Source organism: Acinetobacter sp. TW_SC_4 (assembly GCF_054861205.1).
Window position 1 is genome coordinate 2,994,421 of sequence record NZ_CM142174.1, and the last position, 57,671, is coordinate 3,052,091.

The 57,671-nt window shown below is 44.5% G+C and carries 46 protein-coding genes and 1 riboswitch (1 of these 47 running past the window's edge); of the genes, 15 read left to right on the top strand and 31 right to left on the bottom strand.

Annotated elements, in window-relative coordinates; all coding sequences use genetic code 11:
* Positions 1–131 precede the first annotated feature (131 nt).
* Positions 132–695 carry an alkyl hydroperoxide reductase subunit C gene (gene ahpC / locus ACWM1W_RS14640; RefSeq protein WP_005232609.1) on the bottom strand — a complete coding sequence of 188 codons (564 nt, stop codon included), beginning with the start codon at positions 693–695 and terminating at the stop codon, positions 132–134.
* Positions 696–846: 151 nt separating this feature from the next.
* On the bottom strand, positions 847–1,491 hold the full coding sequence (locus ACWM1W_RS14645) for a TetR/AcrR family transcriptional regulator (RefSeq protein ID WP_005232620.1): 645 nt from the start codon (positions 1,489–1,491) through the stop codon (positions 847–849).
* A gap of 138 nt (positions 1,492–1,629) precedes the next feature.
* On the opposite strand from ACWM1W_RS14645, the gene ACWM1W_RS14650 reads away from it, so the two are divergent.
* Positions 1,630–2,094: a hotdog fold domain-containing protein gene (locus ACWM1W_RS14650; protein ID WP_005232622.1), complete on the top strand. Its 465-nt coding sequence runs from the start codon at positions 1,630–1,632 to the stop codon at positions 2,092–2,094.
* Between the two features lie 69 nt (positions 2,095–2,163).
* On the opposite strand, the gene ssb is transcribed toward ACWM1W_RS14650, so the two are convergent.
* The 3 genes from ssb to ACWM1W_RS14665 all read right to left on the bottom strand — a co-directional run bounded on the left by ssb (position 2,164) and on the right by ACWM1W_RS14665 (position 5,410).
* A complete protein-coding gene (ssb, locus tag ACWM1W_RS14655) occupies positions 2,164–2,748 on the bottom strand; it encodes a single-stranded DNA-binding protein (protein WP_005232624.1) in 585 nt (194 codons plus the stop codon).
* Positions 2,749–2,799: 51 nt separating this feature from the next.
* Positions 2,800–4,164, bottom strand: coding sequence for an MFS transporter (locus ACWM1W_RS14660; protein ID WP_005232626.1), 1,365 nt, complete (start codon positions 4,162–4,164; stop codon positions 2,800–2,802).
* A gap of 154 nt (positions 4,165–4,318) precedes the next feature.
* Positions 4,319–5,410 carry a DUF475 domain-containing protein gene (locus ACWM1W_RS14665; RefSeq protein ID WP_005232627.1) on the bottom strand — a complete coding sequence of 364 codons (1,092 nt, stop codon included), beginning with the start codon at positions 5,408–5,410 and terminating at the stop codon, positions 4,319–4,321.
* 222 nt (positions 5,411–5,632) lie between these two features.
* Between ACWM1W_RS14665 and tenA the strand changes: the two genes are divergently transcribed.
* Together tenA and uvrA are read left to right on the top strand one after the other, a co-directional pair.
* Complete coding sequence (gene tenA, locus ACWM1W_RS14670; RefSeq protein WP_005232629.1) at positions 5,633–6,304, top strand: thiaminase II; 672 nt, start codon at positions 5,633–5,635, stop codon at positions 6,302–6,304.
* A 293-nt stretch (positions 6,305–6,597) separates the two neighbouring features.
* Positions 6,598–9,429 (top strand): excinuclease ABC subunit UvrA, encoded by a 2,832-nt coding sequence (gene uvrA / locus ACWM1W_RS14675; RefSeq protein WP_005232631.1) that lies wholly within the window; start codon positions 6,598–6,600, stop codon positions 9,427–9,429.
* 74 nt (positions 9,430–9,503) lie between these two features.
* Here uvrA and ACWM1W_RS14680 read toward each other — a convergent pair whose 3' ends face one another.
* Together ACWM1W_RS14680 and ACWM1W_RS14685 are read right to left on the bottom strand one after the other, a co-directional pair.
* Positions 9,504–9,971, bottom strand: a complete 468-nt coding sequence (locus tag ACWM1W_RS14680; RefSeq protein ID WP_005232633.1) for an HIT family protein — start codon at positions 9,969–9,971, stop codon at positions 9,504–9,506.
* 127 nt (positions 9,972–10,098) lie between these two features.
* Positions 10,099–11,808 (bottom strand): GGDEF domain-containing protein, encoded by a 1,710-nt coding sequence (locus ACWM1W_RS14685; RefSeq protein ID WP_005232635.1) that lies wholly within the window; start codon positions 11,806–11,808, stop codon positions 10,099–10,101.
* 1,127 nt (positions 11,809–12,935) lie between these two features.
* Between ACWM1W_RS14685 and omp33-36 the strand changes: the two genes are divergently transcribed.
* Positions 12,936–13,832, top strand: a complete 897-nt coding sequence (gene omp33-36, locus ACWM1W_RS14690; protein ID WP_005232638.1) for a porin Omp33-36 — start codon at positions 12,936–12,938, stop codon at positions 13,830–13,832.
* A 64-nt stretch (positions 13,833–13,896) separates the two neighbouring features.
* Here the strand turns inward: omp33-36 and ACWM1W_RS14695 are convergent, their stop codons facing one another.
* The 4 genes from ACWM1W_RS14695 to ACWM1W_RS14710 form a co-directional block, all read right to left on the bottom strand.
* Positions 13,897–15,861, bottom strand: coding sequence for a BCCT family transporter (locus ACWM1W_RS14695; protein ID WP_005232640.1), 1,965 nt, complete (start codon positions 15,859–15,861; stop codon positions 13,897–13,899).
* A 179-nt stretch (positions 15,862–16,040) separates the two neighbouring features.
* Positions 16,041–16,757, bottom strand: coding sequence for an ion channel (locus ACWM1W_RS14700; RefSeq protein WP_004781539.1), 717 nt, complete (start codon positions 16,755–16,757; stop codon positions 16,041–16,043).
* Between the two features lie 233 nt (positions 16,758–16,990).
* Entirely contained in the window at positions 16,991–18,646 is a 1,656-nt protein-coding gene (locus tag ACWM1W_RS14705) for a cation acetate symporter (RefSeq protein ID WP_416332518.1), read from the bottom strand.
* A 61-nt stretch (positions 18,647–18,707) separates the two neighbouring features.
* Positions 18,708–19,040, bottom strand: a complete 333-nt coding sequence (locus tag ACWM1W_RS14710; protein WP_004781535.1) for a DUF485 domain-containing protein — start codon at positions 19,038–19,040, stop codon at positions 18,708–18,710.
* Positions 19,041–19,222: 182 nt separating this feature from the next.
* On the opposite strand from ACWM1W_RS14710, the gene ACWM1W_RS14715 reads away from it, so the two are divergent.
* Positions 19,223–22,714 (top strand): PAS domain-containing hybrid sensor histidine kinase/response regulator, encoded by a 3,492-nt coding sequence (locus ACWM1W_RS14715; RefSeq protein ID WP_005232644.1) that lies wholly within the window; start codon positions 19,223–19,225, stop codon positions 22,712–22,714.
* Between the two features lie 417 nt (positions 22,715–23,131).
* A complete protein-coding gene (locus ACWM1W_RS14720; protein WP_005232645.1) occupies positions 23,132–23,899 on the top strand; it encodes a hypothetical protein in 768 nt (255 codons plus the stop codon).
* A 66-nt stretch (positions 23,900–23,965) separates the two neighbouring features.
* Here ACWM1W_RS14720 and ACWM1W_RS14725 read toward each other — a convergent pair whose 3' ends face one another.
* Complete coding sequence (locus ACWM1W_RS14725) at positions 23,966–24,616, bottom strand: response regulator (protein WP_004781530.1); 651 nt, start codon at positions 24,614–24,616, stop codon at positions 23,966–23,968.
* 373 nt (positions 24,617–24,989) lie between these two features.
* Between ACWM1W_RS14725 and msuE the strand changes: the two genes are divergently transcribed.
* The 4 genes from msuE to ACWM1W_RS14745 all read left to right on the top strand — a co-directional run bounded on the left by msuE (position 24,990) and on the right by ACWM1W_RS14745 (position 29,173).
* A complete protein-coding gene (gene msuE / locus ACWM1W_RS14730) occupies positions 24,990–25,724 on the top strand; it encodes an FMN reductase (RefSeq protein ID WP_005232646.1) in 735 nt (244 codons plus the stop codon).
* 28 nt (positions 25,725–25,752) lie between these two features.
* Positions 25,753–26,868, top strand: a complete 1,116-nt coding sequence (sfnG, locus tag ACWM1W_RS14735) for a dimethylsulfone monooxygenase SfnG (RefSeq protein WP_005232649.1) — start codon at positions 25,753–25,755, stop codon at positions 26,866–26,868.
* A 152-nt stretch (positions 26,869–27,020) separates the two neighbouring features.
* Positions 27,021–27,635: a riboflavin synthase gene (locus tag ACWM1W_RS14740; RefSeq protein ID WP_005232650.1), complete on the top strand. Its 615-nt coding sequence runs from the start codon at positions 27,021–27,023 to the stop codon at positions 27,633–27,635.
* A gap of 128 nt (positions 27,636–27,763) precedes the next feature.
* The gene (locus ACWM1W_RS14745) at positions 27,764–29,173 is read left to right on the top strand and encodes a cryptochrome/photolyase family protein (protein ID WP_005232652.1); all 1,410 of its coding nucleotides are present in this window, start codon (positions 27,764–27,766) and stop codon (positions 29,171–29,173) included.
* 62 nt (positions 29,174–29,235) lie between these two features.
* On the opposite strand, the gene ACWM1W_RS14750 is transcribed toward ACWM1W_RS14745, so the two are convergent.
* Both ACWM1W_RS14750 and acs read right to left on the bottom strand, forming a co-directional pair.
* A complete protein-coding gene (locus ACWM1W_RS14750; RefSeq protein WP_005232654.1) occupies positions 29,236–30,417 on the bottom strand; it encodes an acyl-CoA dehydrogenase family protein in 1,182 nt (393 codons plus the stop codon).
* A 130-nt stretch (positions 30,418–30,547) separates the two neighbouring features.
* Positions 30,548–32,494 (bottom strand): acetate--CoA ligase, encoded by a 1,947-nt coding sequence (gene acs, locus ACWM1W_RS14755; protein WP_005232656.1) that lies wholly within the window; start codon positions 32,492–32,494, stop codon positions 30,548–30,550.
* 261 nt (positions 32,495–32,755) lie between these two features.
* Here acs and ACWM1W_RS14760 point away from each other — a divergent pair, with 261 nt between their 5' ends.
* A complete protein-coding gene (locus ACWM1W_RS14760; protein WP_005232658.1) occupies positions 32,756–33,331 on the top strand; it encodes a DUF805 domain-containing protein in 576 nt (191 codons plus the stop codon).
* Positions 33,332–33,438: 107 nt separating this feature from the next.
* Positions 33,439–34,386: a mechanosensitive ion channel family protein gene (locus ACWM1W_RS14765; RefSeq protein ID WP_461603276.1), complete on the top strand. Its 948-nt coding sequence runs from the start codon at positions 33,439–33,441 to the stop codon at positions 34,384–34,386.
* Between the two features lie 6 nt (positions 34,387–34,392).
* Here ACWM1W_RS14765 and ACWM1W_RS14770 read toward each other — a convergent pair whose 3' ends face one another.
* From ACWM1W_RS14770 to prfB, 5 genes are all read right to left on the bottom strand, one after another.
* Positions 34,393–35,106, bottom strand: coding sequence for a 16S rRNA (uracil(1498)-N(3))-methyltransferase (locus tag ACWM1W_RS14770; RefSeq protein ID WP_312534105.1), 714 nt, complete (start codon positions 35,104–35,106; stop codon positions 34,393–34,395).
* Between the two features lie 277 nt (positions 35,107–35,383).
* Positions 35,384–36,664: a 3-deoxy-D-manno-octulosonic acid transferase gene (locus ACWM1W_RS14775; RefSeq protein ID WP_461603319.1), complete on the bottom strand. Its 1,281-nt coding sequence runs from the start codon at positions 36,662–36,664 to the stop codon at positions 35,384–35,386.
* 81 nt (positions 36,665–36,745) lie between these two features.
* Entirely contained in the window at positions 36,746–37,831 is a 1,086-nt protein-coding gene (locus ACWM1W_RS14780; protein WP_461603277.1) for an alkene reductase, read from the bottom strand.
* 15 nt (positions 37,832–37,846) lie between these two features.
* Positions 37,847–38,146 carry an ArsR/SmtB family transcription factor gene (locus tag ACWM1W_RS14785; protein ID WP_034170237.1) on the bottom strand — a complete coding sequence of 100 codons (300 nt, stop codon included), beginning with the start codon at positions 38,144–38,146 and terminating at the stop codon, positions 37,847–37,849.
* Positions 38,147–38,292: 146 nt separating this feature from the next.
* Positions 38,293–39,388 (bottom strand): peptide chain release factor 2 gene (gene prfB / locus ACWM1W_RS14790; protein WP_104426741.1). Its coding sequence is split into 2 segments (ribosomal slippage): positions 38,293–39,315 and positions 39,317–39,388, totalling 1,095 coding nucleotides; the frame shifts between segments, so codons are not numbered across the junction.
* 503 nt (positions 39,389–39,891) lie between these two features.
* Here prfB and ACWM1W_RS14795 point away from each other — a divergent pair.
* A complete protein-coding gene (locus ACWM1W_RS14795) occupies positions 39,892–40,677 on the top strand; it encodes a putative porin (RefSeq protein WP_004781512.1) in 786 nt (261 codons plus the stop codon).
* A 172-nt stretch (positions 40,678–40,849) separates the two neighbouring features.
* The gene (locus ACWM1W_RS14800; RefSeq protein WP_004781510.1) at positions 40,850–41,602 is read left to right on the top strand and encodes a putative porin; all 753 of its coding nucleotides are present in this window, start codon (positions 40,850–40,852) and stop codon (positions 41,600–41,602) included.
* Positions 41,603–41,661: 59 nt separating this feature from the next.
* On the opposite strand, the gene recJ is transcribed toward ACWM1W_RS14800, so the two are convergent.
* From recJ to ACWM1W_RS14850, 10 genes are all read right to left on the bottom strand, one after another.
* Positions 41,662–43,365, bottom strand: a complete 1,704-nt coding sequence (gene recJ, locus ACWM1W_RS14805) for a single-stranded-DNA-specific exonuclease RecJ (RefSeq protein WP_005232665.1) — start codon at positions 43,363–43,365, stop codon at positions 41,662–41,664.
* Positions 43,366–43,367: 2 nt separating this feature from the next.
* Positions 43,368–44,024: a pyridoxamine 5'-phosphate oxidase gene (gene pdxH / locus ACWM1W_RS14810; RefSeq protein ID WP_004781507.1), complete on the bottom strand. Its 657-nt coding sequence runs from the start codon at positions 44,022–44,024 to the stop codon at positions 43,368–43,370.
* Between the two features lie 15 nt (positions 44,025–44,039).
* Complete coding sequence (glmM, locus tag ACWM1W_RS14815; protein ID WP_004781506.1) at positions 44,040–45,371, bottom strand: phosphoglucosamine mutase; 1,332 nt, start codon at positions 45,369–45,371, stop codon at positions 44,040–44,042.
* Positions 45,372–45,493: 122 nt separating this feature from the next.
* Positions 45,494–46,960, bottom strand: a complete 1,467-nt coding sequence (gene guaB / locus ACWM1W_RS14820; RefSeq protein ID WP_004781504.1) for an IMP dehydrogenase — start codon at positions 46,958–46,960, stop codon at positions 45,494–45,496.
* Positions 46,961–47,220: 260 nt separating this feature from the next.
* Complete coding sequence (locus ACWM1W_RS14825; protein ID WP_082188697.1) at positions 47,221–47,586, bottom strand: YkgJ family cysteine cluster protein; 366 nt, start codon at positions 47,584–47,586, stop codon at positions 47,221–47,223.
* A gap of 98 nt (positions 47,587–47,684) precedes the next feature.
* Entirely contained in the window at positions 47,685–48,482 is a 798-nt protein-coding gene (locus ACWM1W_RS14830; RefSeq protein ID WP_448765255.1) for an oxygen-binding di-iron domain-containing protein, read from the bottom strand.
* Between the two features lie 181 nt (positions 48,483–48,663).
* Entirely contained in the window at positions 48,664–49,242 is a 579-nt protein-coding gene (locus ACWM1W_RS14835; RefSeq protein WP_448765254.1) for a TMEM165/GDT1 family protein, read from the bottom strand.
* 73 nt (positions 49,243–49,315) lie between these two features.
* A riboswitch (yybP-ykoY riboswitch) is annotated at positions 49,316–49,457 on the bottom strand.
* An 89-nt stretch (positions 49,458–49,546) separates the two neighbouring features.
* On the bottom strand, positions 49,547–51,574 hold the full coding sequence (locus ACWM1W_RS14840; protein ID WP_261635169.1) for a 2-oxo acid dehydrogenase subunit E2: 2,028 nt from the start codon (positions 51,572–51,574) through the stop codon (positions 49,547–49,549).
* 2 nt (positions 51,575–51,576) lie between these two features.
* Positions 51,577–54,279, bottom strand: a complete 2,703-nt coding sequence (gene aceE / locus ACWM1W_RS14845; protein WP_448765253.1) for a pyruvate dehydrogenase (acetyl-transferring), homodimeric type — start codon at positions 54,277–54,279, stop codon at positions 51,577–51,579.
* Between the two features lie 350 nt (positions 54,280–54,629).
* A complete protein-coding gene (locus ACWM1W_RS14850) occupies positions 54,630–55,319 on the bottom strand; it encodes a M23 family metallopeptidase (RefSeq protein WP_034170247.1) in 690 nt (229 codons plus the stop codon).
* A gap of 110 nt (positions 55,320–55,429) precedes the next feature.
* Between ACWM1W_RS14850 and ACWM1W_RS14855 the strand changes: the two genes are divergently transcribed.
* Positions 55,430–55,870, top strand: a complete 441-nt coding sequence (locus tag ACWM1W_RS14855; protein WP_180034010.1) for a DciA family protein — start codon at positions 55,430–55,432, stop codon at positions 55,868–55,870.
* Between the two features lie 99 nt (positions 55,871–55,969).
* Here the strand turns inward: ACWM1W_RS14855 and lpxC are convergent, their stop codons facing one another.
* Together lpxC and ftsZ are read right to left on the bottom strand one after the other, a co-directional pair.
* The gene (gene lpxC / locus ACWM1W_RS14860) at positions 55,970–56,872 is read right to left on the bottom strand and encodes a UDP-3-O-acyl-N-acetylglucosamine deacetylase (RefSeq protein ID WP_034170289.1); all 903 of its coding nucleotides are present in this window, start codon (positions 56,870–56,872) and stop codon (positions 55,970–55,972) included.
* A gap of 126 nt (positions 56,873–56,998) precedes the next feature.
* Positions 56,999–57,671, bottom strand: partial view of a cell division protein FtsZ gene (ftsZ, locus tag ACWM1W_RS14865; RefSeq protein ID WP_341120510.1) — the 3' portion only. Its footprint extends 515 nt past the window's final position; only the last 673 of its 1,188 coding nucleotides appear in the window; the start codon falls outside the window, past its right edge; it ends in the stop codon at positions 56,999–57,001.

The following is a 57,671-nucleotide window of genomic DNA, read 5'->3' on the forward strand; positions in this document are numbered from 1 at the left end:
GATTTCTGTGTAGCTACTTATAACTTTAGCTTTGCTCATAAGACGTTAATTTAAGTAGTCATGGGCAGTAGACAATAAAAAACCCAGCGCTGAGAGCTGGGTTTTTTCAACTTCGATAACGTGTTATCGAATTAGATTTTACCGACCAGGTCGATTGAAGGAGCAAGGGTCGCTTCACCTTCTTTCCATTTTGCAGGACATACTTCACCTGGGTGAGCGTGTACATATTGAGCCGCTTTTACTTTACGAAGCAGTTCTTGCGCGTCACGACCGATACCACCCGCGTTGATTTCAACGATCTGGATTTTACCGTCTGGATCGATCACGAAAGTACCACGATCCGCCAGACCATCAGCTTCAATCAGCACTTCAAAGTTTTTCGCCAAAGTCCAGGTTGGATCGCCGATCATTGGGTACTGGATTTTACCAATCACGTCAGACGTATCATGCCAAGCTTTGTGCGTGAAGTGCGTGTCTGTAGATACTGAGTAGATTTCTACGCCCAGTTTCTGGAATTCAGCATACTGATCAGCAAGATCGCCTAATTCTGTTGGACAAACAAATGTGAAGTCAGCAGGATAGAAGAATACTACAGACCATTTGCCTTTCATGTCTTGCTCAGACACTTCAATAAATTGGCCATTGTGGTAAGCAGTTGCGTTGAATGGCTTAACTTCAGTATTGATTAAACTCATAAGTCTATTCCTATCTATTCGTGAAAGTGTGTGTTCATTTGATGTAGTTAAGAATACGCAAAAACTATCAATAGGTAAAACCGTAACTTTTAATAAAAACTATCGGTTTTTTAGATTTATAATTCCTTGTATTTTTATCTTTCTAATTTGTTTAATCAATTTTGGCGAATTCACTTTCTTGAAAATGCTGTATAGATTTCCAGGCCGATTTTGCTAAGGCTGCTGCATAATGTTTGGGAGAGGTTTGAACTCGACCAGATAACCAGCTCCGGCAATAACTTTCAGTGGGTCCAATGATCAGTGACATAAGCAGTTCCAAGGGAACAGCTTGTAATTGATTGGCATCTATCTGTTGAGCCAACCATTGTTTTAAGTCTTGATTGCGCTGCTGATTCGACTGCTGTAACTCCTTTTTAAAGTCACTGCTTTGAACTGTATGATGCGCAGCATAAAGAAAGCGGGCAAAATCAGGATACGCTACGACCCAATCGATATAACTCTGAATCACCGCCTGTATGCCTTGTTCAATACCCTGAACTTGCGACAAAGCCTGTAAACGCTGCTTCGACTGATCCGTAAGTGCTGCAATATATAGTGCCGCAATGATCCCCTCCTTGTTTTTAAAATGATGGTAGATCGCCCCAATACTGGTATCGGCCTGATCACGGATCATTTCAATCGTAGTCGCAGCAACACCGGTACGCAGAAATTCTGTCAATGCGCATTCCAGAATCTGACGTTTGAGTAAAGCCCGTCTTCCCTTAAGAATCCTTTCCAGCAATTCCATGTTTTGCATTTTTAATATTTAAATCCTCTCTATTTTTAAAAGCAGGCTGGCAGCCTGATGTCTGGTTTTTGTCAGATGCGCCAATACAGAATAATATTCTGTATGAGAATATTATTCTGATTAAAAATAATATACAGGAAGTTATAGATGAGCCAAGCCCTAAAAATCTGGAACAGCTTAGAAAATAAGCCAGCCGGTAAGTATCTTTTTTCTAAATTACTTTGTCTAAAAGCACCTTATTTCGGCAGTATTTCTCCATTGTTTGAAGATTTAAAGCCTGGATATTGCGCAGTGAGCATTAAGAAACATCGTGCTGTGCTGAATCATTTAGGCACTGTACACGCGATTGCCATGTGCAATATGGCTGAACTGGCAGGCGGCACCATGACCGATGCAACCGTTCCAAAGACCCATCGCTGGATTCCCAAGGGTATGCAGGTCGAATATGTCAAAAAAGCCACCACTGACCTAGTTGCGATTGTAACACCCGCCGAGCCTAACTTTATATGGAACGAAGGCAGCGATTATCTGGTCAATGTAGAAATTAAAGATATTGCAGAAGAAGTCGTGTTCCGGGCGGTGATCACGATGTGGGTTTCAGTGAAAAAATAGAAGAACCCAGATATGAAAAACCCGCCAAATGGCGGGTTTTTTTGATGATTTACCTTTCTAATATCGGGATTAAAACGGAAGATCATCATCCAGATCGGCTGCCGGTGCTGCTACTGGAGCAGGTGCAGACTTCGGCGCATAACCACCCTGGTTATTTTGGTTATTGTTGCCATAACCACTGCCCTGATTATTATTAAAACCGCCTTGCTGAGGCGCTGAGCCATAACTACCTTGTGGATTATTGCCATAACCGCCACCCTGGTTATTGTTATTAAAACGTGGCTGGTTAAAACCGTTATCGCCTTGCTCGCCTTGTGGACGACCAGAATCCAGCATTTGCATTTGCTCACCACGGATTTCCGTTGTGTAGCGTTCTTGACCGCTTTGATCTGTCCATTGACGGGTACGTAATGAACCTTCGATATAAACTTTAGAACCTTTGCGCAGATATTGCTGTGCAATTTCACCTAAACGGTTATGCAGCACAATACGGTGCCATTCGGTTTGCTCTTTACGTTCGCCCGTATTTTTATCAGTCCATGAATCGCTGGTTGCGATAGAGAATTGAGTGAGAGAACCACCATTTGGGAAAGTTTTGGTCTCAGGATCTCGACCTAAAGTACCAACTAAAATGACCTTATTAACACCACGCATCAGACGTACACTTCCTATTTATTTCTATATTTTACTTTATAAGAGTTATGTTTAAATGGCTACCTCTTTACCTAACAAGTGCGTTAATTGTTGTCGCGAAACATCATCAACCTGCTGTTTATCGACCTTGACAAAGGCGACTTGCTGTTCAGACATGACCACAACCTCTTCAATACCACGAATCGCTAAAAGTTGAGAAGTCCATTCATCTGTTTGTTTACTCTCTGGCAGACGAAGCACAAGCGATGAAAGATAGCGTGGTTGAGCCAACCCAAAACTCACGAGCAGCCAAATTATAGCAATTGCCGATAAAATACTCCAACCGAGCGAAGTGTTGTTGAGTAACAACAATTGTCCACCGATAATCCCGCCAAAGAATGCGCCCAGGAACTGACTACTGGCATTCACGCCCATCGCAGTGGCTTTGGATTGAATTGGTGCTGCCTTAGATAGCCAAGATGGCAGTAAAGCTTCCATGACGTTAAAGGCAATAAAGAACAGCCCTAATCCACCGATCAGCACATATTTGGATTCAAAGCCAAAAATCATGATCAACAGACCCAGAATAATACCGCCAATCGCTGTCAGGAAAATGCTGCGCATCTTGCGGTATTTCTCTGCCAGTACAATGCTCGGAAAAGCAAAGAACAGACTCACGACCAGCAGCGGCAGATAGACCCAACCATGACTCGATAATGGCAGTTCAGCAACTTCAATCAGTTGCGATGGCACATAAATAAACATCGCTGTAAGTAGCAAATGCAGGGTAAATACCGAGATATGCAGACGGTTCAGGTCCCCCATTTTCAGGACCTGTTTTAGCTGCTCCAGATAGCCCTGCTGAAAATTTTTATGATGACGGGTAACTTTAGGGACCATCAACAACATCGCAATCGCGGCCAATCCCATCACTGTGGTCACCCAGAACAGACCAGAAATGCCGACCAGTCCTGTCACCCATGGCCCCATGGTAAAGGCTACCACAAAGGACAGGCCGATACTCATGCCCATCACCGCCATGGCTTTCATGCGGTTTTCTTCACGGGTCACATCAGCCAATAAGGCCATTACCACCGCTGAAACTGCTCCACCACCCGCAATCGCACGACCGATGATCACACCATAAATAGTGTCAGACATCGCTGCAATTGCGCCACCTAGAGCGAATAGTAGTAAGCCCAAAACCACCAGTGGCTTACGGCTATAGCGGTCTGCAATCAGGCTAAACGGAATCTGCAAAATGGCCTGTGTCAGGCCATAAATCCCCACCGCTAGACCAATCAATGCCGGCGTAGCATATTTATATGACTGCCCTGCTACAGAGAATACAGGGATGATCATAAACAACCCCAGCATGCGCAGTGCGAAAATACTGCTCAGGGCAAAGGTCGAGCGACGTTCTAAGGCATTCATCATAAAGTCTGGCGATCGAGTTAGTTAATCTTGATGCGCAGATTATAGGCCATTCCGCTCAAAGGAATGCATGAATTTTATTTGAAATAAAGATAAGGACTATCTGAAAAATAAAAAAGCGTAGACGGAGCTACGCTTCTGTTCAGTGATCACAGGACTATTTGCCTGCTTTTAATAACTGACGCTTGGTATATTGGATCGAAGCAATGACTGCCCAGATAATGAAAGCTACACCGATCAGACCCGTTATCACTTCAGGAATATGCACACCGGTACTGCTTGCCAGCATGATAAATGCCAGAGCACCAATCGCATAGTGCGCGCCATGTTCCAGATAGATATAGGCATCCAGCGTGCCTTTATCGACCAGGTAAATGGTCATCGAACGCACGAACATCGCACCGATGGCCAAGCCTAACATGATGATTACCACGTCAGATGTAATCGCGAAGGCACCGATTACACCGTCAAAACTGAAAGATGCATCGAGTACTTCCAGATAAAGAAAACCACCAAAGCCAGCTTTTACCACGCCAGTCGGTACACCTTCAGCATCGTGACGAACGGCATTACCCTCTTCGTCTACTTCCGGTTCCCCGCCCAGCATATGGCTTAGGACCTGTACCCCGATATAAATCACGATCCCCCAGATCCCAGCCAGAATAACATCCAGACGTTTCGCTTCTTCAACCTGGAAATCCATGATTAATAAGGCAATCAGGGTAATAAACACTGACATCGCCGGAACGTTCGCCAAATGCGCCAGACGGCGTTCCAGCATGCGGAACCAGTGGGTATCTTTTTCTTCATCCAGGAAGAAGTTCAGGAATACCAGCATCAGGAAAGCGCCACCAAAGGCAGAAATCTCGGCATGATGTGCCATCAGTTTGGCCGAATATTCTTTTGGTGCATTTAAGGCGAGCTGCACCACTTCCATAAAGCCCATATCCGCAGTCACGGCCACAATGACCACCGGGAAAATCAGGCGCATCCCGAAAACTGCAACCAGAATCCCGACTGTCAGGAAAATCATTTTCCAGAAATGATCCCAACCGCGCAGGACGGATGCATTGACAACCGCGTTATCAAACGACAACGACACTTCCATAATCGCCAGAATAGCGGTGATGGTCAGTGCTGTGAACATGGTTTGCAGGCCCGCTTCCGGACCATGGGTAAATCCCCAATAAGCAGACAAACCAAGGCACACGATCGAAAATACGATTGAGAAACCAAAATGTTTCAACATATATATCGACCTTAGATAAATTTCATTAAATGCATTTCTTTAAACGTAGAGAAATACTAAGACTAAAAGTTGTCCCAATTATGAAACTTTTGCCGCATAAACCAAAGCACTTCCTGAACCATTTTTAGGTATTTTCTGCTTTTCAGATTTGCTGATCTTTTAAACAGATTCATCTTTGCTATAGTGCTGGATGTTTTGACTTCAACTGCTAAGGATTTCAGTATGAGTTTCTCTCAAGACGTATGGCAACGTAATCTCGGACTTTATCAAAAGACATTGGCGCTGCCTTTTAACCAGCAACTGGCGCAGGGAACATTAAACCGTGAAGCTTTTAGTCATTATGTAATTCAGGATGCGCATTATTTACTGGCCTATGGTCGTGCGCTGGCGGTCTGTGCAGCCAAAGCTTTTGAAGCAGATGACGTGATCCAGTTTAGTGAAGCCGCTAAAACTGCCATTGTGGTCGAACGTAGCCTGCATGATGGCTTTATGCAGGATTTTGGCATCAGCAAAACCCAATTTGAAAATACACCTTTGACTCTGGCCTGCCATCATTACACCTCTTATTTACAGGCAACGGCTTGGGCAGAAAGTTATCCGGTGGTTCTGGCTGCCCTTTTGCCATGTTTCTGGATCTATGCGGAAGTGGGTAAGGATATTGTCGATAAGGCAGCGCCGAATAATCCGTATCAGGCCTGGATTGATACCTATGCCGGTGAAGATTTTCATACAGCGGTACGCAATGTAATTGCCACTGTGGATCGGGTGGCAGCGCGGGTCGATGCTGATACTCTGGAAAAAATGCATCAGACCTATACCCATGCAGCACGTCTGGAATGGCTGTTCTGGGATAGTGCTTATGAACAACGCCAGTGGCCGGGTCTGGATGATTAATTTTAGTGTCTATTCACTGAGCCCTGTCCAATGCAGGGCTTTTTTATTTTTAAGCCAAACCATAAATGATGAAAAGTGAAGCTAATTTCGATGTAGGTATACATCATAAAATTTAACCCACTAGACGTTTTGAAGAAAGCAAATTCACTCCACGTTTTTACCCAGTTGCTTTAGTACTGATCTTTTGACCAATATCCGACACAACTTGACGTTTAAAATACTTTTATTTGCACTTGAACATTTTTCATTCGGTATCATATAAAGGTTTTTGATGAATTTTCTAGGATCATTGCATGAGCCAAAGTCACATCCGTATTCGAGGTGCACGTACCCACAACCTGAAAAATGTGAACCTTGATATTCCACGCGACAAGTTTGTGGTGATTACGGGACTGTCTGGTTCAGGTAAGTCCTCACTGGCATTCGATACGTTATATGCGGAAGGTCAACGCCGTTATGTAGAATCTCTGTCTGCCTACGCGCGTCAATTCCTTTCGCAAATGGAAAAGCCGGAAGTTGATTCGATTGAGGGCTTAAGCCCGGCCATTGCTATCGAACAGAAATCGACTAGCCATAATCCGCGTTCGACTGTAGGTACCATTACCGAAATCTATGACTATTTACGTCTGCTCTATGCACGCGTAGGTACACCTTACTGTCCGGAACACGACCTGCCTATGGTGGCACAGACCGTAACTGAAATGGTCGATGCGGTTAAAGAACTGGAAGAAGGTACTGCACTGTTATTGCTAGCGCCTGTCGTGCGTGAACGTAAGGGTGAGTACACAGCGCTATTTGAACAACTGCAAAGCCAAGGCTTTGTACGTGCACGTGTCGATGGCGAGATCATGGAAATTGATCCGCCACCCGAGTTGGACAAAAAGAAAAAACATACTATTGAAGTCGTGGTTGACCGCTTTAAGGTCCGTGATGATCTCGGTAACCGGATTGCAGAAAGTTTTGAAACTGCACTGCGTCTCGGTGGTGATATCGCGATTTTGTCTTGGATGAAAGGCGAAAATGATGATCGCGTGTTTTCTGCCAAACACTCCTGTCCGGAATGTGACCGCGCTGTGGCTGAACTGGAGCCACGCCTGTTTTCATTTAACAATCCCTTCGGTGCCTGCCCGGTCTGTGATGGTCTGGGCACCCGTAGCCATTTCAGTGCGGACAAATTGATTCCCAATCAGGAGGTCAGCATCAGCCAGGGTGCGATTCGTGGCTGGGACCGTCAGCGTCCATATTATTATGGCATGCTGCAAAAAGTAGCTGAGCATTTTGGCTTTTCTCTGGAAACGCCTTGGAATGAACTGGATGCCAATACCAAGAAGAAATTCCTGTACGGTACCGGCAAAGAAAAAATTGACCTGAGCTATATTGATGAACGTGGTCGTCGTCATAACCGGGTGATGCCCTTTGAAGGTATTTTGCCGCATCTGGAACGTCGTTACCGCGAAACCGAAAGTAATTATGTCCGTGATGATCTGGCGCAGTATCTATCCAATGCCGCTTGTGATGCTTGTGATGGTTCACGTCTGAATGAAATCTCGCGTAATGTGAAAATTCTGGACAAAACCATTGCCGACGTTACCCGCATGTCGATTGGTGATGCAGAAAGCTATTATCAGGGGATTAATCTGGAAGGTGCCCGCGGTGAAATTGCGGACAAGATTTTTAAGGAAATTCGTGAACGCCTGCACTTTCTGGTATCAGTCGGTCTGAACTATTTGAGCCTGTCCCGTTCTGCTGAAACCCTGTCTGGTGGTGAAGCACAGCGTATCCGTCTGGCCTCACAAATTGGTGCTGGTCTCATGGGCGTGATGTATGTGCTGGATGAACCTTCGATTGGTCTGCATCAGCGTGATAATGATCGCCTGTTACAAACCCTGATTCGTCTACGTGACCTCGGTAATACTGTTTTAGTGGTCGAACATGATGAAGATGCCATTCGTGCAGCAGACCATATTATTGATATTGGTCCGGGTGCCGGTGTGCATGGTGGCCATGTGATTGCAGAAGGAACTTATCAGGAACTCGCTGAAAACAAAGATTCCCTGACGGGTAAATATCTGTCTGGCAAACTGAAAATTGAAGTACCGAAAAAACGGGTTCAGCCACCAAAACCGGAAGAACAGATCAAATTGATGGGTGCTGCCGGGCATAACCTGAAGAAAGTCGATCTGACCATTCCATTGGGAATCATGACTTGTGTCACCGGTGTTTCAGGTTCTGGCAAATCTACGTTGATTAACCGGACTCTGTTGCCACTGGCAGCGACTCAGCTGAATGGTGCAACCACGCTGACTGCCGAGAAGTTTGATTCAATTGATGGTCTGCAATTTCTGGATAAAGTGGTTGATATTGACCAGAGCCCGATTGGTCGTACGCCACGTTCGAACCCAGCAACTTATACCGGTTTGTTTACTCCAATTCGTGAACTGTTTTCACAGACTACGGAAGCCAAAGCGCGTGGTTATACCGCTGGCCGTTTCTCGTTTAACGTGAAAGGCGGACGCTGTGAGGCCTGTGAAGGTGATGGCATGATCAAGGTAGCGATGCACTTTCTGCCGGATATGTATGTGCCGTGTGACGCCTGTCATGGCAAGCGTTATAACCGTGAAACGCTGGAAGTGAACTACAAAGGTAAGAATATTTCCGATGTATTACAGATGACCGTTGAAGATGCCATGCATTTCTTTGATGCGATTCCAGTGATTCATCGTCGTCTGGAAACTTTGCATCAGGTTGGTCTGGGCTATATCCGTCTGGGTCAGTCAGCGACCACTCTTTCTGGCGGTGAAGCGCAGCGTGTCAAGCTGGCGCGTGAACTGGCTAAACGCGATACCGGTCAAACCCTGTATATTCTGGATGAACCGACCACAGGTCTACATTTTCATGATATTGCCAAACTGCTGGATATCTTGCATCAGCTCCGTGACAAGGGCAATACCATCGTGGTGATTGAGCATAACCTGGACGTGATTAAAACTGCCGACTGGGTCGTGGACTTAGGCCCTGAAGGTGGGTCGGGTGGCGGTATGATTGTCGCGGAAGGTACGCCTGAACAGGTCGTGAAAGTCAAAGCCTCACATACCGGGAAATTCTTAAAGCCATTATTAAAATAATTTAATCCTCCCCAACCCTCCTTTTTCAAAGGAGGGAGAGCTCCTCTTTTAAAAAGAGGGGCTTTTATTTTTGACTATGCGATTGAGCGAATATTTGCAGCCAATTGTGCCAGCGTTTGATCATCCGCCCTTCGACCATCATGTGATGAAATATAGCCCTCATAAGCATCAAAATACTTATCAATCGAAGAATTAATTGGCTGCCAGTTTTCATGGGTATTTTTAGTCTGATGTATTGGAAATAGCTTTGCATGCACATGATCGACACCAAATCCCTCGAACCCCATTGCTGTTCGGCCAACGTCATCAAAATAACGATCCAATTTTAGGGCTACCTGCTTGGTATATAAAACCAGATTTTTCAGCACCTGGTCACTCAGTTCAAAGGCATAGCTGGAATAATGCTGTTTTGGAATCACTACGCTTGCGCCTAATGTATTGGGAAATATAGTAAGAAACGCCATAAAATCATCATTTTCATCGATTAAATGACATGGCAATTCCCCTTTTACCATTTGACAGAAAATACAATTTTTACTCATTTTAAGATCCCCTAAATTTTTATATTTTTTAAAAATTTCAGTGAAATTTACTTTATTTTTTAACAATATAAACTATAAAAGTTATGACTCTTCAGAATGTTTAGCTTAAAAAATTCAGTTAATTGGCTTAAACCTCAGCCACGACATTGCGTCCTTTCGCTTTAGCCTTAAATAGCGCCTCATCGGCCTGTTCCAGTAACGCAATCCATGACTCTGCGCCAATCGCCACCCCAATACTCACCGATACATGAATATCTTCATCAGCTGAGGTCAGAATAGAATGCTCAGCGACTTCAGTCCGGATTTTATTCGCCAGCATGAAAGCATGCTGCATCTCGATATTTTCAATCAGGACCAGAAATTCGTCTCCGCCATAGCGAACCAGTAGATCCGAAGCTCGAATATTGGCTTTTAAGCGCTCTGCAACCAGCTGAATCACCTGATCACCAATAATATGCCCATATTGATCATTTACCTGTTTGAAGTGATCCATATCAATAATCATCAGGCAGGTTCGCTTAAACTGGGTCGGATGCGTTTCCATAAAACGGATATATTCATCGAGCGCAAAACGGTTAGCCAGTCCGGTCAGGGAATCAGAATGGGCAATATTTTTCAGTCGAAACTCTAATGCTTCACGCTCTTGCAGCGTATGCTGCAGTTTTTGAATTGCTGTAAATAAGGATTCAGTAGGCCGGTCTGTTTTTAGTTTTGATTGTGCTTGCTTCCGTTCAGATCCAGTAGACAAATCAAATAAAATTTTACGTGCGCGAATTAAAGGAATAAAGATGCGTTTACGCGCAAAAATCATGGTCAAAATTGCCGTAATCAGGGAAATTCCAGATAAGGCCACCGTCCAGATCAAATGATTCAGACTGTGGCGCATTTCCTTAATCGCCACATCTTTGGTGTATTGCAGTAAATAGTTCTGCAAATCAATCACTGTTGTAAATTTATCTACAATGGCTTCAGTCAGCTGAGTTCCAGTTAAATAATAAGGACGCTGTTGTCGACTATCTTCAATCAGTCGCTCCACAATCGGTAAACCTTGCTGAATAAATTCAGTACCGACCCGTTGATGTAAACGAATAAATTCATCGGTTTTGTCCTGAACAGGCTGTAGCGTATCAATAATATCCCAGAGGTAGCGTACCTGATGCTGGACCTGCAAGGAACGGGTAATGTTTTGCTCTGGAATCTGGGTTCCAAATGTCACATGTGCCATGACATTTGACGCTACCCGACCCGATTGATCCCTGAGATCAGATAAAAATAGGATTTCACTCATGTAATTATCCAAACGGGCAGATGGAGTCGCAGAGGCAATCACTACCCCTTTCAGAATTTTACGACTACTATCCCAGGCACTAAACATGGCAAGAATGGCCTGATCCATTTCCTGTGCAGTACGTTCCGGGCGAGGTATCTGAGTATAGAGATCGACCTGCTTACGCCCATATTGCAGACTAGGCTTTAACTCAGATAAAAGTTGCTGGCTTAGGTGATTAAAACCGACCTGATCGAGTGCCTGAGCTGTCATCTGCATCTGTTGATCGACTTCCTGACGGTAATCGCTTAACTCCTGCTGATGTTTGGCAAATTCCTCAACCGAACTGGACATAACTTTGTTGGCGGGTGCCCGTTCACGGGAGATTTTATTGGCGAGATCGGTGACCTGTTGTAAGGCATCAAGCTGCTGATAGGTTTGTTTTGATTTCAAATAATGTTGAGTACTATCAATAATCAAGGGAATACAAATACACAATAAACATAAAATAATGATCGACATCGACCAGTACAGATGTTTGCTGATTTTCTCAGAGCGCAAAGTATTCATCTTGATTTTTAGTCCTTCACATAGATCAAGGACTCCCCATTTAATAGTAGATAGATTATACAAATAAACACCTACTCATCATCAATATTTCTTCCCAATTACGTTGATTTTCAGAAGGTTTTTCTTATGTTCTTAAAGGTTTTAGCTCTTTATATTTTCAGGATTTTCTATTTGTTATCACTAAAACATAAATAGGAATGAAAATTTCATAATTTAAAATATAAGAAAATTAAAAAACTCGCTTTCTGAACTATTTACACGTGCAACAATTAGGTGCATAATGCACCGCATTAGGGCGAGTTAAATTATTCCTCAGCAGATTTTTTGATTTACCCGCAAATTTTGGCGAAAAAACCTCAATTCTTTATAGAAATTGAGGTTTTTTTTTGCAATTTTATAGAACAAGACTATTTTTAAATCGAATTAACGCACCATTAAGGTGCATTAAAGAGTCATCTTTGACGGCTTTCTATACTTGTTCTTTCATCTTCTTTTATGAAGTAATCCGTAAACTGAGATTTCCAGAAAATTTAGGTAAAAAAAAGCCCAACCTTGGGGAAAGCTGGGCCGATAAAAACAAAAATATGTGGAGAATCAGGCTAAATCACTATGAAAGTGTGAACTCTAACTTGATTTTCATATTATGTAAAATTCCCCCCAAAATGTAAAGTCGATTGCTTCAGTCAAGATTATAAAACATGCCCATCTAGCTTAAAAAACAGACATTCATTCTGAAGCTCGAGCTGATTATGCTCTAAAATTAAGCAATCCAGTCATAGACATGTTGCACCAAACATCTTGCACTTCTTGACACATTTATGAATTAGCTCACTGATTATTAATTGTTTTAATAGATTATTAAATTAAAATTGATCGTACTAAGTGATTTAAATAATCACACAATTTCTCCTTAATTTTTAGTCAAAATCTATATTTAAATTCTAGCTTTTTGTTATACAAGAGTTTTTATCTAAAATGGCTTCCGAGCGTGATACTTGAATTTTATACAAAATTAATACAATGATTTAGCTTAAAAAAATAGCGATTTCGAATTGGATTGACTTAATAAATTGTCACAATACAATACGTTCCTGTTGTACATCTTTTGTAACAAAATGGTAAATATCATGAAAAAACTCGGTTTAGCCACTGCTTTATTATTAGCCATGACCGGTGCTCAAGCATATCAATTCGAAGTTCAAGGTCAATCAGAGTTCATCGACAACACTGTAAATGACAAAGATTTCACTGGTGCTGTTCAAGGTACTTACTACTTCAAAGATGTAGACGCTTCTAAAGGTCCTTTAGCTGAAGCTGCTTTCATCAACCAGGCATCTAACGTTTCTGCTGCTTATACATATGGCGAATATGATGTAGATGCTGATGATAGAGACCAGACTTCTCATACTTTCGGTGTGAAAGGTGAAGCTTACATCCCAACTAAAGTTGTTCCTGCTTATGCAAGCGCTTCTTATAGCCATACAATTACTGATGGTAAAGGTGGCCAAAATGATGACAATGGCGACCGTTATGCATTAGAAGTAGGTGTACTCCCTATTCCTAACTTCCTGGTAGCTGTAGGTTACACAAGCGTTGCAGACCAAACTTCTTATGACGCTTTCAACATGTTCAACAACGGCGTTGCTAAAGCTGCTCTTGAGTCTCGCACAATCGATGAAGACCAAGATGCAATCACTGCTCGTACTAAATATGTAGGCGCAATTGACGGCACTAACATGTCACTTGGCTTCGAAAGCGGCTTGGTTTATGGTGAAGATACTGCTTACAACCTAGGTACTACTTTGTACATCAACCCTAAATTAAGCGTTGGTGCATCTTATATGGAATCTAGCTACGCTAATTCTCCAGACAAAGCTTGGGGCGCAAACGTAAACTACTTCATCACTCCAGCAGTTGCTGTAGGTGCTAGTTATGTGAACTCAAACTACGAAGCAAATCTTGCTCAAAATGCTGTAGTTCGTGATACACAAACTGTAGGCTTAAATGCTAAATTCCGTTTCTAATTTCTGAATTAGTGATTGAATAAAAAAAGGACGCATCAGCGTCCTTTTTTATTGGATCAAATATTTATTCTGGAGAACGGACCAGACTTAAAAAGTGCAGATGACGTTCATATTGGTCAATGATGTCCTGGATTAAATCTTCCTGAGTCCATTCCATCACATCATAGTTTTGTCCTCCTTCCCTTAAAAAGACTTCTGCCTGATAAGACTGCGGAGAATCTGCATCCGGCATAAAGCTCGGTGCTAAAGTTTGGGTAGCAATGACCTGATAAATGAAGTTCATTTCATTCTGATGATCGACACGTAACTCGATCCCATCTTCCAGTTTAAAGATTTTCACCTGGATGTGACGACGTTTCAGTTCAGCCTGAAAACTGTTATAGGCTTTGCTGACCACCGTATCAATATAATCACGTACTTCATCATGCGTATGCGGATAATGCATAATTAAACCGAGTCGCTGTTGCCAGCTACGCGGGTTCTGAATGGCTCGTGGGGTAATGCGTGCAGCTTGTAGCGCATGCATTTTCGTTACATCCAGATGCAGGGCCTTAATCAGTCCCCAGCAAATCAGCAGCATAATGAATGTGAACGGTAAGGCACTCATAATCGTAGCCGACTGCAAGGCTTCCAGCCCGCCTGCCAGCAACAGAATGATGGCCAATAAAGCCATTAACACGGTCCAGAACAGACGCTGCCAGGTCGGTGAATTCTCGGTTTTAGCAGTGAGATAATCCGTGACTAATGATCCTGAATCTGCTGAAGTGACAAAGAACAGAATAACCAATACCGTAGCGATAATACTGGTGACTGAATTAAATGGCAGATTACCTAAAAATTCGAACAGCGCTACAGAGGAGTCACGTTGTACTGCTTCAAGCAGATTGGTATTGGCTTCATGCATGATGCTGAATAATGCAGCATTACCCATAAAGCCCATCCAGATCAGGGTAAATCCGGTAGGAATCAGTAGAACCCCAACAATAAACTCGCGGATACTGCGGCCTTCGGATACTCGGGCAATAAACATCCCGACAAATGGCGACCAGGAAATCCACCAGGCCCAATACATAATGGTCCAGCCACCAATCCAGCCACTAGGCTGATAGGCATACAGATTAAAGGTCATGCTAAACAGATTAGAGACATACTGGCCGGCATTTTGGATGGTGGTCTGCAGAAGATAGATGCTTGGACCGGCAACAAAAACAAAGATGAGTAGCAGTAAGGCAAGCAGCAGATTCAGTTCAGCTAGGCGTTTGATGCCCTTATCCAAACCAAAAAATACGGACATTGATGCCATTACAGTGACGGCAATAATCAAAATGACCTGAGTACTGGGGGTCTGCTCAACTCCAAATAGGTAATTCAGACCCGAATTAATCTGAGTCACCCCAAAACCTAAAGTTGTCGCAACCCCAAATACTGTCCCTAAGGTGGCAAAAGTATCTACCCCGTCTCCGATTGGGCCATGAATCCGGTTGCCGATCAGTGGATATAAGGCGGAGCGAACTTTTAAAGGCAGATTATGTCGATACGCAAAATAGGCCAATGACAGACCCACAATGGTGTAAATCGCCCAGGCATGCAGGCCCCAGTGGAAGAAAGTCACGCGAATAGCTTGCTGCGCGGCCAGTACAGTTTCTGGTTCACCAGCAGGCGGTGTGACATAATGCATAACCGGTTCTGCAACACCGAAAAACATCAGGCCGATCCCCATGCCTGCGGTAAACAGCATGGCAAACCAGGATGCCTGGCTGTATTTTGGCTGACTATGGTCGGGCCCGAGTTTGATTTTCCCCATATCAGACAGGGCAATATAAATCAGGACAATCAGAAAGATCGCCACGGAGAGGACGTAAAACCAGCTAAATGAAGTGGTAATCCACGCATTCATTTGCTTGGTCAACAGGTCAAATGAATCAGGTGCCAGTATTACCAGTCCCAAAAAAATGGCGATAATCACCACTGTACTAATGAAGACATTCGGATTGATATTGGCAAACCAGGATGAAGGTTTGGAAGGCATAGATCCCCCATTTTTTTAATAGATTGAATGCCGGGAGGCTTGAATCATTATTGATAAGTAAAAACATTCTGATCGAGAGAATTACGATCAAAGATACGTTTTGGACCTTAAGATTTTAAAATATTCAGGAAAATAAAGCCGTTAAGTTACTGTAACCAAGCTATACAGCTCTGTACGTTCTATTCCTCAGGCTTTCTATGCTTATGTTGTATATGAGTCTGTTTAGGAAGATGGGAAATATACTGTAAGGCAATCAGACGCGAGACTATTAAGGCCAGATACATCACCCCGACAAACATCTGGATAATGGCCAACATCCGTGCGACCGGGCTGACCGGCATCACATCAGATAATCCTGTAGCAGACTGTACACTAAAGCTCAGAAAGAGCAGATCCAGCCACGGCTGATAAGCCTGCAACTCAGGATCTGAAAAGCTGTAAGGCACCCATAACTGGCAAATGCTATAGAGAAAAGCGAATCCCCAAGCCAGTAGTGTAAAGACTGCTCCTGCTGCAAACAGCTCATCCTTGGTCAGATAACGGTCATGAAACATATAACGTAACAAGCCATATGCTGCACTGAAATAGGCGCTGGCTTCAAACAGATGAGCAACGATCATGATCCAGGTATAGCGTAGCCCCAGCACAATCAATGACGAAAAGAAGATGGCGCCTGCGACAAAGATGAGTCCCAGAATGGTAAACATCGGAGTCTGACGAATCACCTTGGCAATTACCAGCAAGACCACCACCCCTAGCATCCATGTACCCGCGCGATAAGACACACTGTCATAACTCAGCATCGACAGGGTCAGAATCAGTAATTGTAGGCATAGCAGCCACGCAGAAGGCAGATACTTAAAATGGGTCCAGAATCGTAGCAGAGAGTGCTTCATGAGATTTGTCTTGATGTCCTATCGCACATCATTATTGTTATCGCTGGCTTAACATAGCATGATCTAGCCAATGGTTAGAAACAGGATTGTATAAAAATTATTGAAATCTTAGTCAAAAATGGCCGTATTTAATTTTAGATAAACTATCCTAAAGTCTTCTTCATTGAGTAGCTCAAGTATTCTATCGCTATAAAAAAAGCCCCCATCAGGAGGCTTTTTTAGGACATCAGATCTTAGTGATCAGATGCACCTGAGATACCAATACCTGTTTGTGAACGAACAAACTGTGCATCGAAAGCTTTGCGTTCTGCTTGTGCTTTCACTGAGCGGTCTGTAATGGAGAAGAACCAGCAGCAGAAGAAAGACAGTGGCATCGCAAATAATGCGGGACCATTAAAAGGAACGACTGGTGTATCTGAAATCGCGAAAGTATCTACCCAAACGGCTTTAGACAGTACGATCAGTACTACCGCAGTCACTAGACCAACCACACCACCAATGACAGCGCCACGTGTGGTCAGGCCTTTCCAGAACATAGACAGTACCAGTACCGGGAAGTTGGCACATGCGGCTACCGAGAATGCCAGACCTACCATGAAAGCCACGTTTTGCTTCTCGAACAGGATTCCCAGGATCATCGCAAAGATCGCAAGACCAAGAGTCGCAATTTTAGACATGCGCAGTTCAGATTCAGGTGTAGTACGGCCTTTCTTGAATACGTTTGCATACAAGTCATGTGAAATTGCTGAAGCACCTGATAGGGTCAAACCTGCAACTACCGCAAGAATCGTTGCGAATGCTACTGCAGAAATGAAGCCCATGAACAGGTCACCACCAACAGCATCTGCCAGGTGAACCGCAGCCATGTTGTTACCACCCACCAGCTCTAGCTTGCCTGTAATTGCCATTTTCGCAATGTCCAGGAACTGCGGGTTATTCGCTACATATAGAATCGCGCCGAAACCGATAATGAAGGTTAATAGGTAGAAATAACCGATAAAGCCTGTTGCAACAACCACTGATTTACGTGCTTCTTTGGCATCTTTTACCGTGAAGAAACGCATCAGGATATGTGGCAGACCTGCTGTACCAAACATCAGCGCCAGACCAAGAGAAATCGCATCGACCGGATTCGAAGCCAGGTTACCTGGACCCATAATCTTGGTTGCATCTGCAAGGCTCAGGTCATGTACTTTAGAGAAAACCTGAATCGATTGTTCAAACATATTGGTGAAACTAAAACCTACGCCTTTCATGACCATGAAAGCCATAAACGTCGCACCAGACAGCAGCATTACTGCTTTAATAATCTGTACCCAGGTCGTTGCCAGCATGCCACCGAACATTACGTAAGCCATCATCAGCAGGCCAACAATCACCACAGCAATGTTGTAGTTCAGACCGAAGAGCAACTTGATCAACTGACCTGCACCCACCATCTGTGCGATCAGGTAGAACGCCACCACAACCAGTGAACTTAATGCTGCTAAAGTACGCACCGGTTTTTCTTCCAGACGGAACGACACTACATCAGACAGGTTAAATTTACCCAGGTTACGCAAACGTTCTGCCACCAGGAATAAAACGATTGGCCAACCCACCATAAAGCCTAATGAGTACAGCAATCCGTCAAAACCGGACAGGAACACCATCGCGGAAATACCGAGGAAAGATGCTGCAGACATGAAGTCACCAGCAATAGCCAGACCGTTCTGGAAACCAGAAATCCCGCCGCCGGCAGTATAGAAATCATTGGTATTCGTGGTTTGTTTGGCAGCCCATTTGGTAATAAATAAGGTTGCTCCAACGAAAATCACAAACATGATAATTGCGTGCCAGTTGGTCGCTTGCTGCTCCGCAGCACCCAGATCTGGTCCAGCAAATACCATTGCCGAGCTGAGCAAGGTCAGCGCTGCCGCTGCAAGCGCTTGATATGAAATCCCTTTCATCTTAGTGTTGCCCCTTTTCTTTTGTAATCGCTTCCACTTCCTGAATTGCTTCTCTGTTCAGCTGATCAAGTTTATTATTGGCAATGTAGGAATACACCCAGCACAATATAAAAGACAAAATAATGATACCGATACCTAGAGGTACACCCCAGGTCGTTACACCGCCAGAAATTGAAGACAATAGAAATTCTTTGTTGTAGCCAACAAGCAACATGAAACCGACATAGACAAATAGCATGATGCCGGTTAAGGTCCAGCTCAGCGTACTTTTTCTACGTACCATTTCTTTGAATTTGGGATTCTGTAGAATTCTTTCTACTTGTGCCTCATCCATAGTTACACTCCTGTAGCCCCACCATGGGCTTACTATTTTTTAATTCGAATTATCACTGTTGCAAAATAACAACATTTAGAATGACTTGTAATTTAGACTTTGGTCGTTAAAAAATGATCAATTTAAACTGCTGAGTGCATGATGCGGTATCATAGCATCATGCACAGTACACATCAGGCTATATGAACAGTTGGCTCATCATAGGGGTGCTCGCCCTCTATATCACTTTACTCTTTACTTGCGCTTTCTATGGGGAAAAACATGCCAGTCGGCTCAGTACCCGTGGCCGCATGCTATTGTTTAGTTTAACTTTAGGCGTCTACTGTTCTTCCTGGACATTTTATGGCGCGACCGGTGCTGCGGTTCGTGAAGGGATTATTTTCCTGCCGATCTATCTTGGTCCCCTGCTCTTTGTCGCGATTGGTTACGATATCTGGCGCCGTCTGGGACGGGTACGCCAGCACCATGCCATTTCTTCAATCGCGGACTTTGTCGCTGCACGTTATGGTAAAAGTGGGCCTCTGGCTTCGCTAGTCACCATTCTGGCGGTGATTGCCATCATTCCTTATCTGGCCTTACAGTTACGTGCAATTGCCTTGAGTGCGGCGGTCATTCTGGAACCCTCCGCAGGGATTGCCAGTACCACCAATAGCGTACTGTTCCTGACTGGCGTCCTGGCAATCTTGGCGATGATTTTCGGTACCCGGCAGATTGCCAACACTGAACAGCATGGCGGTCTGATGCTGGCTGTCGCCTTTGAGTCCTTCGTCAAGCTATTTGCCCTGCTGGCCGTAGCCTGTTTCTTCATTTTTGAAGCACCAGAAAATCTGCCTCAGATCAGTAGCGATATTCAGTCTACCTTCCATGATGTACAGCTGTTTGGTGTACCGGAAAGCTTCTGGGTACAGACTTTGCTGGCTGCACTGGCGATTATCTGTTTACCGCGTCAGTTTCATGTCGCCGTAGTTGAATTACGGGATGAAAAACATATCCGTGGTGCACGTCGCTGGTTTGCCATTTATCTGATTCTGACCACACTAGCAATTATCCCGATTGCCAGCTGGGCACTGCATGCGGCACCTCAATACCTAGCGATTCCTGATGTCGCAGTGCTGTCTTTACCGCTTAGCTATAATCAGGACTGGCTGACTTTATTGGCCTTCCTAGGGGGCTTCTCGGCCTCGACCGGCATGCTGCTGGTATCTTCAGTCGCTTTATCCATCATGCTAAGTAATGACCTGATCATGCCAGCGCTCTGGCGTTTAAACCTGATCTCACGGCATGACAAGCGTTTACCACTGGTACTCAAATTTACCCGCCGGATCTGTATTCTGGCCGTGATGTTGATGGGCTTTCTGTTCTTCAACTTTTTTAATGATATTGACCAGCTCTCAGTCTTTGGTCTGCTGGCTTTTAGTGCTGTGGCACAGTTCGCCCCTGCTCTGATTGGTGGTCTGTATTGGCGTGGTGGGAGTAAGCAAGGCGTGTATGCGGGTCTGTTGACCGGTTTTGCTTTGTGGTCTTATACCCTGCTATTACCAACGATTTTGCGCAGTCTGCCAGAAGCCTATCAGCAGTTCAGCCAGAGTTTTCTGGAACAAGGGCCTTTGGGCTTGAACTGGTTACGCCCTGAAGCCCTGATCGGTTTCGAATCTTTTGATCCTCTGACGCATGGTGTGGTCTGGGCACTAGGCCTGAACACATTCCTATATATCTGGGTCTCCCGGATGTTCCGCCCAAGTGTGGCTGAACAGATTCAGGCGGAAAGTTTCTTCTACTATGAAACCAAGCCACTTCCATCACAAAGTCCATCGACTGATGTCAGCTACTCGCATCAGGATGTGGCCCGTTTAAAAGTTGGTGACCTGATTACGCTGGCCAAGCGCATTACCGGTGAAGGCCCGACCATGCAGGCCTTCCAGCAGTTCTGTGCTCAAAACAGTGTGGAACTGAATGAAAATAGCAGTGCCAATGGCATGTGGTGGCGTTTCACCGAGCAGTATCTGGCCGGTACCATTGGTGCAGCATCGGCACGTACCTTGCTGACTACAGCGATGGTCAATAATGGCCTGGCGCTTGGTCAGGTCGCCAATATTCTGGATCAGGCATCACAATGGCAGCGTTTTAACCAGAACCTGATCATGACCATGATCGACCATATGACCCAAGGGGTGAGTGTGGTTGATGAAAACATGTGTCTGGTCGCCTGGAACAACCAGTATCTGAAACTGTTCGACTACCCAAAAGATATTGTTTATGTCGGTTGTCCAATCGCTGATCTGATCCGTTATAACGCTGAACGCGGTGAATGTGGTCCAGGTTCGGTTGAAGAACATGTGCGTAAACGGATTCACTGGATGCAGGTCGGTAGCGCGCATGAATTTGAACGGATCCGTAAAGATGGCCGCGTGATTCAGATGCGGGGTAATCCGATTGAAGGTGGTGGTTTCGTGACGACCTTTGCCGACATTACTGCCTTCCGCGAAAATGAAGCGGTACTAGAAGCCCGGGTTCAGGATCGTACCCAGCAGCTCGCCGATGCCCTGTCTGAACAGCAACTGGCGCGTGAACAGGCCGATAAAGCCAATATGTCCAAGAGCCGCTTTATTGCTGCCGCCAGTCATGACCTGTTACAGCCAATGCATGCTGCACGTCTGTTCAGTACGGCGCTGGAGCAAAGCGTACAAAGCGAAGAAGATCGCAAGACCCTGCAGCAACTAGATCGTGCTTTGCATGGTGCAGAAAGCATGCTCTCAGCCCTGCTGGATATTGCCCGACTGGAGGGCGGTACGATTCAGCCGAAACGCCAGGCTTATCCACTGCATGATTTATTAAGTGATCTGGAACTGCAATTCAAATCCATTGCGGCACAGCGTGGCATCAAACTGCGAGTGCATGATGCCCAGTTCTGGATTGACACCGATCCACAATGGATTCGCCGGATTATCCAGAACTTTGTCAGCAATGCCCTACGTTATACCGCCAAAGGTAAGGTCGTGGTCGGTGTACTGCGTTCTAGCAACCGGCCAAATCATATCCGGATCGGGGTTTGGGATACCGGTCCCGGTATTGCTGAAGAACAGCGCATCAAGCTGTTCCAGGAATTCGAGCGTTGTGGCCATACTTCGCCTTGGGGTGAACAGGGTCTGGGGCTTGGCCTCGCTATCGTGCAACGTATGACCGGACTACTGGATTATCCAGTTCATGTTTCTTCCGAACTGGGCAAAGGTTCCTGCTTCATGATTGAAGTACCGTTGACCGCAGCACCGAAAGTCGTTGCCGCCCCTGTTCAGGCTGTGCCATTGAAGTCCAAGGCCTTTAAGATTCTATGTCTGGACAATGATGAAACCATTCTGGAAGGCATGTCGACCTTATTGACCAAATGGGGCTATCAGGTCTTTAAAGCCACCGAACCAGAACAGGCAGCCGAAATGATCCAGCAGGAAAATATTCAGGTCTGGCTGGTCGATCAGCATTTAAACCAGGACAAGATCGGTCTGGACTTTATTCTGGAACATCGTAGTAGTGATATTCCGGTGGCATTGATTACCGCAGATTCTGATCCGGAACTGCCACAGCGCCTGAAGGATTTAAATATTGTCCTGCTGAAAAAACCGTTAAAGCCTGCTTCACTCCGTTCCTGGTTATCCGGTCTGAAAATCTCCGGTAACTAGAACTTTTTATTTCCATCTCAATGCCTATTTTAATGATTTAAAAATGGGCATTTTTTATACTGAATAAATACCTTTCTTTACCTGGCTGGCAAAAAAATCAGGCCAATGTGCTAAAAGCACCAAATTTCACATAATTCCTGCTGATAAATTGCTCAAAATTATCATTTCAGCATTCTCTATGGCAAAAGCCACCAAATCTATTAATATACATGTGTACAACTAGTTACAATTATTTAAGTTACTGTTTAAATTAATTTTTAATCCTATTTTATGGCAGATAGAACTTTGGTCGTATTTTTAATACAACAGGCTTAGCTCTAAAAATAGACAATATAAGAAACGATCAGTTTCCATCTGACAATGCCTAAATCCTTTTGGCAGCTGGTCTATTTGCACTGCTAGATAGGAGTTATAAAAATGAAACTCGATGAATCAATTGCTCAGCTTCCCGCACAGACTCAGCAATTCCATCGCCAATATGGTGCTAATGCCTTATTACCCAGCATCGACTGGGCACAAATGTTTAAATACAGCAAACTCGACGATACCCAGATTCAGGCACTTGAAACCCTGTATCAGCATGCAGTTCCTTTAGCCCTGCAAGTTTTTGATGAACTGCATTTTGATGTCTTTGAACCTTATGCCTATAAACCGCAAGGTTTAGGTTTATTTGAACGTCTGGCTGAACAGGAAAACAAGTTGATTGAATCTCTGGAAGCGGAAGCCGAAGATTTACCAGCAAAAACCCGTCATCAGATCTGGAGTATGCTGCTGCGTGGTGGCGCTGTTCTGGTCTTTAAAGCGTGGCTCGGTAAAGTAAAGAATGAAGAAGATTGTCTGGACACGACCCAATTTGATGAACTCTCTGATCTGCTCTTTATCAAAACTTGCCCGCATGAACTGGCAGAGCACCTACAGGTCGATCCGAATAGCACAGACGAGCATGTGTTCCTGATGTATGAGGATGAAGTTTATCTGGACCGTTTCAATAGTCTGGAAACCGCTGCCCTGTTTGTTGATCTTGGTGTTTATGATGCGACTTTCCTGAGTCTGCGTGATGACCGCGTGGCAGAATATCTGATCTCCAAAGGCTATGTCACTCAAGAACAAATTGATGAATTGCAATCCGCACTGAATCCCATGTTCTGTACTGATGTTACCCAAAAACAGGATTATATTGCTTAATCCGCAATATTCTCTCAATAAAAAAGACCTCTTCTGAGGTCTTTTTTATTATGTAAGCTGCATCACTTACATTTTCTTTTCTTCAATATTCAAGGCATTAATAGCAAGCACAGCTTGGGTACGGTTTTGTACACCCAGCTTACGGAAGATTGCTGTCACGTGCGCTTTAATGGTGGCTTCTGAAACATCCAGTTCATAAGCAATCTGTTTGTTCAGCAAGCCTTCGGCTACCATCATCAAGACACGGAACTGTTGTGGTGTTAAAGACTGAATCCGTTCTGCCAATGCAGTTTCATCTGCAGCACGCGGATCGAAGTTCATGTTGGCTGGCAGATTGGGTGGTAACCAGATTTCTCCTTCGAGGACTTCGCGAATTGCTTCACCAATATGGCTTGGATGTGCCGATTTTGGAATATAGCCCATCGCACCATGTGCAATCGCACGCTGGATAATGCTAGCTTCTTCGTGAGCAGAAACGACAATAATTGGAATCGAAGGATATTGTGCGCGAACGTGGACCAGAGCAGAAAAGCCCGATGCACCTGGCAGGTTTAAATCCAGAAGGACAAGATCAGGCTCAGGACCATTTTCTAGACGTTCATAAAATTCATTGACTGCTGCAGTTTCATGAATCTGCGCTTGTGGCAGACTATAACGAACAGCTTGGATCAGAGCATGACGAAACAGTGGATGATCATCAACGATTAAAATATTCATAGGACGTGAGAGAGATCTTGTGCACAGTAGCTCCTATTCTAACCACACAAGCCAGTTTATGGATATGCAAGATCGCCAATTTTTTAAATAATGTGGAGTTTTTCTTTAATTTTTTTAAATTTTGGCTTATTTCAATAATCCTTTAATTCTCATCACTTTTTTATATATGATTTATTCCTATTCTGCATAGCTTATCTTTATTCAATATAAATATAGTTATCAGCCATTTATCCAGCTCTATCCGTTTCAGAAGCACATTTTCCGCTTATATAGAAAAATCAGATAACTTTTCAGCATTTCGTTATTTTACACCTACTGCGGCAATCGGGATTAATAGGGTCATTCCGAGCTTAACCATTTTTAGGTACTTCACATGTCCCATTTTTCCGAGCAAAAACCTTTAAACATCGTGGCTGTTTCTGGCGGCCTGAATCACCCATCTAAAACCGAAGCATTGGTTCAAGCCATTCTGGATGAACTGGGTGAAGCGACGCCAATCAATGTACATTTCATTAAATTTAGCGAAATCGGCCAGCTTTTAGGTGGTGCAATTTACCGTAACCAGTTACCGCAACGCGTGCAGGATGATCTGGCAGCCGTTGAAGCAGCAGATGCCCTGATTGTTGGTACGCCTGTTTACCGCGCTTCATTTACGGGCCTGTTCAAGCATTTCTTTGACTTCGTAGAACAAACGGCGCTGGTAGATGTACCGGTTCTTTTAGCAGCTTCTGGTGGTAGTGACCGTCATGCGCTCGTTCTTGAGCACCAATTACGCCCATTATTCAGCTTCTTCCAGGCACAAACCTTACCAATCGGGGTATATGCCACAGATCGTGACTTTACGCCTGAATACACCATTCACAGTGAATTACTTCGTGCCCGTATTACTCTGGCAGTGGCTCGTGCCCTACCAATCCTTGAATGGGCACCAGCAAAGGGGCAGCGTGCTGAGGTCATTAAAGAAAAATCTCAGCAAGCCAACCAGAACCTAGGCATCAACAAGCAAATCGAACAGGAAGAAGTTTTACCTTCAGCTGCAGTGCCAAGTCTGGATGCCGCAGAATCCCGTTTGCACAGCAAGAAAGCGCCAAAGACTCAAGTGGCTTAATAGCCGCTTCATTCAGAGGGTAAGAATAATGTCTCAAGATAAAAATATTGTATTTGCTTACTGGGTTCCAAATGTCAGCGGCGGTCTGGTGGTCAGCGACATCGAACAGCGTACTGACTGGAGATATGACTATAATGTCCGTCTGGCGCAAACTGCTGAGAAAGCAGGTTTTGATTATGCCCTGACCCAGATCCGTTTTACTGCGGGCTATAACGCTGAAAACCAGCATGAATCAGTCAGCTTCAGTCACGGCATCCTGGCAATAACTGAACGCTTAAAAGTGATTGCCGCGATCTTGCCGGGCCCATGGAAGCCTGCGCTGGCAGCGAAGCAGCTGGCCACCATTGACCATCTCACCAACGGCCGAATTGCGATTAATGTCGTAAGTGGCTGGTTCCGTGGCGAGTTTGATGCAATTGGTGAAGAATGGCCGGAACATGACGAACGTTATGCACGTTCAGAAGAATTTATTCGCAGCCTAAAAGGGGTCTGGACTCAAAATAATTTCAGTTTTGATGGTAAATACTACCAGTTCAAAGACTATACCTTGAGTCCAAGACCGCTACAGAAACCGCATATTGAAATCTTCCAGGGGGGAAATTCTCGGGCAGCACGTGATATGGCATCTCGCGTGTCTGACTGGTACTTCACCAATGGCAATACGCCGGAAGAGCTGAAAAAACAGATCGATGATATTCGTGAAAAAGCCAAAGCGAACAACCACTCTGTAAAGATTGGCGTGAATGCGTTTGTGATTGCACGTGATACCGAAGAGGAAGCGCAAGCAGTACTGCGAGAAATCGTGGCCAAAGCCAATGTTCAGGCGGTGAAATCTTTCGGTGAGGCAACGCGTGAAGCGGGTGCAGCCAGTAAGGAAGGTGAAGGTAACTGGGCCAAATCTACGTTTGAAGATCTGGTGCAATATAACGATGGCTTCCGTACCAACCTGATCGGGACGCCACAGCAGATTGCGGAACGTATCATCGAACTGAAAAAAGTCGGTGTTGATCTGGTTCTTTCAGGCTTCCTGCACTTTATTGAAGAAGTGGAATACTTCGGTAAAAAAGTCTTGCCACTCGTGCGTGAACTCGAAGCGCAGCAAGCTGAACAGCAACAAAAAGAACAAGAAGCTGAGCTCGTTTAAACTATAATAATGCTCAGCATAACGATTCATTCCCTCAAGGCTCGGCTTGAGGGATTTTTTTTATGCAACACAGTGTTCTCGGCATAAAGATAGCCGCCTGCTTTATTCTTGACTAGAATGAAGCCAAACTCGATGAGATAGAAATTTAAATTATGTATACCGGTATCGTACAAGGCTTGGAAAAAGTCGTGGATATTCGCCAGGACAATGGCTTCATTACTATTGTTGTGAGCAACGAAAATCAGTTTTTTCAGGATGTCTTTATTGGCGCCAGTGTTGCGATCGACGGCGTCTGCCTCACCGTAACGACCATTGATCAGAAGCTAAATCAGATTCACTTTGATATCTCCGATGTAACCCTTGCTCTCACTACCTTAAAATCTCTTCAAGTGGGTGATGAAGTGAATGTCGAACGCTCTGCCAAAGTCGGTGCAGAAAATGGCGGGCATAATCTGTATGGACACATCGAAGGTACAGCGATCATTAAAAATCTGGAATATCGCGGTGAAACCTACCATATCGACATTCAGATCCCGGATGGCAATATCAAATACTTTTTCTTAAAAGGGTTTATTGGTCTGAACGGCTGCAGCCTGACCGTCAATCGCGTCGATCGTGCCAATAGTGAAATCTCGATTGATCTGATTCCCGAAACTTTGCGTCTGACCACCTGGAAAAATGCCAAAGTAGGTGATGAAGTCAATTATGAAATTGACCAGACCACGCGTACCTTGGTAGATACCTTAGAAAATATTCACCAGCGTTAAAATGAAAGAGCCGCTTATACCATAGGCGGTTTTTTTAACTGATCATTCTGCCTACGTCTACGTTTCTATACAGAATTTTCAGGTGGAATGAATAAAATAATCTAATTCCAATTCAGAACGTTATTCCCATGCAGTTGATCTGGTTCCGCCAAGACCTCCGTATTCATGACCATGCCGCACTCTGGCATGCGACCCAGCAAGGTCCTTGCATTGCATTAGCAGTCCTCTCTCCCGAACAATGGCAACTGCATCAGGATGCCCGGATCAAAACTGATTTTTATCTGCGACGGCTCAAATATTTAAAACAGCAGCTACAGCAACTGAATATCCCACTTATCATATTGAATATTCCTTTGTGGGAAGATTTGGCGCCAGAAATATTGAATCTATGTCAAAACCTGAAGATTGAAAACCTGCATACCAATATAGAAGTCGGCGTCAATGAGCTGGAACGTGATGCTCACGTACAGCAATTGCTGCAACAGCAGCAAATCAGGGTCGAGGTCTATCATGACCGCACCCTGTTTCCCCTCGGCAGTATCCGGAACCAGTCCAATCAACCGTATCAGGTCTATAGTGCCTTTAAGAAAAAATGCTATGAGCGGCTAATTCTGGATGTACCCGCCTGCTATCCTGAGATTGAAACTCAAGATCCAATCCAATTACCTACTGATTTCATCAATGTTGATCTGGAAAAATTCTCGGCAGATTATGTAGTAGAGCATGCTGCCCAACTTTGGTCTGCGGAAGATCGAACTGCCTTGGACCTGCTCGATGATTTTATCGAAGACAAAATGGCTCATTACAAAACCGACCGTGATCTGCCTGCAGTTGATGGCACCAGCCGTCTCTCCCCTTATCTGAATATCGGTATCGTTTCAGTTCGTCAATGTGTGCAGGCACTTTTTCAGGATGGCTATTTCCAGATTGAGGATGTGGGTCAACAGACTTGGTTGGATGAACTCTTGTGGCGAGAATTCTATCTACAGACTCTGTTTGATTTTCCACGTGTCTCCAAACACCAACCATTTAAGCAAAATACCCATAAGATCCAGTGGCGCAATGCTCCCGAAGACCTAGTTGCCTGGCAGCAAGGCCAGACCGGAATTCCGATTGTGGATGCCGGCATGCGGCAAATGCTGGCGACAGGCTGGATGCATAACCGGGTCAGGATGATCACTGCGATGTTCCTGTGTAAGAACTTGCTGATCGACTGGCGACTGGGTGAAAGCTGGTTTATGCAGCATCTGATTGATGGCGATCTGGCTGCGAATAACGGTGGCTGGCAATGGTGTGCGTCAACTGGCATGGATGCCGTGCCCTACTTCCGGATTTTTAATCCGGTCAGCCAGTCCCTGAAGTTTGATCCCAATGGAGACTATATCCGCGAGTGGGTGCCTGAACTGGCGCATCTGGATGTCAAATCCATTCATGAACCTTATGCCAAAAATCCTGATCTGGAACTGGATTATCCAAAACCGATTGTCGATTTAAAAGCCTCTCGTGTACGAGCCATAGAAGCCTTTAAGCAGATTTAGAAGAAACTATCACTTCATCTAATATGAAAAGCCTCCAGTATCAGAGGCTTTTTATTTTCATATCAAGAATAAAAACTTGGATCAGGCACTTTCCCGGTCAGGATCCACTCCCCAACTTCCTGATATTTATAATCTACCGGATCATGTAAGGTCTGGGTGCGAACATTACGCCAGAAACGGTCCAGATTCAGTTTGGCCGTGGTCGCACGCGCGCCCATCACCTGAAAAATATTCTGGGTGATATAGAGAGATGTATTGGTGGCCGCGATTTTGGCTATGGCAATCGCAACTGAAACTTCACCACGCTGTTCAGCAGTGAGATCATTGCCCAGATCCCAAGCAGCTTGTAAGGTTTGAATCGCTTTATCAGCTAGCAAACGCACGCTTTCCAGCTGCACATAAAAATCGGCAAAATGCTTCTGGATAAAGGGGTCATTCACTGCATCTTCTACCAATGATTTTGACCAGGCTTTTTGGGTTTGTACGGTTTGTTTGGCCACTTCAAATGCACCTTCTGCTACACCGAGGAACAGATGCACAAAAATCAATTGGGCAATTAAAGGACGTAAGCTTGAATACGGCGTACTGAGTGGACCCGGATTTAAAAGCAATTCATCTTCATGAATTTTGACCTGCTCGAAATGACTGGTGCCGCTATCAGTCTGACGTTGACCCATATTATTCCAGTCACCGAGAAAACTTACGCCCTTACGTGCTGTTGGAATTACCCCAATGAGTAATTTTCCAGCGTCGTTATAGCCTGAGCACAGTAAAATATCGGAATCAATAGAGCCAGAACAGAAACTTTTATTTCCATCAAAAATATATTCTTTTTCAGCAACTTTTGTTGCGGTAGTACGACGGTCCAGTGGATTTAAGGTATTGCCCCAGAACAGGTTTTCCCGAGCAGTCTGCTCAAACCATGGACCATATTGTTCCGGTTGGGAAAATAATTGAACCGTTGCAATCAGCAAATGATGAAACCCATAAACATGTGCCAATGAACTATCGACTTGGGCAATGATTTGAATGGTTTTAAAAATCGTCTGCCAGTCTGCTTCCTGACCACCATACTGTTTTGGAATGGACAGGCCCAGCAAGCCACTCTGGCGAATCAGATCACGCTCGGCTTTAGGATTACCGCCCTGCTTGTCACGAACTGCGGCCGTTTGGGCAAAAGTTTCTGCCAGCTGCTGGGCAATTTGCAGGGGAGATTGATCTAAATATTGTTGTCGTACATTCATTCTTTTGACCTAAGTTCAGCATGGTTTTAGCTTAGCAGATTGCAGCTTGGCACTATATTCGAAAGCATGCAGAGCTTATTCCTGAGACAAAAATACCGGCAAATAATGCCGGTATTTGAACGTCCCAAACTTATGCTTGATTGCGCTGCACTTCAGCAATCAATTGATCTACCACCTGTGGCTCCGCCAATGTTGAAGTATCACCCAGACTATCCAGTTCATTGGCAGCAATCTTTCTTAAGATCCGGCGCATAATTTTTCCTGAACGCGTTTTAGGTAAAGCGGGTGCCCAGTACAAGGCATCTGGCGTTGCCACTGGCCCTAAAATTTTACGTACCCAAGCTACCAGTTCACCGCGCAGCTGTTCAGTACTTTCAGTCCCTGCCTGCAAGGTGACAAAGGCACAAATCCCCTGACCTTTGATGTCATGCGGCATACCCACCACAGCCGCTTCGGCAACAGCTTCATGGGCCACCAGTGCACTTTCAATTTCTGCCGTACCCAGACGATGGCCTGAGACATTGAGTACGTCATCGACACGACCAGTAATCCAGTAATAGCCATCTTCATCACGACGTGCGCCGTCACCCGTAAAGTACGTTCCCGGATAGGTCGAGAAATAAGCTTCAATAAAGCGACCCGGGTCACCCCAAATGGTGCGCATCTGACCTGGCCAGGAATCTTTAATTACCAGATTGCCTTCTGCCACCCCTTCAATTTCCTTGCCTTCTGCATCGACAATGGCTGGTTGTATACCAAAAAATGGTCGGGTTGCAGAACCCGGTTTCAGGTCAGTCGCGCCCGGTAAAGGCGTAATCATAAAACCACCGGTTTCGGTTTGCCACCAGGTATCAATCACTGGACAGCGGCTTTCACCAACTACCGAGTAATACCAGTTCCAAGCTTCCGGGTTAATCGGCTCACCGACCGAACCTAAAATTCTCAGGCTGCTACGATCACTTTCCCGCACATAGGCATCCCCCTCACGCATCATGGCACGAATGGCAGTTGGTGCGGTATAGAGAATGGTCACATTGTGCTTGTCGACGATATGTCCGGTACGTGCCCAGCTTGGATATTGTGGTACCCCCTCAAACATGACCGTGGTTGTACCATTAGAAAGCGGACCATACAGCACATAGGAATGCCCGGTAATCCAGCCGACATCGGCAGTACACCAGAACACATCATCCTGTTTGATGTCAAAAACTTCGCGGAAGGTGCAATTCACATAAGTCAGATAACCGCCTGTGGTATGCAGTACGCCCTTAGGTTTTCCGGTTGAACCCGAGGTATACAGGATAAACAGTGGATCTTCCGCATTCATCGGCTCAGGCGGACAGATCTCATTCACGGTCATAATTTCCATGTGATACCAGAGATCACGTCCCTGTTGCATTTCCACCGGATTGCCAGTGCGATGTACAACGATGACATGTTCAACCGATTCGGTGCCAGCAATTTTCAGCGCTTCATCCACATTGGCTTTCAATGGAATGGCTTTACCACCACGCATACCCGAATCTGCGGTAATCACCATTTTGGCCTGACTGTCCTCAATCCGGCTAGCCAGAGAATCAGGTGAGAAACCACCAAACACCACACAATGCACTGCACCAATCCGGGCACAGGCCAGCATGGCAATTGCGGCTTCCGAGACCATTGGCATATACAGCACCACCCGGTCGCCTTTTTTAATCCCGTTTTTTTTCAGAACATTGGCGAAACGGCAGGTTTCATCATAAAGCTCATGAAAAGAAATAATCTTGTGACGGGACGGATGGTCCCCTTCCCAGATAATCGCCGGTTTATAAGGATGTTCCTTAAGATGGCGATCCAGACAGTTGGCACTGACATTGAGCTGGCCATCTGCAAACCATTCAATTTTAAAATTATCTTTATCAAAACTGGTATTTTTAACCTGGGTAAAAGGTTTGATCCAGTCCAGGCGCTGTGCCTGTTCAGCCCAGAACTGATCCGGTTGTTCAATGGATTGCTGATAACGCTCAAAATACTCTGTATCAGTGGTACGTGCGGTTTTCTTAAATTCTGCTGGTACTGGATAGATTTCTTTCATTGTTCGCTTCCTTGATCTTGTTCTATCTCATCACGAGAGCTTGATGGCATTTTGTTGATTGTTTTTTATGCATAATGGCAGTATGTACTGCATATTTCAAATCCTACAATCATGCTTTCGTCGTAGATTATTTATTCAAATTCAATCAGAATAACTTCGGATAATGCTCAGCTATGGCCAAAGTCAGCTAGATATTGCTATCGTTAAATAAAATGAGTCGCCCACTCTCGCTGTATTTTATACAGGCTTAGGATCTTGCCCATGAATTCAACTGAACCTTCCTATTTCCCTCCTCCTTTTCCTGCAGCAGATCATCCCTTATCGATCAGGGGCCGATTTGGACGTTTGAGTTTTATTGCCTGGTCTGCATTTTTACAGTTTATTTTCTTATGCAGCAGTATTGCGCTAGGTTTAAGTATTGATATTGTGAACATTGCCAGCCTATCGGTAGATTCAAACTGGCAAATTTCCCTGCATGGCTTATCCAGCCTGTTTGCCTTGGCGATCATGCTGGTCTACCTGTATTTCGGTATTGTGATTACGGTACGGCGCTTACACGATCTAGAACGCAGTGGCTGGTGGATGCTGCTATTCTTCGTGCCTTTGATCAATCTGTTTGTCTGGATTTATATCCTGCTTTTTCCGGGAACAAGAGGCAGCAATCAGTATGGCCCGATACGTACAAGCCCCGTCTGGGAAAAAATTGTGGCCTGGCTGGTAATCATTTTTACCGTACTGAGCCTGTTGGCGACGACTGCGTTATTCTCTTATATGAGTGAAGGTGAGCCTTCAAGAATCCCAAGTGAAGTGAAACAAAAAACGACTGAGTTCTTTTAAGACAGTTGTGTCTGTTTTACATAAATATATTGTGTATAAATTTCGTTGTTATTAATTTTTTGCTGTAGTTGAGGCAAAATAAGCGAAATTTAAATTGTGGAGTTTTTGTGGCTGAGCAAGAAAATACTTTAAGCCAGGTAACTGAAGGGACGACTGAGCTCCTGCATCAAGCGACTGAAAAAACTGCCCAAACCGTGATCGAACATACCTCCAAGTACAATGATGCCTATAGCACCATTGATAAGATCATGGAAGGTTTCTGGGAGCGTGTGCCTTATTTCTGTATTGCGCTAATAGTCATTGTCATTTTCTGGTTACTGTCAAAACTATTTAAGTTTTTTGTCCGTAAGACTTTAGAAAACCGTACTTATACCCGACAGAATCTGGTGCTGGTGCTGAACCGTGTCGGTAGTACCGTGATTGTTTTCTTTGGCGTATTAATCGGGCTGGTGATTGCAATTCCAGGCTTCACCCCAGGTCAGCTGATGAGTGCGCTTGGGATTGGTTCGGTGGCGATCGGTTTCGCATTTAAGGATATTTTCCAGAACCTGCTCTCAGGTGTACTAATTTTGCTGGGTGAACCCTTCAAGATTGGCGATGACATTATCGTGAATGGTCTGGAGGGTACCGTAGAAGATATCCAGATTCGTGCTACCTTTTTACGCTCGCCAGATGGTCGTCGTATCGTAATTCCAAACGCTACGGTCTATACCAGTGCAGTGACAGTGAATACCGCTTATACCCGCCGCCGCTGTGAATTTTCGGTCGGTATTGGTTATGAAGATGACATCCAGAAAGCCAAGGATATTATTACTGCAATTCTGGATAAAGATCCGACCATCCTGAGTCAACCTGCATTTAGCGTCAATGTGATTGCACTGGCAGACTTCTCAATTACCCTCAAAGCATTATGGTGGGTCAATACCACTGAAACAGGCATAGGTACCTCAATCAGTGCAGTTCAGGAACGGGTAATTCAAGCCTTTGCTGAACATAACATTTCGATTCCATATCCGGTGCAGGAAGTGAAAGTCTATCGTGGCGATGGCCATTAAGATGCTTCAGCTCGCGCTAAACAGTCGACCTAAAACATACGAAATTGCCGTTTCAGTACGGAGAATACGGTTGCCAAGGCTCACTGCCTGGCAGCCGTTTTTTATGAGCAAATCGACCTCATAAGGAATAAAACCACCTTCCGGACCAATGACAATTGTGCAAGGATGCTGAAGTGCGTATGGCATCGGCTGTTTGACATACGGATGTGCAACAAAGGCTGGACAGTCTGCTGTAATGAGTCCCGGCAAGATATCTTCGACAAAAGGTTTAAAGCGTTTATACAGCTCAATTTTCGGAGCAAGCGTATCCCCTGCCTGTTCTAAACCAAGATCTACATAATGATTCAGCTGCTGCAAAAATGGTGTCTGCCAATAGCTTTTATCCACCCGATAGCTATGCAATAAAATGATTTTCTCTACGCCCATGGTCACAGCATCCATGATCAGACGACGCAAAACTTTAGGACGTGGTAAAGCTACAATTAGAGTAACAGGCAGCTTTGCAGGAACTGCTTCTTCTTGAATCGGTTTCAATAAAACTGCTTTTTCAGAAGTTTCGACAACTTCAGTTACATACCGTTTCCCTTCCCGAATTCCGACTTTTAATGTGTCACCGACCTGAACCTCCAGGTGCTGTTGCAAATGTTCCAGCTGCCGCTTTGACGTAATTGACCATAGATCAGATTCGGTTTGGCGGGGATCAAGCAGGACGATATTCATAAAAAATTAACTCAACAAATCCATCACTGGATACGCGGAAACGTCATCCACAACTGTCCGAGGCAGGACTCTTTTTGCCTGATATAGGTTCTGCGATACCTCTGCAAAAAGATGGTATATGACGAGTTTTGTGGATGACAAATGGTTTTGTTACTTTTGCCGAAACAAAAGTAAAAGAAAGAAGAGTTCCTAGCATTAAATCTATAAAGATAAGGCTTAGTTTTAACCTTATACAGTCAATCCATGAAAATCAGCTTCTTCACAAATCAGAATATAATCAAAGATATTGATCAATCACCTGAATATGCCTTTCAAGTGAACCCTGATTTTGCTGCATCATCTTTTGAGCAGCAGTATTCAAGCTTTCAGCTTTAGCTGAATTATTCAAAATCTCTAGTAAAGTCTCAGCCGCCTGCGTGGCATCCTGCACCACTTCTACCGCATGCGCCTGCGCAAACTCATCTACAATTGTCTGAAAGTTAAAATAGTTTTTACCCAGAATCGTTGGAACATTTAGCGCAATCGGCTCCAGAATATTATGCCCACCACCTGGTTCATTTAGAGAACCACCAACATAACAGGCTTGGCTCAAGGCATACCAGAGCCACATCTCGCCCATGGAATCTGCAAGATAAACCTGAGTATCAGCTTCAATGCGCTGTCCCAAGCTACGGCGCTGGGTCCTTAAACCTAAGGACTGTGCAGCTTGGAACACCTCATCGAAACGTTCCGGATGGCGTGGCACCACGATACAAACCAATGCTGGAGTTGCATCTAACGCAGCTTTAAGCTCAGCCATCAATTGCTGCTCTTCTGGGGCATGTGTACTGGCGAGAGTGATAATTTTCCGACTTTGTAGAGACCATTCCTGTTTCAATTGGGCAGCATGATTAATAAATTGCTGCGGTGCCGTGATATCAAACTTGATATTGCCCAAGACCTGAGTTTTTTCTGAAGCTATACCTAGATCAATATAACGCTGCTGGGTTGCTGTATCCTGAGCCAAAAGGCCGGTTAAATTCTTAAGCATGCCACGGGTTATGCCTTTGACTTTGCCATAGCCTTTGGCAGATTTTTCAGAAAGACGGGCATTCAATAATAGGCAACGCACATTAAAATTCGGTGCCTGGTCAATCAGATTTGGCCAGAGCTCAGTCTCCATCAATAACAGCAATTTAGGCTGATATTTTTGATAAAAATCACGAATCAGGGTTTTCTGGTCAGCTGGCAAATATACAGCCTGGAATAAGTCTAAATAAGGTTCTTTTAAGAAGAGAGATTTGGCACGTGCCTGTCCGGTCTTGGTGGTATTGGTCACTAGAACCGGATGCCCAAGTTTTAAATAATGTTCAATTAAAGGTTGAGCGGCATTGGTTTCCCCTACGGATACCACATGAAACCAGATCGCCTGCAGGTTTTTAGGGGACTGGAAAGGACCAAAACGTTCCAGCAGCTCTTGTTGTAATTGTTCCGGACTGGTCGCACGTTTACGTATACGGGATTGATAAAGCGGTTTCGCTAGCGCCAAGGCTGCGTTATACCAGAATGGAGTAGCCACATTGCGCCCCAAAACAGATTCAATCGGCAAAATATAACAGAGCCACATCGACATGTTAATCGATGTGGCTCTTATTTCGAATTATTCTATGGTGCTTAATACTCTAACTTCTGCCAAAGTTGGATAATCAATATAACCTTCAGCCACCTGACTGCCGATCATATTTTCCATTTTCAGCTCATTAAGCGGTGCATTATCAAGCAGACGTTCGTATAGATCAGGATTTGCAATGTAGGCTTTACCAAATGCGACTGCATCTGCCTTTTCAGCTGCCAACAGCTCAATCGCATCTTCACGACTCAGTTGCATATTGGCAATATAAGGTACTCCACCTGAACGCTCTTTCATATATTCGGAAATACTGTCTTCAGCCAGATATTCACGGGTAAAGAAGAAGGCAATCTTGCGCTTGCCCAGCTGCTCCATGCCATAGCCAAATGTTTCACGTGGATCATTGTCGCCCATGTCATGGTCATCACCACGCGGCGCAAAATGTACCCCTACTCGATCCGCACCCCATACTTCAATCAGTGCATCAGTTGCCTCTAGCAGGAAACGTGTACGGTTTTCCACTGAACCGCCGTATTCATCTTCACGCTGATTGGTTTTGCTTTGCAGGAACTGGTCAATCAGATAACCATTGGCAGCATGTAATTCAACACCATCAAACCCGGCTTCTTTAGCACGAATCGCGGCTTGCTTGTATTGCTCGGTAATATCGTGAATTTCAGAAACTTCTAAGGGACGTGGCGTAACGTACGGACGTTTTGGACGTAACAAGCTGACATGACCTGCCTGTTGTACTGCACTTGCAGACACTGGTGTTTCACCATTTAACAGATCCGGATGCGATACACGACCAACATGCCAAAGCTGGGCAACGATTAGACCGCCCTTCTCATGAACCGCTTGAGTGACCTTTTTCCAGCCTTCGACTTGAGCATCGGTAAACAGTCCTGGGGTATTCAAATATCCATTGGCTTCTTCGGAAATCACTGTAGCTTCAGAAATGATCAGGCCAGCACTTGCACGTTGCGCATAATACTCAACCATCATTGGGGTTGGCACACGGTCAGCAGTTGCGCGGCTACGGGTCAACGGCGCCATGATGACACGGTTTTTAAGCTCTAACGCACCGAGCGTTAAAGGAGAATTTAATTCAGCCATCGTTACTCCCACCTGTTAAAGGTGTTGTTGTAGGTGTTCGATAAATTGCTGAATCAAAGTTTCATTGCGGGAGAAATATGACCACTGTCCATGCTTTGTCGCAGTGATCAGGCCAGCCTGCTGTAATACCGACAGGTGATTGGACATGGTGGACTGGGAAACCTGGCCCAAACATTCAATTTGACCTGCACAGACCCCACGTTGAAAGCCACCACACTCTTCCGCAGACAGATATTGCTCCGGAGATTTTAACCACTCCAGAATTTGTCGACGGGTCGGATTGGCTAAGGCTTTAAAAATTAGATCAAGGTCCATAGGCACATCACAATCAGTGGCGCAACGAAACTTCATTCAGCATCTGCGATCATTATATCGTATTTTTTCGATTTATATATCGAATAATTTAGATATAATAGTCACAGTCTGTTAAAGCTTTGTTACGCCAGCTTTTAAACGATTTCTTACAGGCCCTGTTTCAGGCTTGCTTCGATAAATTTGTCCAGATCACCGTCCAGAACTGCGCCAGTATTGGAATTTTCTACCCCTGTACGCAAATCCTTGATACGTGAATCATCAAGGACATAAGAACGGATCTGGCTACCCCAGCCGATATCAGACTTGGAATCTTCCAATGCCTGTGCAGCTTCATTACGCTTGTTCATTTCCAGCTCATACAGCTTGGCACGCAACTGCTTCCAGGCATGGTCACGGTTGGCATGTTGTGAACGCTGGTTCTGACATGCCACCACAATACCGGTTGGAATATGGGTTAAACGCACTGCAGAGTCAGTTTTGTTAATGTGCTGACCACCCGCGCCTGACGCACGGTAGGTATCGGTACGGACATCTGAAGGATTGATTTCAATTTCGATATTGTCATCCACTTCAGGTGAGACAAACACGGCAGAGAATGACGTATGACGACGGTTGCCCGAGTCAAAGGGTGATTTACGTACTAAACGGTGTACACCAGATTCGGTACGTAACCAGCCATAGGCATACTCACCTTCGACACGAATCGTCGCAGATTTAATCCCAGCGACATCCCCGTCAGATTCTTCCATTAATTCAGCTTTAAAACCATGACGTTCGATCCAGCGCATGTACATACGTAGCAGCATAGACGCCCAGTCCTGTGCTTCGGTACCACCTGAACCTGCCTGAATTTCTACATAGCAAGGGTTTGGATCCATCGGGTTGCTGAACATACGACGGAATTCAAGCTTCGCCAGTTCTTCTTCAGCCGCATTCAGCTCAGCCTGCACATCTTCAAGCATGGCCTCTTCATCTGCTTCAACCGCAAGGTCGAGCATTGCCTGGGCATCTTCGAGCTGGGTCGTTAATCCGTCCAGTACATTCAGTACATTTTCAAGCTCGCCTTTTTCTTTGGCCATGGCCTGAGCACGACTTTGGTCATTCCAGATCGCCGGGTCTTCTAATTCACGCAGGACTTCTTCTAAACGCTCTTTTTTCAGATCGTAGTCAAAGATACCCCCGTAGTGTTTGACCACGTTCGTTTAAGTCTTTTAATTGGTTTAGATACGGATTAATTTCCACGTGAATTTCTCTCAATCAAAATTAGGTATAAATTCTTAGGTCAATATTATATCACAGTCTATTTCGCCAATTTATAGCGATAAATCCATCTTTAAAGCTAAGTAAGAAAATATTACTCGCACATTTTTTAATTACAGAATTTGTCAGCTTGATAAAATAGCTAAATATTATTTTTAATACTTTCTCATTCTATTCTTAAATATATTTCGCTGTATTTTTATACTCGGTTTTTGATTCATTTTAAAACCCTAAAACCCATACAAAACAAGATAAAAAATAGCATTTTCAATACATTCCACAATATCTACACATTTTTAATAAAACAAAACATTTCATTTTTAGTTTTTAAATTCAATTAGTTATTAAATGAAAATTACATAATATTACCTTACTCACAATGTAGTAACTTTCCTTTGATTGACGATTATTGGAATTGGTCTAGACTTAAAGTTGTAACAAAAAGTGTATTAATTTTAGCCATATTTTCAGAGGGGAGTATCCGCATGAAAAAACTAGCAATCGCTTCAGCATTACTTTCAGCCGTAGCTCTTACAGGTACAGCAGCTCATGCTTATCAAGTAGAAGTGGGTGCATCTGCAGGCCTAACAGACCCGGATAATGGTAGCTCAAGCGGCTCTTTTGGTGTTGATGGCACATACTACTTTAATCCAGTTGAAACACGTAATGCACCATTAGCCGAAGCAGCCTTCCTTGATCGTGCAAGTAATGTGAAAGCTCAATATCAATATGATGATTACGACTCTTCAGAACGTCACCGTTATGGTGTAGGTGCTGAATACTTCGTACCAAACTCAGATTTTTATTTGAGTGGTAGCGTAGGTCGTGATGATTCTAAATACGACAATGCACCTGATTTTGACGAAACCGTTTATAGTGCTGAAGTCGGTTATTTACCTGCACCAGGTCTGTTAATTGCAGCAGGTGTGAAAGGTTATGACAATGACTATGATGACGGTGTAGATCCAACTTTACGTGCTAAATATGTGACTACCTTAAGCAATGGTAAAGACATTAACCTTGAAGCTGGCGCTGCCTTTGGCGACCTAGATGAGTACAACTTAAAAGCTGACTACTTCATCGACAAAACTTTAAGTGTTGGTGCTGATTATCAAAGCAAAGACAATGGCCCTTATGACTCAAATGAATTTGGTGTAAGTGCACGTAAATTCTTTAATGAACAAGTAAGCTTGGAAGGTCGTGTAGGTTTTGGTGAAATTGGTAACCAAGACTACAACAAATTTGGTCTAGCTGCGAAATACCGCTTCTAATCCAAACTAAGAAATTTCATTATAAAAAACCCATCTTCGGATGGGTTTTTTATTGCACTTTAAACAAGCATTTAGGTAGTTTTTGCACATTGACGGGGCGATTATTATCTGTACAATTTGTTACAACTGTTCATCAAACAGTCATATTTTTATAACAAAGAGAGGACTCTAAATGCTTAAGAAACTTACTCTTGCTACAGCACTTATTGCTAGCCTAGGAACTGCTCACGCTTATCAAGCTGAAGTAGGCGGTACGATTGCTCTGGTTGATCCAGACAATGGGGATACTTCTACTGGTTTCGCAATTGATGGAACTTACTACTTCAATCCAGTTCAAGTTAAGAACTCGCCTCTTAATGAAGCAGCATTTTTAAATCGTGCAAGCAATATTAATGCAGCGGTTTCTTATATTGATTATGATTTATTTGATGTGACTACATTTAATGTAGGTGTTGAATATTTTGTTCCAAATTCAGATTTTTATGTAAGTGGTAATATTGGTCAATCATCTACTGATACACCAATTGGTGATGATGACACAACTATATACTCAGCAGAATTAGGTTATTTACCGGTTCCTGGTCTATTACTGGCTGTTGGCCTAGCTGGTTATAACAATGACGCAGGCGATGATGTAGATCCAACCTTACGTGCCAAATATGTTACTCAAGTCGGTCAATATGACATGAACTTTGAAGGTGGTGCAAGCTTCGGTGATCTTGATGCTTATAGCCTCGGCGCAGATTTATATTTAGACAAAACCTTCAGCGTTGGTCTGGGTTACTCTGATTCCGATATTGATAATAGTGATGTCTTCACTATTCGCGCGAAGAAATTCTTCAATCAGCAAGTTAGCCTAGAAGGTTCAATTGATTTTGCTGACGAAGGCAATATCTTTGGTGTACGTGGCGCATACCGCTTCTAATCTGCAAGATTAAAAGTTAAAAAAACCGCTCAATTGGGCGGTTTTTTTATTTGAATAATTTATTGCTCCAGATGAGCAATTCGCATTTGCAGGCTGACATTGCCATTAAAGACATTTTTATCCAGTTCATAGACCAGACGTACATGCTGCTTCATTGGATCAAATTTGTATTTATCGATAGCATTAAAGGCAATCGCATCCATAACCTGTCCACTCTCTAAAGCAACACGTAATTTCAGATGTACATCCTTGAGCCAGCGGTAATCCAGAATCTTAAAGATGCCTTCAAAAATTGGTTGAGGAAACTTTTGCCCCCATGGACTTAAGTTTTGCAGTAAATCGACTGTTTCAATTTGGAAAGCTGATGCCGGTAGTTCCCCATCAGTCCACAGCGTAGCAGTAAATAGGCTTTCATCCATCTCTGCAATCAGCTGTTCAAAGACCTGTTTAAATTCAGCAAAATGCTGCTTTTTAATGGTTAATCCCGCTGCGGCCGCATGTCCACCGAAATGGCTGACCAGATGCGGATACTGCTCTGCTATCCGTTCAATGCTATCCCGGATATGAATCCCTTCAATGGAACGTGCTGAACCTTTGATATGAATACCATCTTCATCAGCAGCAAAGACTATACTTGGACGATGGAACTGTTCTTTTAAACGCCCTGCTACAATCCCGATCACACCCTGATGCCAGTGCTGTTCAAACATGATCAGTGCGGCAGGCAAAGTATTCTCATCGAGCTGGATTTTTTCCAGTTCAGTCAAAGCTTCCTGCTTGATTTTGCCTTCTACCTGACGACGTTCGACATTCAGTTTATTCAGCTGTTCTGCGAGTGGATAAGCGGTTGCCAGATCCGAAGCGAGCAAACACTCAATCCCGATATCCATGGTTTCCATACGACCCGCTGCATTAATACGTGGACCAAGTACAAAACCCAGATCCTGCGCTTTGAGCGTGGCAGCATCACGACCAGCAATTTCCAGCAAAGCACTGATACCAGGTCGGCAAAGATGCTGCTGAATCCGTTTTAAGCCAGCATCCACCAGAATACGGTTGTTATAGTCCAGACTTGCAACATCTGCATAAGTGCCTAAAGCCACTAGATCCAGATAATTGGTAATAACCGTTGAAGATTTACCGAGCTTTTTACGATGAGTCGATAGATTCGCCAAGACATAAAAAGCTACCCCCACTCCCGCCAAGGCCTTACTTGGAAAATCACAACCTAACTGATTGGGATTGACTACAGCTTCTGCTGCAGGTGTAGGCTTGGTGGTTAAGTGGTGATCGGTAATAATCACCTGCATACCATGATCCTGCGCCTGCTTCACACCTTCATGACTGGAAATCCCGTTATCCACCGTAATTAAAAGATCCGGCGTAAAATTGGCAAAAGCCAGATCTGCAATCGCAGGTGTCAGGCCATAACCATACTTAAACCTATCAGGAACCAGATACTCAACATGGGCACCCATATCACGCAGGGCTAAAACCATCAGTGTTGTACTGGTCGCCCCATCAGCATCATAGTCACCGACAATTACGATTTTCTGGCCAGTATCTATAGCCTGATCAATTAGCTGAATTGCTTCCGGCAAGCCTTTCATGGTCGGAGCCAACAGATGCTTGAGTTTAAGCTCCAGCTCCTGTTCAGATTCCACACCACGGCGTGCCAGAATGTCAGCTACAAATGAAGGCACGCCCTGAAAAGATTCAGGGCGTGTCAGTAAAGGTCTTTGCTTGATTTCAAGTTTAGGCATTGTTATGGCATCAATCGTTGTAGTTTCCACGCCCCATCGATTTTTTCATAACTCAGGCGGTCATGTAAACGGTTTGGACGGCCCTGCCAGAATTCATAATAATCTGGCTGCAAACGATAGCCGCCCCAAAATCCCGGTTTATCCAGCTCTTCCTGATTGGCGACCTGCTGATGCAGATCCCAGAAACGTTGCTGTAGTTCTTCACGACTCGCAACCATACCGCTTTGCGGGGTACTGATATGAGCAGCGATCTGACTTTCACGTGGACGTTTATGATAATAGTCAGTTGATTCTTCTTCCGAAATTTTAACTACCTTTCCGCTAATCCGGATCTGACGTTCCTGTTCCTGCCAGTAAAACAGTAATTCTGCATACGGGTTTTCGGCCAGATCCAGACCTTTCTGACTATCATAATTGGTATAGAAATCATAACCCGCTTCAGTGGCACCACGCAGCAACACTGTGCGCACATGCGGACGACCCTGTGCATTTGCGGTTGCCAATGACATGGCATAGGGTTCATGCAGCTGTGCAGCAAGTGCATGGTTAAACCACTGCAAAAACTGCATATGCGGGTTGGGATTGACCTGATCTTCGTGTAGCTCGCCTTTTTGATAGTTCAGACGCAGTTCGCTTAGATCCTTAATCAGATCGCTCATTTACTCTTCCCCCATTTAAGCGGCGTTGGCACGTACCGCATCAGCCAATGAATTTGCCAGTGTGGTCACCTCTGCAAGATCCTCACCCTCAACCATGACACGGATCACCGGTTCAGTCCCTGATTTACGGATCAGTAAACGGCCACGGCCTTTGAGCTGCTCTTCAGCTTTGTTAAATTCTGCGGTCAAAGCAGGCACTGAGTACGGGTCAAACATGGTATTCAGACGTACATTCACCAAGACATTTGGCAATAATTTAAAATCAGCCACTAACTCGTGCAGTGCTTTCTTCTGCTCGACCATCACGGTTAAGACTTGCAGCGCAGCAATAATCGCATCGCCTGTGGTGCTCTTGTCTAAAGTCAGGATATGGCCTGATGGCTCACCACCAATCGACCAGCCTTTTTCTTCCAGACCTTGCAGTACATAACGGTCACCGACTTTAGCACGTAGCAGCTCTACTCCGGCTTTTTCCAGCGCCAGTTCCAGCGCCATATTGCTCATCAAGGTACCGACGATACCCGCCGGCTTGTTTTTTGCCTGAGTCGCGAGGATATACAAAATATGATCGCCGGTAATTTGCTCACCGTTTTTATCGACCATGATCACACGGTCTGCATCACCATCGAAGGCTATGCCTAAATCAGCCCCATGCTCAACCACTGCTTTTTGCAGATTTTCTGGATGAGTCGAACCACAGTTCTCATTGATATTCAGACCAGTCGGTTCGTCATAGATGGAAATGACTTTTGCACCCAACTCACGGAAAACCGCAGGGCCAACGCTGTAAGCTGCACCATTGGCACAGTCAACAACAATGGTTAAATCATTCAGGTCTAAATGGTATGGGAAGGTTGATTTACAGAATTCGATATAACGGCCATTGGCATCTTTCACGCGGAAACTTTTACCCAAGTTCGCGTTATCTTCTATCACCAGTTCTTTTTCCAGCTCCTGGTTGATCTCATCCTGCAAAGCATCAGGCAGTTTTTTGCCTTCACTCGAGAAAAACTTAATCCCGTTATCAAAATATGGGTTATGTGACGCAGAAATGACAATGCCGAGGCTGGCATGCAAAGCACGGGTCAAATGGGCAATGGCCGGCGTTGGCAAAGGTCCAAGCAGATGCACATAAACACCTGCCGCATTGAGTCCTGCCTGTAGCGCAGATTCCAGAATATAACCCGATAAACGGGTATCTTTACCCAGTACCACCAATGGTTTGTTTTTTTTGCTATTTCGTTTTAATACTTTTCCTGCCGCAAAACCTAATTTCAGGGCAAATTCAGGTGTAATCGGTAACTCACCAAATTTTCCACGAATACCATCGGTACCAAAATAACTCATGCTTTGTCTCACTTCTTAGCGGGTGATTTACATCATCCTTTTTCATTGTGCAACACTGTACACCAAAACAAAAAAGCCGTCATGAGGATGACGGCTTTTTTAGAGTAAACAATCAGCGAAAGTTAGCCCATACGGTAGTTTGGCGCTTCTTTAGTGATGGTTACATCATGCACGTGAGACTCAGACATACCGGCAGATGTGATTTTCACAAACTTGGCATTTTGACGCAGATCATCAATGGTTGTAGAACCGGTATAGCCCATAGAAGAACGCAGACCGCCCATCATCTGATGCACGATATTGCCCATTGGGCCTTTGTACGGTACGCGACCTTCAATACCTTCAGGAACCAGTTTTTCAGCACCGGCTTTAGAGTCCTGGAAGTAACGGTCAGCAGAACCAGTCGCACCAGCCATCGCACCCAAAGAACCCATACCACGGTAAGCCTTGTAGTAACGGCCCTGGAAGAATTCAACTTCGCCCGGTGCTTCTTCAGTACCCGCCATTAATGAACCTACCATGATGGTACTTGCACCAGCGCCAATCGCTTTGGCCATATCGCCAGAGAAACGGATACCACCATCAGCAATCAATGGAATCTGTTCTTTCAATGCACGTGCAACAGAATCAATTGCAGAGATTTGTGGCATACCAATACCAGCCACGATACGAGTCGTACAGATTGAGCCAGGACCGATCCCTACTTTCACTGCGTCCGCACCCGCATCAAGTAATGCAAGCGCAGCATCACCAGTGGCGATGTTACCGCCGATCACTTGAACTTGTGGGTAGTTCTGTTTCACCCAGCGTACACGCTCGATCACACCCGCAGAGTGACCATGTGCAGTGTCCACAACAATCACATCTACACCAGCATCAACCAGTGCTTCTACACGGCTTGGTGTTTCAGCGCCAGTACCGACTGCTGCACCTACACGTAGACGACCTAAATCATCTTTACAGCTATTTGGATAAAGTTCCGCTTTACGGAAATCAGTCACCGTGATCAAGCCTTTTAATTCGTTGTTTTCGCCAACAACGATCACTTTTTCAATACGGTTTTTTTGCAATAAGGCCTGAATGTTTTCTTTCGATTCGCCTTCACGCACAGTCACCAGACGGTCTTGACCTGTCATGATATTACTGACCGGCTGTTCCAGATTGGTTTCAAAGCGTGTATCACGGCCTGTCACGATACCCACCACTTTACCGTCTTTAACTACGGGCACACCGCTGATGTTATTCGCTTGAGTCACAGCGATCAGTTCACGTACTGTAGTTTCTGGGGTAACTGTGATCGGATCTTTCACCATACCGGCTTCAAATTTTTTCACACGGCGTACTTCTGCGGCCTGGGCAGCAATATCCATGTTCTTGTGCAAAATACCGATACCACCATTTTGTGCCATCGCAATTGCCATACGTGACTCAGTCACAGTATCCATAGCTGCTGAAACAAGTGGGATATTCAGGTTAATGCCGCGAGTCAGGCGTGTCTTTAGAGAGACATCTTTTGGGAGAACAGTAGAGTAGGCAGGGAGTAATAGGACATCATCGAAGGTTAACGCGTCTTGAACGATGGTCAACATAACAGTCTCACTGGTAATTTCCGTGCGCTATTATAAACAAATTTAGCTCTAAATTTCATTGCAATTGCAAAATTTATTTTGTCTAAATCTGGACTTAGATTTAATCCGAATATCTAAACCTGTAAATTTGACTATTCAATCAACAATTTAAATATGCCAGAGCGGTCATCATATTTATTCGGTTTACAAAATCCCCTACTAATTTTTTCTCCCATAAAAAGCAGAGTCCATACCCTGCTTTTTAAATCTTGAGTTTGGATTTAGCTCACCCGTTCGAAATTATCATCATTTTCGGCTTCATCCGGCTCAATCTGGATGAATGGAATCATATTGTGTGCCATCCGTGCCTTATTGCACTGGGCATCAGCAATCTGAACTTCTTTACAGGATGAGCTACGTAGTTCGTACATGCCACAACTCACCTGTTCGCCAATGCTACCTTCGAGCGCAATACAACGCGGATTTTTCTGATTGGTCCCTGCCATACACGAATACACTGATGTAACAGGTTCAGTATAGTGCTCAGGCATGGGAATCCCCTCTGCCCAATAAAATGAAACCCTGAAATAGGCGCAACATGCGCCACAACTTAAACATGCATCTTGTGTAGGAACTTGAGACAACATTTCTTATAAATTCTCGTCATCAAAAACAATTTTTTGCAGGCGGAAAATATAAAAAATGTTGTTTTTCTACTCAAGAAAAAATTTAAAATTTTCTTGAACTATTCAGGACAAGTAAAAATAGTTTCATCCATTAAATCAGTGCCACATTCCAGTGTTTCAATCCAGTCCAGAAACTGGTTAATCTGTTCTTTACCCACAAATGGTGTTCCATGCTGCGGCACAATCATGTCGACATCCATGGTACGTACCATCTGCACCCATAAACGAATCACCTTGTTATTGCACATGTAGCGTTGGTGAAATCCCTTCATTTTCGGAATGTGCGCCGCAAAATTTTCCAGTGGCTTTGAAGCATCCTCGACCATTGACGCGCCCATATCACCAGAAAACAGGATCTTGGCAATCGGGTCATAAAACTGGAAATTACCGACTGAATGTAAAAAGTGTGCTGGAATGGCAATAATGCTGGATTGACCGAGTGGAATGATCTGACCATGATCCGGCAATTCAACCAGACGATCCAGCCAGTTACCTTTCATACGGTCACTCATAAAGGCTGAATTCAGATGCGGTAAGAAACGCGCCCAGAGCTTGGAAGCTACGACTTTGGCTTCGGTATAGACCAGCCAGCGCGGCATGGACGTAATAATGTCCGGATCCTGATGCGATGCCATCACATAATCCAGATTGCTTAACCGGGTATAGCGGTTCAGTTCCATGGTCAACGGTACATAGGTCAAATCACCACCCGGATCAAGTACTGCAGCACGCTCATTATCAATAATCAGGAATTGGTTTGCCTGTACACCTTCACCTTTTACCAAGCTGGTAAAACTGATGCATTTATGCGTTCCATCATCATAAAGTACTTGTGATGTAGTACGTTCAAAAGCCATGCCCATTCCCCAAAATTTTTATGTAAAAAATGTATATTCTATAGGTGAATAACATATATTTATTTAGAGAAACTTACAATAAAAATCAGATCAATATTATCTATAATATCAGTTAATTAAGTCACATTTTTAGGCAAAAAATCCCGAGCAATTAGCTCAGGATTTACGATATCTTTAACACTCAAAATAAATAGTGTTGTGCCAATGTTGCCAGACCAATTATTAAGAAAACCAAAGCGCCAATTTTATGAATGAGCAAAATTGGTAATTTTTCTGCCAATTTATTACCAATAAATACCGCTGGTGCATTTACCAACATAATACCGATCGTAGTACCCAAAGTGACCCAACCAATACTGTCAAAGCGCGCGGCTAAAGCGACTGTTGCAATTTGAGTTTTATCTCCGATTTCTGCCAAGAAAAACAACACAAATGTGGCACCGAATACCCCATATTTTTGCCATTTATTGATACTTTCTGATTCATTATCCAATTCATCGGGAATTAACATCCACACCGCCATCGCAATAAAACCAAGCGATACAATCCACAGCAAGACTGTTGGGCTAAGCACTGTGGTGATCCATTGACCTAAGACTGCGGAAACGCCATGGTTGACGACTGTCGCCAAAAAGATTGCGAAGAGAATTGGAACAGGTTTACGAAAACGTGCGGCAAGTAATAGAGCAAGCAGTTGCGTTTTATCGCCCATTTCAGATAAGGCAACAACAGCTAATGAGATCAGAAAAGCAGAAAGCATAATGTGTTTCTCTGGCCAGCAATTTACATACCTATGACTCACCCCTCCTGCCAGCCATATCTGCAGAGTGGTAAATCAAAGGTCTTGCCAACAAAAGAAAGCTTCGAGAAGCTCATTTGGTTCTTTGCTATGATGACCATGCCCTGTTGAGCAAATATGTTGACCATCACCCTTCTGCTTTGCGCAAAAGGCGGCTACTCCCCAATGAAGTGCGCCCATTATAGCCAACCGTGTTTATATTTACAAATTGTCATATTAAAAAAACCCTGCCGAAGCAGGGTCTTTATTTTTAAACATTCATGAATCAGATCAAGAGCGTACGAATATCCTTTAATAGTTTGGTCAGCTTATTGGTAAAGCGTGCAGCATCTGCGCCATTAATTACCCGATGATCATAAGATAACGACAATGGCAGCATCAGACGTGGATCAAAGCCCTCACCATTCCATACCGGTTGCATGGTTGCTGGAGAAATACCCAGGATCGCCACTTGCGGCCAGTTCACCAACGGCGTAAATGCTGTACCACCAATTGAACCCAAGCTGGTAATGGTAAAATTCGCCCCTTGCAGATCTTTAGGTGACAATTTCTTGTCACGCGCTTTCTGGCTTAACTCACCCAGCTCAATAGCAATCTGCTTAATCGACTTCTGGTCCGGGTTACGTAATACAGGAACAGTCAGACCATCTGGTGTCGCAACCGCAATGCCCATATGGATCTCATTCCGTAGCAATACCGATTTACCGTCATCAGACAGGTGACCGGCAAACTCGCGCTCTTCTTTGAGAAGATAAGCCACAGCCTTGATAATGAAAGCCATAATGGTCAGGCCAATACCTTCTTTCTTGAAGTTGCTTTTCAGCTCATTACGCCAAGCTTCCAGCTCAGTGATGTCTGCTGCATCAAACTGGGTCACTTGTGGGATGTAGTTATTTAGCGATAACTGCGGAATCGAAACCTGTTGCAGACGCGTCAAAGTTTTCTCTTCTACCCCACCAAAAGCACTGAAATCAGGCAGTTTTGGCAAGCCAGCAGGAGCTGTAGCTGCCGCAGGTGCGGTTGTTGTTTGCGGTGCAGTCAGACGATCTTTCACATACGCAAACAGGTCTTCTTTCATTAGACGCTCATGCGGACCAGAAGCTTTTACTTCTGCCAATACCACACCCAGTTCACGAGCCAGTTTACGCACAGCAGGGCCAGCATAAACTTTGGCATTGGCAGCGTTCTGCTCTTTGGTGAGCTTGTCTGCACTATGCGTTTCAGGCGTCACAGCAGCAGTGTCAGCTTTTGGCGCTGCGGCTGGTGCAGGCGTAGCTTTAGCTGCAGGTGCTTCTGATTTTTCCGCTGGAGCAGCAGGTGCTGCCTGTCCTTCAGCTTCAATCGTAATCAGTGCCACGCCTTCAGAAACATTCTGGCCCAGCTCAACATGAATCGCCTTAATCACTCCGGCAGTCGTGCTTGGCACTTCTACTGTCGCTTTATCTGACTCGACCACGATGATGCTCTGGTCTTTCTCCACCATATCACCGACCTGTACCAGAATTTCTGCTACAGCCGCCTTATCAACACCCAAATCAGGTACTTTTACTTCAATATCGCCTACAGGGGCTGCAGTCTGTTGTGGTGCTGTTTCAGTTTTGGCTTCAGGTGTTGCTTGAGCTTTTGGCTTTTCTTCCGCTTGAGGCGCTGCTTGCTCAGCAGCTGGTGCCGAATCTGTAGTTTTCACTGTCAGAATCAGCACTCCTTCTTTGACTGAATCGCCCTCCTGAATATGAATCGCCTCTACAGTACCAGCAACTGTACTTGGTACTTCAACTGTCGCTTTATCAGATTCAACCACGACCAGGCTTTGATCAACTTCAACTTCATCGCCAACCTGAACCAGAATTTCACCCACCAGGGCCTTTTCTACACCAATATCCGGCAATTTCACTTCTACAGTAGATGTAGAAGTCGATTGAGAAGACTGTTCATTTTGACTAGAGGCTTTGGGCTGATGTGTCGCCACTTCCTGCAGGATTTCCTCATCAGGCAATTCAGTTGGGGTATTTTCCGAAGTTTTGTCAGCAGCATCAGCTTCCTGACTTTCTACCGTACCGGCATCATCTTCAGCCTGCAGTTCGATCAGGACAGTACCTTCAGATACTTCATCACCCTGATTGATCAGGATGCTTTTAACTACACCTGCTGAAGTGCTTGGCACTTCAACAGAGGCTTTATCTGATTCCAGCAGCACAATACTTTCATCTACAGCGATGGTGTCACCCACCTTCACCAGGATTTCTGCCACAGTTGCCTTATCTACACCAATATCTGGAGTCGTAATTTGCATGATTAGTTCTCCTCTTTGTAGTCAGCAACTGGATGCAATTCAGGAGTCGCCTGAGGTGCCCAAGCCACCGGACGATCAGTATCTAACTCAAAGCTAGAGATCGCGTCTTTCACTAAACGTGCATCGACTTCACCCTCATCTGCCAGTTTCTTCAGGGTTGCCACGACAATATGCGCAGCATCGACACCAAAGTAGCTACGCAGATTGCCACGCGTATCTGAACGGCCATAACCATCGGTACCCAAGGCTACGAACGGACGACTGTCTGGAAGATAGGCACGGATCTGTTCACTATAGGCGCGCATGTGATCGGTGGCCGATACCACAATACCGTCCTTGTCACGTAACTGCTGAGATACCCATGGCTCTTTCGCTTCTTCAGCCAATGGATGCAGGCGGTTATATTCTTCACATGCCATACCATCGCGAGCCAGTTCGTTAAAGCTGGTCACGCTCCAGACATTGGCATGAATCTGATATTCCTCACGCAGGATTTTTGCGGCCTTGATGACTTCACGCAGAATAACGCCTGAACCCATCAACTGAACCGTCGCCTTTTCGTCTTCTTCCAGCAGATACATACCACGCTTGATGCCTTCTTCTGCACCTTGTGGCATTGGTGGATGTTCATAGTTTTCGTTCATCAGGGTCAGGTAATAGAACACACGTTCCTGATTCACATACATACGTTGCAGACCATCATGCACAATTACGCCAAGCTCATAGCCAAAGCACGGGTCATAAGACACACAGTTTGGAATGGTGTTGGCCAGAATATGCGAATGACCATCCTGATGCTGCAAGCCCTCACCATTTAAAGTAGTACGGCCAGCGGTTGCACCTAGCAAGAAACCTTGCGCCTGTGCATCACCTGCTGCCCAGGCAATATCGCCGATACGCTGGAAGCCGAACATTGAGTAGTACATGTACATCGGGATCATTGGCAAGTTATTGGTTGAATAACTGGTCGCCAAGGCTGCCCATGCACTCATTGCACCGGCTTCGTTAATCCCTTCCTGTAACATATGACCGTCTTTGGCTTCACGGTAATGCATCAACTGTTCCTGATCTTCAGGGGTATATTGTTGACCATGCGCTGCATAGATCCCCAATTGACGGAACATCCCTTCCAGACCAAAGGTACGTGCTTCATCCGGAACAATCGGGACCACACGGTCCTTGATTGCTTTCTCTTTTAATAAGGCAGAGATTAAGCGGACCATGACCATGGTGGTGGACTGTTCTTTACCATTTGAACCTTTAAGCACAGCATCAAAAACAGAGAGCTCAGGAATCGGTAAAGATTCGCTTTCTTTGCGACGTGCTGGCAGATAACCACCCAGTGCCTCACGGCGTGCCTTCATATATTTAATTTCAGGCGAGTTTTCGCTTGGGCGGTAGAATGGAATTTCTTCCAGTTGTTCATCAGTAAAAGGCAAGTTGAAACGATTACGTACGTATTTCAATGATTCCAGCTGCATTTTCTTGATTTGGTGCGTCTTGTTCACCGCTTCAATTTCATCAGACAGACCATAACCTTTTACGGTTTTCGCCAGAATCACCGTTGGCTGACCTTTGGCCTTGGTCGCTTCTGCATAGGCAGCAAAGACTTTGTATGGATCATGACCACCACGGTTCAGATTATCGATATCTTCATCACTCAGGTCTTTGACCAAAGCTTCTGCTTCTGGATATTTACCAAAGAAATGTGCGCGTGCATAAGCACCACCTTTCACCTGGTAGCGCTGGTAATCACCATCCACTGCTTCTTCCATAATCGCTTTGAGTGCACCAGATTTGTCTTTATCCAGTAGCGGATCCCAGTGACGACCCCAGACAACTTTAATCACGCGCCAGCCAGCACCACGGAATAATGACTCAAGTTCCTGAATGATCTTGCCATTACCACGTACCGGACCATCCAGACGCTGCAAGTTACAGTTCACCACCCAGATCAGGTTGTCCAGTTTCTCACGACCCGCCAGTGAGATCGCACCCAAGCTTTCCGGCTCATCCATTTCGCCATCGCCCAGGTACGCCCAGACTTTACGGTCTTCTTCCTTAATCAGGCCACGGTTCATCAGGTACTTTTGAATATGAGCCTGATAGATCGACATGATTGGACCGAGACCCATCGATACCGTCGGGAACTGCCAATAGTCTGGCATCAAGTAAGGATGAGGATAAGAGGGTAAGCCTTTGCCGCCGACTTCACGACGGAAATTATTCAGATGCTCTTCAGTTAAGCGACCTTCTAAAAATGAGCGGGCATAAATCCCCGGTGCACAGTGACCTTGATAGTAAATCAGGTCGCCACCGAAGCTGTCGTTATTGGCACGGAAGAAATGGTTAAAACCCACATCGTATAAAGTGGCAGATGAAGCAAAGCTGGCCAAGTGACCACCTAAGTCATCACCGGTTTTATTTGCGCGAAGCACCATTGCCAAAGCATTCCAGCGGATCAGCGCGCGAATACGGCGCTCCATGTCCTGATCGCCCGGCATCGCAGGTTGTTCTTCTACAGAAATAGTATTTAAGTAGGGAGTATTTAAACGCTGAATAGGAACATGTTTGGCAATTGCGCGTTGATAAAGTTTTTCAAGTAAAAAGGCGGCGCGCTCGGTTCCCATGTGCTGCAAAACGGAGTCAAAAGCGTCTTGCCATTCTTGGGTTTCTTGAGCGTCGGTATCTCCATAAAACGCCATAATCTACAGTTCCTGAAAGCCAAATTGATCACTTATATGTATCATATTTACGGCTTATGCAGGTATGGCTCTGGCTGAATGCGGTTCTGGAGTACTATTTATTATCTAAATATCCATTGACACTTTATTACACAAAGTAACAAAAAGAAGTCAATGATGGTGATTTTTTATACGACAGTTATAATTCTCGGTGATAATATAATATCTAAAAGCAATTAGACCGAACTCCTTCTCTACTCCCTGGAAGAAATGTTCAGCCTAATCGCCTTAAAAGCGGTTTGATTGATTTTTTATGAGTATCAAGTATCAGACGCATTAAAGTATTTCAGTTATTTTGAGCAAAGCTATGCTTAAGGCAACATTGCTAAATAAGTTGAAGGATTTTTACGTTGACCGTCTTTTACTACTTCATAGTGTAGGTGAGGACCTGTACAACGACCTGTACAACCTACATTCGCAATATGATCACCAGCTTGCACCTGATCTCCCACACGTGCAATCAAGCGTGAAGCATGGGCATAACGAGTAAGGTATCCATTACCATGGTTAATTTCGACATACTGACCATAACCTGTACCCCAACCCGATTTGGTTACAATACCGGGACCAGTTGCGTAGATCGGTGTACCGCTTGCAGCCGCCAAGTCTAGACCTGAGTGATTTTCAGCACGGCCACCCATGGTACGGCCGCCAAAATTTGAGCTGACACGCTTCATGTCTGGTAATGGATGAGCCACTAACCATGAATAAGGGTTATTTGAAGATGCAACTTTGCTGGATGAAGAATTGCCATATTTTTGGGCAATGGTCTGATTATTCAGTTCAACCGGTTTTTCACGTAGCTGAACATTTAATTTGGTTTGTGCGGGAATATCAATATCTTCAGGATGGGTATAAGAACCCTGCGATAAAGTACGTGTTAACTGCTCAAGACGGTCAGGTGTAGCATCTTGTTGATTCAGATCCACTAAATCTGCAAAAGCTACTGAAGCAGCTGAAACCGAAATAGAAAATGCCAATAGGATACGTCGCATAGGCATATGCATAAAAAACCTCTCTAAACTGCTAATCGAGTTTCTTGAAGATCTCTTCCTTGATATCCACTTTAAGAAGCGCATAAGATTAAGACATAAACATGTAGGAATTATGTATGTCGGAACCTGTCAACGTCTTTCAAAAAACAAGAAAACAGATAAAAACAGGAAACTTTTCGTTTCTCTCATCACAAGTTTCTGCATGGCAAAAACTTACGAAACTCGTACAACCGCTATTGCCTCAACCCGAACAATGGCAAGTTGCCTGCTATCAAAATGGTGTGTTAACGATTACCGGTGAAAACCAAGCCATGATTTCTCAATTGGCTTATCTTCAAAAGCAATACATCTCACAACTCTCTCAAATAAACGAATTAAAAGATCTCACTAAAATCCAGGTTTGCTTAAGGAATCCATCCCCCGTTCAACCGATTCCAGAAAAATCTGAAAGAGCCTTGAGTCCAGAAACACAGGAATTACTCCGCGGTGCTGCTGACTTTATAAGCGACCCTAAGCTTAGCCAAGCTTTACTACGTTTGGCAAGCAATAAAAAGTAACATTGCAATGAGATGTAATAAATTCCAATGTTGTTTTTATGTGACAGGTGTCACATTAGATGCGGCTAAGTTATAACACAAAGACACAAAGACAAGGACTTATGTCACAGTTACATAACTAATTGGACATTGAGTTACGTCATCAAATGTTACAATTTCATAGCTGCTTGGGTCACTTTTCACGTTACGCAATAGTTGATTATTCAAAGCATGCCCTGATTTGTAGCCATCAAATTTAGCAATAATCTGGTGGCCTAGCAGGTATAAATCACCTACTGCATCCAGAATCTTGTGACGTACAAACTCATCCGAAAAACGCAAACCTTCTTCATTGACCACGCCGGTTTCATCTACACCGATCGCATTTTCCAAGCTTGCACCCAAAGCCAGATTATTGGCTTTCAAGTAGTCAAGGTCTTTCATAAAGCCAAATGTACGCGCTTCACTGACTTCATAAACAAAGGTTTCTGTAGAAAAATCGATGCTGGCAGACTGATGTTCTTTTTTGAAGGCAGGATGATCAAAATCAATAGTGAAATTTAGCTGAAAGCCGTCATGTGGGCTGAAAATCGCCCGTTTATCATCGATCAGAGCTTCAACAGGTTTAATAATTTTAATAAATTTCTTTGGTGCATCTAGTTCTTGCAAGCCGCCCTGCATGAGCAGATAAATGAAAGGTCCGGCACTGCCATCCATAATGGGAACTTCTGAAGCTGACACTTCAATAATCAGGTTATCAATACCTAATCCCGCAATGGCGCTCATCACATGCTCGATCGTACCGACTTTGGCATTTGACTGAACCAGATTTGAACACATGAAGGCTTCCTGGATCAATAGGGCATCCGCAGGAATATCGACAGGTGGATCCAGATCAATACGACGAAACACAATGCCCCCATCGGCGTGGTGTGGCACAAAGTTAATCATAACCTTCTGCCCACTATGAAGACCGATTCCGCTCGCTTTCACGATACGTTGCAGGGTACGTTGTTTCAACATGCTTTTTATCATCTGTTCACCAATAAAACCGCTATACGTTAGCATATTTGGCCATTGATAAAAAACAAAAGGTGGCTCTAAAGCCACCTTTTCTGTGCAATCATCGTAAACACATGCTGTTACATATTACTTACACTGTTGATTTTTAAGATAATCTTGGATGCTCATTGGCGTTGGACGCGGACTAGAAACTGAAGCTGCAGGATTAGCTGCTGCACTTGCTTCATTTTGCTGGCGCTGAATTGCCGGTACATCATCATCTTCAACTACTGCCTGTGATGATGATGGACGTGCTGCCTGTACATTCGCGCGTTTAGTCGGCTCAACCGAATCTGCAGCATGGCGAGTCAAACCAGTCGCAATCACCGTTACACTAATTTCATCACGAGCATCTGGATCAAATACTGTACCGTAGAAGACCTGACCTTCGTCCAGATCCACGATCTGGTTTACAACATCAGTAATTTCTTCAATTTCACCGAAGGTTACGTCATCACCGCCAGTCACGTTAATCAGAATACCTTTAGCATTCATGATGGTGACGTTATCCAATAATGGGCTGCGAATCGCCTGCTCTGCTGCCTGACGTGCACGGTTTTCACCACGCCCCAAGCCTACACCCATCATGGCATAACCACGCGTACTCATTGCAGTTTTCAGATCGGCGAAGTCAAGGTTAATGTGACCAGGACGTACCACCAGATCAAAGATACTACGTACTGCATTCAACAGTACATCATCCGCTTTTTTATACGCATCCTTCATTGAAATATCACGAAAGACTTTCAATAGACGCTGG

Bases quoted from the DNA above. Each gene is read 5' to 3' on its own strand.
- ACWM1W_RS14700 (WP_004781539.1), bottom strand. From the start codon at position 16,757: ATGAAGCACTCTCTGCTACGATTCTGGACCCATTTTAAGTATCTGCCT.
- glmM (WP_004781506.1), bottom strand. From the start codon at position 45,371: ATGAGTTATTTTGGTACCGATGGTATTCGTGGAAAATTTGGTGAGTTA.
- pdxH (WP_004781507.1), bottom strand. From the start codon at position 44,024: ATGAGCGATCTGATTAAGGATCTAAGCGAACTGCGTCTGAACTATCAA.
- sfnG (WP_005232649.1), top strand. From the start codon at position 25,753: ATGTCTCAAGATAAAAATATTGTATTTGCTTACTGGGTTCCAAATGTC.
- ACWM1W_RS14795 (WP_004781512.1), top strand. From the start codon at position 39,892: ATGAAAAAACTAGCAATCGCTTCAGCATTACTTTCAGCCGTAGCTCTT.
- ACWM1W_RS14665 (WP_005232627.1), bottom strand. From the start codon at position 5,410: ATGTTGAAACATTTTGGTTTCTCAATCGTATTTTCGATCGTGTGCCTT.
- ahpC (WP_005232609.1), bottom strand. From the start codon at position 695: ATGAGTTTAATCAATACTGAAGTTAAGCCATTCAACGCAACTGCTTAC.
- ACWM1W_RS14825 (WP_082188697.1), bottom strand. From the start codon at position 47,586: ATGTTGTCTCAAGTTCCTACACAAGATGCATGTTTAAGTTGTGGCGCA.
- ACWM1W_RS14695 (WP_005232640.1), bottom strand. From the start codon at position 15,861: ATGCCTTCCAAACCTTCATCCTGGTTTGCCAATATCAATCCGAATGTC.
- uvrA (WP_005232631.1), top strand. From the start codon at position 6,598: ATGAGCCAAAGTCACATCCGTATTCGAGGTGCACGTACCCACAACCTG.
- guaB (WP_004781504.1), bottom strand. From the start codon at position 46,960: ATGTTGACCATCGTTCAAGACGCGTTAACCTTCGATGATGTCCTATTA.
- ACWM1W_RS14650 (WP_005232622.1), top strand. From the start codon at position 1,630: ATGAGCCAAGCCCTAAAAATCTGGAACAGCTTAGAAAATAAGCCAGCC.
- omp33-36 (WP_005232638.1), top strand. From the start codon at position 12,936: ATGAAAAAACTCGGTTTAGCCACTGCTTTATTATTAGCCATGACCGGT.
- ACWM1W_RS14715 (WP_005232644.1), top strand. From the start codon at position 19,223: ATGAACAGTTGGCTCATCATAGGGGTGCTCGCCCTCTATATCACTTTA.
- ACWM1W_RS14855 (WP_180034010.1), top strand. From the start codon at position 55,430: ATGTCGGAACCTGTCAACGTCTTTCAAAAAACAAGAAAACAGATAAAA.
- msuE (WP_005232646.1), top strand. From the start codon at position 24,990: ATGTCCCATTTTTCCGAGCAAAAACCTTTAAACATCGTGGCTGTTTCT.
- ssb (WP_005232624.1), bottom strand. From the start codon at position 2,748: ATGCGTGGTGTTAATAAGGTCATTTTAGTTGGTACTTTAGGTCGAGAT.
- ACWM1W_RS14840 (WP_261635169.1), bottom strand. From the start codon at position 51,574: ATGCAAATTACGACTCCAGATATTGGTGTAGATAAGGCAACTGTGGCA.
- aceE (WP_448765253.1), bottom strand. From the start codon at position 54,279: ATGGCGTTTTATGGAGATACCGACGCTCAAGAAACCCAAGAATGGCAA.
- lpxC (WP_034170289.1), bottom strand. From the start codon at position 56,872: ATGTTGAAACAACGTACCCTGCAACGTATCGTGAAAGCGAGCGGAATC.
- ACWM1W_RS14680 (WP_005232633.1), bottom strand. From the start codon at position 9,971: ATGAGTAAAAATTGTATTTTCTGTCAAATGGTAAAAGGGGAATTGCCA.
- ACWM1W_RS14750 (WP_005232654.1), bottom strand. From the start codon at position 30,417: ATGAATGTACGACAACAATATTTAGATCAATCTCCCCTGCAAATTGCC.
- ACWM1W_RS14685 (WP_005232635.1), bottom strand. From the start codon at position 11,808: ATGAATACTTTGCGCTCTGAGAAAATCAGCAAACATCTGTACTGGTCG.
- ACWM1W_RS14760 (WP_005232658.1), top strand. From the start codon at position 32,756: ATGAATTCAACTGAACCTTCCTATTTCCCTCCTCCTTTTCCTGCAGCA.
- ACWM1W_RS14780 (WP_461603277.1), bottom strand. From the start codon at position 37,831: ATGGCTGAATTAAATTCTCCTTTAACGCTCGGTGCGTTAGAGCTTAAA.
- ACWM1W_RS14660 (WP_005232626.1), bottom strand. From the start codon at position 4,164: ATGATGAATGCCTTAGAACGTCGCTCGACCTTTGCCCTGAGCAGTATT.
- ACWM1W_RS14720 (WP_005232645.1), top strand. From the start codon at position 23,132: ATGAAACTCGATGAATCAATTGCTCAGCTTCCCGCACAGACTCAGCAA.
- ACWM1W_RS14770 (WP_312534105.1), bottom strand. From the start codon at position 35,106: ATGAATATCGTCCTGCTTGATCCCCGCCAAACCGAATCTGATCTATGG.
- ACWM1W_RS14745 (WP_005232652.1), top strand. From the start codon at position 27,764: ATGCAGTTGATCTGGTTCCGCCAAGACCTCCGTATTCATGACCATGCC.
- recJ (WP_005232665.1), bottom strand. From the start codon at position 43,365: ATGCCTAAACTTGAAATCAAGCAAAGACCTTTACTGACACGCCCTGAA.
- ACWM1W_RS14850 (WP_034170247.1), bottom strand. From the start codon at position 55,319: ATGCCTATGCGACGTATCCTATTGGCATTTTCTATTTCGGTTTCAGCT.
- ACWM1W_RS14710 (WP_004781535.1), bottom strand. From the start codon at position 19,040: ATGGATGAGGCACAAGTAGAAAGAATTCTACAGAATCCCAAATTCAAA.
- acs (WP_005232656.1), bottom strand. From the start codon at position 32,494: ATGAAAGAAATCTATCCAGTACCAGCAGAATTTAAGAAAACCGCACGT.
- tenA (WP_005232629.1), top strand. From the start codon at position 5,633: ATGAGTTTCTCTCAAGACGTATGGCAACGTAATCTCGGACTTTATCAA.
- ACWM1W_RS14835 (WP_448765254.1), bottom strand. From the start codon at position 49,242: ATGCTTTCTGCTTTTCTGATCTCATTAGCTGTTGTTGCCTTATCTGAA.
- ACWM1W_RS14645 (WP_005232620.1), bottom strand. From the start codon at position 1,491: ATGCAAAACATGGAATTGCTGGAAAGGATTCTTAAGGGAAGACGGGCT.
- ACWM1W_RS14830 (WP_448765255.1), bottom strand. From the start codon at position 48,482: ATGGCTTTTGAACGTACTACATCACAAGTACTTTATGATGATGGAACG.
- ACWM1W_RS14800 (WP_004781510.1), top strand. From the start codon at position 40,850: ATGCTTAAGAAACTTACTCTTGCTACAGCACTTATTGCTAGCCTAGGA.
- ACWM1W_RS14740 (WP_005232650.1), top strand. From the start codon at position 27,021: ATGTATACCGGTATCGTACAAGGCTTGGAAAAAGTCGTGGATATTCGC.
- ACWM1W_RS14785 (WP_034170237.1), bottom strand. From the start codon at position 38,146: ATGGACCTTGATCTAATTTTTAAAGCCTTAGCCAATCCGACCCGTCGA.
- ACWM1W_RS14725 (WP_004781530.1), bottom strand. From the start codon at position 24,616: ATGAATATTTTAATCGTTGATGATCATCCACTGTTTCGTCATGCTCTG.
- ACWM1W_RS14705 (WP_416332518.1), bottom strand. From the start codon at position 18,646: ATGGTATTTGCTGGACCAGATCTGGGTGCTGCGGAGCAGCAAGCGACC.